A 57,671-nucleotide genomic window follows, 5' to 3' on the forward strand; every position below is an offset into this window, starting at 1 on the left:
TTTGGCCTTGTTCGTTCTTGTGATGAACTGAACTCCGAAGGTGTTTGTAGTTCTCATGACAATTCAGCTTTTGAGTGTTTGTGTTAAAATGATTCCTCTCGTGGTGAACTGCTTCCACAAGGTCACTCAAACAGACCTAAAACAGTTCAAATTATGCGATGCAACTATCTGTTTTACAGCTATTTGTATCAATCTGGTGAACTAAAATAAACCATTCATTTGGTTCACCGGATAGGTCTCATTTTTGCTGAAATTGTCTAAATCGAACTGATACGTAAAAAATAAAAAAGCCCGCAAATCGTAAGATTTGCAGGCTTTTGGGTTCTTATGAACCTTTGTTGTCGGGGTGGGAGGATTTGAACCTGCCATGCTGATTATGTTTGTCGCGATTGCGACTGTGTTGATCTCCTACTGGTTGTGGCACAAGAAACTGGCTCAGGGATAGTTTCGTCTATTCGGTTAGTCAGGCCTTTGCTCAAAGTTCTTCTGGAATAAAGACCATCTGAGATGAGGGAACCTCATCTCAGGATTGGTCATTTGTTCATCTTATATGGTATTTACCATCTTTGTGGTCATACTGAAGTTATTTCTTGTAAAGCTTAACTGTTTGGGTCTGCCCCTCTTTCTGCACCTTAGCTACATAAATACCTTCCTTAAAATCCGAAACATCAATGTCATGTTTGCCTTCCTTATATGTCCTGTCCAGGAGCAAATGGCCGGATAAACTGTAAATCGACAATGAAACATTGGGTTCTGAATTGGCAAATGTTAATTTGTCGACACAGGGATTTGGGTAAAAACTATTTTCAACCGACAATTCAACAACCTCGTCTCCCACTCTGGCTGATGGGTTGGCAGTGCCCCACCTGAAAACTTCCCAACCCTGATAGGCATGTCTATTGCAATTCATTCCGGAGGTTGAACCATTTTCGGATGAGACATATTTGTTGTTAAACCCAAAGAGTGCCACCTCATCTGAACTCACAGCAACCCATTCAAACTTTTCCCAGTCATCATAGCTCACGCGATTGCAGGTCATTGCTGAATAGCCATTCTCACAACTTACATACTTTCCGTTGGAGCCTTTTAAGGCAACTCGTCCGCCTCCCGCATCCACTACCAGGAATTTTTCCCAGTCCTGCACGGAAGGTCTGTCGCATGTAATGGGAGATCCGCCATCATTGGAGCTGACATATTTATTGCCGTTCTGGAGCCAAATAGTCTGCCCTATGGGCAAATTCGAATGTCCGCCTATCCTTACAGTGGCCACGATGGGTAGGTGGTCAGACGCTACGGGTGAGTTAACTACGTAAGTGCTTAATGTTGAATTGGAACTTTGATTTTCTATAAAAATATAATCGAGGCGGGTACCAAATCCAGTGGTGACCGAGCCCGTTGGGTATACCTCGCGATAGGTATCACGCATTTTGAGCGAACTCCCATTTTTGATGTATTCAATAGGATTTATTTCGCCTTCTGTGGAGTTAAAATCACCGGTAAAAATCACCGGATCTTTAATTGCTCGATTAATGGCACGCTGACAAAGCAGTTCCGCACTCTGAACGCGTGCACCGTGGTATGATACCATAGGAAAATGGCTGTTATAAACATAAAAATGATTTCCGGTGGCCTTGTCCCTGAAGCGTACATAAGTAACAACCCTATTATAATCCGGATCGTACCCCCTTCCACAATTCCAATAGTCATCTTTGAGCCAAAAAGTACCACTGTTGGCATAATCTACATCGTATTTATTGGTTTTGTAAAAAATGTATGAACTCTCACCTGAACCATCGCACTCACGGCTTATTCCGTAGGTCGAGTACCCTGAAGTCCTGCCCAGGATTTGATCTCGCATATAGCCATGTAGCTCTTGTGTGCCCAAAATATCAGGCTGATGTGTGTTGATGATGCTCGCTGCATTATCAACTCTACTGTCCCAGTTGGTTCCGTATGGCTGTTGCATGTTATATGACATCACTTTTATATCCTGACCGTGAAGATTAAAAATGAAGAAATAGAACAGTGCGGATAAATATATTAAGTATCTTTTTTTAGTCATGATGATCGATTTTAAGTCATTGAATGGTAATTATCAGATGTTGTGAGGATGGGGTGTCAGAATCTCCGGATTAGAATGAAAACGATCCGGAGTTTCTGATCACCCTACTAGAATTTATGGTAACTACTTAATAACCAACTTTTTAGATATGGTTTGTTCTGGACTTGATAGTATCACCACATACGCACCTGAACTTAAGCTTGACACTTTGAGCTGTCCGGTTTCTAAGAGCGATGAATAGACTGTGCGACCACTTAAGTCTACTACTTTTACCTGATCAAAGTCCGCTGCATCGATTGTGAAAGATTCAACCGCCGGGTTTGGGTAGATTTTAACCTCTGCATCAGTTTGCAGTTTCACGATTTCACCTGTGGTCACTCTGGCGCCTGAGGCTACCTCCCAGGTAAATTTCTCCCAGATATCGGCAGTGATCCTATTGCACATCATTTCGGAATTTCCGTCTTCCGAGGATACGAATCGACCATTGTTGCCTTGTAATCCAAAAGTGCCATTCCCAAAATCGACCCAGGAAAAAGCTTCCCAATCACCAATAGACAGTCGGTTGCATAGGATGCCTGATTGCCCATTTTCTGAAGAAACGTACCGGCCATTATTCCCGCGAAGGGCGATAAGCCCATTGCCGGCATCCACTACGGTGAACTGTTCCCATTCCTGCGGGGACTGACGATCGCAATTCATGGGTGATAAGCCGTTTTCTGAGCTTACGTATAGTCCGTTACTCCCCCTAATCCCAATTGTCTGCCCGATGGGACCTCCGGCACTGGCTGTAGGCCAATTGCCATAATCAGGGGTCCAGACGACATTATTGTCATCCATAGCACCTTTGAACCATTGCAGATCACCATCACTCGCTCCGAGAAATGTAAATTCAAGCCATCCCAACTGATGACTTTCTATCATGTTGTTGAAACCACTATAAGAAGTACCTGGATCAAACTCCGTGCAAATCAAAGCTGGTGTCATGCCACCACCTGTATCATATTTGAACTCTGAAATACACGCATCTACAGAAGCCATGGTTTCATATCCGTGAAAGGCAACTGAAGCATTGCTAAAGTCAACACCTCTCCAGCGCATGTAACCAATTCCGTCCAATGCTTCACGACCAGAATTGAAAGACATAAATGAACAAGTCATAATATGAGTATTAGGTGCTTTAGACCTTATCGTATTGTAAAGTACGACTTGATTTTCCCAATCGGAAGTTGACCAAGCAGCAGGGTTATAAGGACCCGGTTCGTTATGTGTTTCATATATTACATGGGTGCGATCCTTATACCGTGGTGCATAGAAATTCCAGAACTGTTGAGCCCATGCCATACTGGCAATTTGCCCATTGTTATTCCCGCATCCAATGGTGATAATCAGATAAAGATTAGCTTGGGCTGTCATTTCTACCAACTGGTCGCAAATTGCAGCATTTTGGCCTACTACGTGATTATGACCACCTATCGGGCAATCCATTTCAAGGTACACATGAAGACTGTTGAGTCCGTAAACCGTAGAAAGAGCATTGAGTTGACTCTGAGTTGGCATAACAGCGGCGCCGGTATGAGTTGCATTGTCTCCGCCATCCCAAGACAAACTTACTCCACGAAGCGGAGTGTTTTTGTCGGTCAGTAAACGGTTGAAGCCACTGTCGCTATTGATATGTGGCCTGCCTCGGTCAGCAAGTACTTCTAACTGTGAGCACAAGAGAATTATCAGACAAATAAGGCTGACTGGTAAGTGTCCGGAAAAGTTTCCCCGGGCTACCTTGTTTGGGTCATGCATTTCAGATGCCCTGAGGGGTTTCAAAACTGAAGAAGATTTTCTCATAATATTAGGTTTATGGTTTAGTAAAACATGGTGCAGAAGATAGCTGAAAGGATTGCCTGCACAGAAATTCAGGCCTACGACAAAAGATGGACAGAATTGTTACTATCTGATAATCAGGCAATTAAATTCACTAACCTAAGTAACTGAAGGGGGGAGACGTAAAGTGTAGTTATAAGGTAAGGAGGTAATCTGTAATACTCTCACTTGAAGACAAGCCTAGCTTTTTGCGCAGGCGGTAGCGACTTTTCTCCACTCCACGTACTGAGATGTTAAGAATGTTTGCAATCTCTTTGGTCTGAATATTCAGCCGAATAAAGAGGCACATTTGCAGGTGCGATTTAGTTAAGCCAGCATGCTTCTCGTGTAAACGCTGAATGAATTGGTGATGTGTTTCGTTGAAATGAATTTCAAATTGTTGCCAGTTTTCGTCATCGGCAATTTCCCGCTCTACCGATCTGACTAGCCTGAGGTATTGGTTTTTAACAGGTGCCGAAATGGTATTTGAAACATTTTGTAATTCCTCTTTTATGTTTCGTAATACCTTGTTTTTGTGGGCAATGTGCAGAATAGAGGTAGTAAGTTTGGAGTTTTGATTAACTAAAGTGGCTTCCAGATTTTCATTTTGCAGTTTGATGATTTCTTTCTCAGCAGCCAGTCGCTCTTGTTTCAATATGCGCTCTCGTTTAATCACTCTGGTTCGATACCAGGCGGTAACCGTCATGGCTAAAGCGATGAAGATCAAACATCGAAACCACAGAGTATTCCAGAATGGAGGAGCTACACGGATAGTAAGGGTGCGTACATTGTCAGACCAGATACCATCAGGGCCGGCGGCCATCACCATAAATTGATACTCCCCACTTGGCAAATTGGTATATGTGGCGAATCGTTTCTCCAAATTGACAAGATTCCATTCATCATCGAACCCTTCCAGCATGTATTTATACCTGATCATCCGGGGGTTGGTGTAGTCTATGGCAGCAAACTCAAGGGATACCGTCTTATCTTTGAAGGTCAGATCCAATTCTGAGGTGAGGGCTAAAGATTTTTTCAATACTATTCGATCATTGATCTTCTCCCCCACTTTGACTGACTTATTGAGAATCCGGAGGTTTGTAATCTCCAGGTGTGGCTCAGTGTTGCTCAGTTCAAATTGGGTTGGATGGATTTCATTGAACCCGTTGATCCCCCCAAAAAACAAGGTGCCATCGCTTGTTCGAAGGCACGAACTCATGTTGAATAAATCGCCCTGAAGGTTGTTGTTGGTACTGTAGTTCTTAATAGTACCATTAACAGTATTGAGCTTGGTTAACCCCTTCGTCGTGCCTAGCCACAATTGGTATTGGTCATCCTCCAGAACGGAATAAACGGTGTTGGAAGCAAATCCTGATACTCCATCGTATCTGGCAAATGTGCCATTGTTCTTTAGAATAACCAGGCCATTTCCTTCCGTGCCAATACATAACTGGCCTTTGGAATCCTCAAAAAGTGTCCGAATGAAATTACTGGGGATACTGCCAGGGTCATCCGGGCGGTTGCTGAAATGTTCAAAGCAGTCACATTGAGGATCATATCGGTCAAGCCCGGCATCTTCTGTGCCAATCCATACCATGCCTTGGTGATCGACTAAGGTGCACATCACCTGAAAGTGCGAAATACTCGCCGGGTCTTCAGGGTCGTGAATATACCGCCTGAATTGTTTCGTATTTAGGTTATACCTAAAAAGTCCACCACCCAATGTGCCCATCCAAATATTTTGATTATGATCCTCTGTGATGTTCCAGATGTTGGTATCTTTTATATCTTCTGGTATACCGGGTATTTCGGCATTATGCTCGAATGAATTGGATTGTAGGTCGTATCGATCGATTCCGTTGCCATAGGTGCCTACCCATATGTAGCCTTTCGAATCTTTAAATAAGGCTTTCACGACATTTCCACCTATACTCTTTTTATTATCCTGTGAGTGTTTGAGGTGCAAAAAGGATTGATGGGGCCTATTATAAATATTCAGGCCGCCACCATCTGTTCCGATCAGAAGGGTTTCATTATCCACTTCCAGCAATGCAAGCACAGACTTCTGACTCAAGCCATCATTTGCATCTGTTCGTACTGAATGGGCTACAAATTTCTCAATATTTTTAGATGCCAGGTTCAGTCCTTCTCGGAATGTTCCCAGCCAGAGATTTTTGTCATTATCTATGTAAACCGAGTGTATGGCATTGCTGCTGATTCCGTTTTTATTACCTGGGTTGTGTTGATAATGTTCGAATGTTTCTGAATCCGTATGGAGTAATTCCAACCCGCCACCATCAGTACCAATGGCTAAAATACCAGGTGAAAGCTCCTGAATGGCAGTTACGATATTGCTTGTGAGGTCACCAGACGCATCACCCTGAATATAGTGTCTGACTTGTTTTGTGCCAATGTTATACCTATAGAGACCCGAGCTAACACTGCCAATCCATAGCTCGTTGTTGGAATCCACATACAGGTACTTTAAATATCCGTCTATGCTTACCTTTTCCTCCAGGGAATCAGTCATACATACGAGTTCACTTTGTGCAGATGGATAATAGCACAAATCTCCTTCATAGTGTCCAACCCATATTTTTCCCGAGTTGTCTTCGGCAAAAGAGGAAACGTGTCGTTCACTGTAGGTGCTGCCAGGTGTCGTTAAATGCCGAAAGATCTTTTTCTCCTTATCAAAGATGTCTACCCCGCCCCCAAGTGTACCTATCCAGATATTTCCTTTCGAATCCTGAAAAATACTCTTGATGGTGTTATTAATAATACTTTCGGGTACATCATCACGATGAGAGAAACCTTCAAACTGTTCGCTTTCTCTATTGTAAATACAGAACCCACGTCCATTCGTACCAATGAGTATATCCTTGTTAGCATCTTCAATGATGGCATTGATATAATTGCCAGAAATACTTGTGGAGTCATTATATGTATATCTGGTGAAATTATAGCCGTTATACATAAAGAGGCCCTCGGTAGTTCCCAACCATATGTAGCCATAGCTATCCTGAGTAATACAATTAATTGGGACATTTGGCAATCCTTCATCCAGTGATATATGATTGAATATCAGCTTTTTATCTTGTGAATACGCTGGTTGATTCAAAAAGCAGAAAACAAGAATGCATTTTTGGACGATTTGCTTCATGAGGTAATTAGAGCCTGAATGGGAATCAAGCTGTTACTTGCAATTTCAGCAAATTATCCTAAAAAAGTAATCGTTCAAACTCAACCTTTCGTCATTCCACTTTTCGATGTGTAGCGCTGCACGATATACCGGAATCTCTATTGATCTGAAGTGAAAGTGAGATTAAGGCATTGCTCGAGCCTCACAAACCGGAATGACTAACTCAAAGCTTGATCCTGGTAAACTCAGGATCTCTCCTACCCAATTCTGGACTCGGAGTACAGGTTATAAGCTGCGACCAGGGACTCGCGCCCTGTGGATTCCTGATATCGCTGATACTCCTGCATCTGCTCGCGTCGCTCTGCGTAAACCGGCTGATATGCCGCCTCAAAAGCGTCCCAAACGATCAAGAGGAAGCCATAGCTAATTTTACTCTGGCGACCGTTCTCCAACCACTGGTCAAAAAGGGCCTCATCTAAGGGTTTTGGGAAATCTGAACCATCAAACATATTGAAAGGATGTCATAGCGAAACAAGGCTGCAAGTTAGGGAGTTCTCCCCCTTGTCCCCTGTGAAAAGTCTCATTTTATCAGATATTGTATGCATGCTCTAGTGAAATGACCGACTCTCATGATTCAAAAGGAAGTATCAAGGCATCCTGAGTCTGACGCTCAAAATTGAGTTTGAAAGGCTATAATTGTAACTGATCAGTTTTCAAGTGAATCAATCGTCCAGATTATGTCTAAAATACTCGTCTTGTTTGCTCACCCCAAATTTGAAAGATCCCGAGTCAATAAATTGCTGGTGGAGAAAATAAGGAAGCGATCCAGCGTCACGTTCCACGATCTGTATGAGCGTTATCCCGATTTTAACATTGATGTAGTATTCGAAAAGGAGCTATTGGCCAAGCATGACATCATCATTTGGCATCACCCCTTCTATTGGTACAGTTGTCCCCCATTAATGAAGCAATGGATCGATGTAGTACTGGAGTTTAAGTGGGCCTATGGACCTGAGGGGAATGCCCTCAAAGGCAAGCAGGCACTCAACGTACTTACTCTGGGTGGATCCAGGGAGGTTTATTGTGCGGAAGGACGCAATCACTATACGGTTAATGAATTTTTAAGGCCTTTTGAGCAGACCGCCAGGCTATGTGGGATGGATTATCTCCCTCCCTTTGCGATCCTGGGTACGCATCGGCTGTCGGACAATGACCTGGCGAAGTACGCCGCCCAGTACGATGCGCTGATAACCTTGCTCCTGCAAGGGGTGACTCCCAGGGAGGTGGGTAAATGTGACTATTTCAATGATGTGGAGGAACTCAAAAACCTAATGTGATATGAGTGGAAGTATTTTATTTCAGGCAATTATCTTTCTGGCGGGTGCCATCATTTGTGTTCCCATTGCCAAACGCTTTGGCTTAAGTTCTGTGCTCGGGTACCTCCTTGCGGGGATACTGATCGGTCCGTACGTACTCGGTTTTGTGGGTGAAGAGGGGGAAGACATCCTTCACTTTGCTGAATTCGGGGTGGTTATTATGCTTTTCCTCATCGGCCTGGAAATTGAGCCGAAGAGCTTCTGGAAAATGAGAAAGACTATTGTGGGAATGGGTGGCTCTCAGGTGGCCATCACCCTGCTGCTGTTTTACCTGGCCTTTTTAACCATGGGTTTTAGCTGGCAGGTATCCCTCGTGATTTCGATGGCTGTGGTGTTGTCTTCTACGGCGATCGTCCTCCAGACCATCAAGGAAAAGGGACTGATGGACACGTCTTTTGGCTCTTCCGCCTTTTCTGTGCTTCTATTTCAGGACATTATCGTCATCCCCATGCTGGCGATCATTCCACTGCTGACCAACTCTGCACCCACAGAAGTAGCCGGAGGTCATGAAGGTGAATCGCATACCTATATCCTCGAGAATTTGCCATTGGGAATTCAAACCCTGGGGGTATTCCTTTCCGTGGTGCTGGTGGTTGTTGCTGGCCGGTACCTGATCGTGCCTGTACTCAGGCTTGTGGCAACTACCCGCTTGCGGGAGCTACTGACCGCCTCGGCCCTACTGATTGTTTTGGGGCTTGCATTCACCATGGAGCTCGTGGGATTAAGTCCGGCACTTGGGGCTTTTTTGGGTGGAGTAGTATTGGCCACCAGTGAGTTCAAGCATGAACTTGAGAGTGACCTGGAGCCTTTCAAAGGGCTGCTGTTGGGTTTGTTTTTTATGGCCGTGGGTGCTTCAATCAATTTTATCGTCATTGGTGATAACCCACTGATGATTAGTGGATTGGTGTTTGGTGTCATTGTACTGAAGGCCATTGTCCTGTTTTTGGTGGGTACCTTTTTCAAAATGAAAATGGATCAAAAACTGCTCCTGAGCATTGGACTCGCTCAAATTGGGGAATTTGCGTTTGTTTTACTGTCCTTCGCTTTCCAGCTCAACATCCTGGATCGTGTGGATCTGGACATGATGCTGGTGGTGACGGCCCTTTCCATGACGTTGGCCCCTATTCTTGGCATTGTCAACGAGCGGTTCATACTGCCTAAAGTGGGTACCAGACAGTCCGAGCCCAGGAAAATGGATCACATTGCCAAATCACATAAGATTATCCTGATCGGGTTTGGACACTTCGGCAGTACCATCGGTCGCTTTTTGAGATCATATGGTATAGAGGCCACTATACTCGATCATGATTCCAACAGGGTGGATATTCTGAGAAAGATGGGTTTTGAAGTGTATTATGGGGATGCCACCAGAATTGAACTTTTGGAATCAGCTGGGATAGCGGAAGCCGAACTGTTGATTTGCGCCATTGACAACCCTGATGCCAGCATAAGCCTGGCGAGTCTCATACGCGAAAAATACCCGCAAGTGAAACTCATGATGCGGGCTAAAAGTCGATTCGATGCCTCTGAGCTATTGAACATGGGTATTTCCAACGTCTATCGGGAATCCCTAGAAACATCCGTGCGATTGGCTAGTGATGTTCTCCATCATATGGGTTTTAGAAGATACACCGTACACCGGCAGGCTCAGAACTTTATCAAATACGACGAGGAAAGCCTCAGAAGACTGGCAGCTGAACCAATGAACAGCGACCAGTATGTCTTTAAGGTAAGAGAGGAAATGGAGCAGCAAGAGAAGCTGCTCGAGGAAGACTTGAAAAGAGGTATCGTGGACAATGACCATCAATGGGACAGTGCACGAATCAGAAAAGACGCAGACTAGGCCCCACTAAAAGAGTTTACTAGCGAAGGTATCAAGCACCTCAATGATGATGAGGATAATAATGATCCATTCCAGGCGACTGCTCTCCCGGTGGTGGTTATAGGACATATACACCGTGAGATTATCCTCTACAATCTTCAGGGTATTGTCGATCTCCCTGTAGCGTGGCACCAGTTCGAAATGACGCACCAGTGTGTCATGAAGTCTGTCGAGGTATTCATTTTCCCAGGCTACATCCGGACTATCCAGAATGTAAAGGTTTTCGGCAATGGTGTTTTTGGTATTCAATGTTTTGCCAATAAAGCTCATCGCTTTCTTCTGACTCAGTTTCACTTTGCCATATACCTGCATGTCGTGCGTATAGGCCTTGATTTCACTAAGAATAGACTGACTGAGGCCATTAAAATGATCAAGAGCCACGGATTGCGCCAGGTGCATCATGATCATCTTGTTCACAGAATGATTAAAAGTGCCGAGTGCAAGGGTGTCAAAACTCAGGGTGATTTCATCCTCTCTCTCACCAAGTAAAATCTCCAGATCATCAGATGTCACGCTGCTTTTAGGACGAATGGATGAAGCCTTCAAGAGCTTGAGGTACTCTTCGATATCGGGCTGCGTCATTCCTGCAAACACCACAGCACCATAGCTCACGATATAGACGTATCGTGTGATGTCTAATTGGTAATACAGCTCAAGGGAGCTTTTGGTGATCAGGTGCTCCGGATGAAGTAGCCGGTAGTTCGCCACATCTATCCTGTCAGCAATGTGATAAGCGGTGTATAGTATTTTATCGTCCATTTTAGGTTATTTTAAACCTTAAACGATAAATAGAAATAAACAATCAGAGCTTCCGTGAAATAATTTTTGACCCTACCGAAAGCTATCACTGCTAATTGACCTGAAACGTTCTTGATATGTTAAAACCAAAATGGATTTCGCCATCAAAGAAGTTATTGGTAGTTTCAGAAATGAACCCTTTTGGAACCATTGACGTGGCATTGGTAAACTGAAGTTGAAACACATGGCCACCCGTCTCCAAATCTATCCCTATGGCCAATGAATTCCTTGTGTTTTCATTGAGTTGCTGGAACTGGTGATAATATTCTACACAAAGGGCCAGTCGCTGTGAAAACTTAACCCTACCCCCCATTCCGAGAGCAAAAATATCATTGTTTATGTCCTCCGCCCTGATCAAATTCCTATGTACCCATGTGGGTACCAATTGAAGAGAAATACTGCTGTTGAGTTTTCTGGCCAGGAGCAGAGAATGTGTATTGGCAAGTCTATTTGCCAAACTAAGATCATATTCTGGATCCTTTAGTGTCTTGAGTGCAATAGAGCTCAACCATGTCGCGGAAAAGGGACTATTACCCTTTCCGGTAGATTGACGCACTATTCGATACTTAATAAAGCTGTCATAGGTCTTTTCGAACGAACTTCTACCTAACCCAAGGTAGAGTCGATCGTTTAGTGCATACTCCAGCCCGATTCGGATGGTGGCATTGTCTAACCCAAAAAGTTCATAGCCACCACCATCGATGGTACCGAAGCGGTGAGCAATAATAAAATCCATGACCCCCTTTTTTCGGGTTTCTATAGAATGTCCATTAATAAGTCTCGTTCCCTTAAAGGTGGCCTCAGTCAATGTCTTTTGATCCCCTCGTTCATCCTCCAGCATTGACAACAGGTCATCCTGAGCAGCTAAGGTGAGTGAAAATATCAGAGCGATTGATATAGATAAACAATGTTTTAGCATGATTTCAAAGTGAGAAGTTGAACAATGCTTTTACTTCCACCACCTCGGCGATATTTTGAAACACGAGTGAGGGGATTTCAATATCAAACTCTGCCACAGAGAGTTCGAAATTAGTGGCTGCGGTCAGGGTAGCTGCTGTCCTGGCAAATTTCACCACTGTTGTGAGGGGCTTCTTCACGCCATGGATTTCAATTTCGCCAGATACCTCTGCCTCGAAACTTCCGCTATTCGAGAAGTCCAGATCAGCGAAGTTTTTGATTTGCCCCTTAAAGGTAGCCTTTGGGAATTTCTCAGACTCGAGATAGTTTTCATTGAAATGTTCCTCCATCAGGCTTTTATCAAAATGAAAACCTTTGATCAACATTGAGACTGCCAATGTGCCTTTGTTAAGATCAATAGCACCTAGCACCTCCTTATTAATGGCCTCAATGTTTTCTAAAGGCGCTTCCGAGAAAAATGAGGCTGTGCCTTTACGGTCTAAAATTGGCCCTTGGGCGGATATTTGAGCAATGGCACATAATGCCATTACCAGTGATAGTATTCCGATCTTCAACATGGTAGTTTAATTAAGAATAAATAGTTAGGCAATTGATTAATTGTTCAGAGCACCATCATTTACCCAGCAACTTATCAGATCAATCTGTTGCTGAGAGAGACTAGAGCCTTTAGGCATTGATTTGTTACCGGTTTTTGTTTTGATGGAACTGGCTCTTGATTGTATGGTGCTGAATGAAGTGAAGTTCGGTGAAACGCTACCATTGTGGCATCCAGAAATGGCACAATTGTTTTCAATGATGCTTTTTATGGAAGCTTCATAACTCACCCCAGAATTGATCTCCACACTTTGCGCACTTTCACATCCGTTCTGATCAATCACCGCAACCGAATAAGTCCCAAGCCCCAGCCCCTCAAAAGTGTTCCCAATTTGCACTTCTCCGTTATCGATCTGATAAGAATAGGGTTCCATTCCTCCAGTAGCATTCACTCGTATGCTGCCATCTGTAGTCCCACAACCAGCATTATTAGTAATTACTTCGGTAAGATTTACTCCACCAGTGTTTTCAATGGAAACTGAAAGCTCGTCGGAGCAGTCATTTGCATCTGTTGCCACTACGATATATGATCCAGCTTCCATATTGGCGAATATTCCATCCACATTGGTCTTGCCAGCAGATGTAAAAGTATAAGGAGGCTCCCCACCAGAGGCAGCCACCGCAAAGCTGCCTACAGGTGAGTCGCACTGAGATGCCTGAACTTCCAATGTTGCAATAACCACTGGGGAGGTTGAGCAATCTATTTTTGGGTTCATTTGTTCCCACTGGCAGGATGTGGCCAGAAGAAACGTTAGTACATATAGCAATCTAAGGACTCGATCGTTCATTGGATGTTCTTCTAATTTCACGAGACAAAAATCATTTCTTTAATGCTTTCTAACTATCAGTTTTCCGGCATTTGATTGGAAATTTCCGACACTCTTAGGTGCGATTATTTCCCACTGTAAACTTTACGACATTTTGTCACCAACCATCTCGAATAGGTTTGAAAGGAGGCGCCGGATCATATGATTACAAACTCCCCACACCACAACCTCCTTCTTAGCCAGTGTGTCTTTTGATTGATCAGCCATGCGATAGTTAACGTGCAACTGTAGGAAATCCGACATGATAGGGAGAATTAAGCCTTAGCTCAACAAATCTGATGGGCTATGCCCAAATTCCCTTTTGAAGCACTTAGAAAAATAAGAAGGGCTTGCAAAGCCTGTTTGGAATGCTACTTCGGCGATTCCTTCATGATTACTCAAGATCAATTCTTTGGCCTTATGTAACCGCACAGAAGAGATCATCTGATTGGGTGATTTGTTGGTGATGGACTTAAGCTTTCTCTGCAGCTGTCTTTCACTAATTCCCACCTCCTTGCATAGCATATCTACTCCGAACTTCTCATTGCTCATGTGACTTTCGATACACTGAAGGATATTTTCGAGAAATGAATCATTTTGCCTGGCAAGAGTCGGTTGGCTAGTATACTCGTTTTGGTAATTAAGTTGATCAGTGACGCTATAAAGCAAAAGGTGGTTGGCGGTTGTTGTTTCAAAAACAGTATTGTGTTGAGCGAAATTCAAGCCTGCTCCAGACAAGAGATGTTTCACTGTTTGGGTGATCAGTATTTGACTAGGCCCGGCCTGTTTAAGCATGGACGTCACAAAGCTCCCGGTTTCATTGCTAATGAAATGGGCCTGATCCACTGGCATTTCTTTGATATGAACACCGACGCAAACCTTTAAATCAAGGGACTCAAAGGTATCTATTAGGGCTATGCCACAATGTACAGCTTTGCTTGGGCCTTGAAATGAAGCAATAAAGGTGTCCTGATTAAACCGAATGACTTTCCCCCTATACTGTACCACCAATCGGTTAATGAGTTGCAGAAGCTCATTATCTCCCTTGTATGATGAAAGAATTCGCCCGGCCATAATGGTAAAAAGCTGCCTCTCGTAATTTGGCCGAGGTTTTACATTGAGGATAAATGCTTTCATTTCATTGAGAACCTCTTCGGTATTCCCTGCCCAAAATAAGTGATCATCACCATCAAACTCCACAAACCTTGCGCCGGCAATGCGCTGGGCTATAAACCTTCCCTCTTCAATTTTCACATCAACATCATTGGTTCTTTGCATCATAAGGGTAGGCACCTTAATGGATCCTAAAATATCAACGATATCCACCTCAGTGTTGGTTTTAGTGAGGACAAGTGCAGCACTAGGACTTGCCCCTGATCTTAAGTAGTTGGCCAGCCAATCCATAAAAATGGGATCTTTAGCTTTTGATGGAGCGAGCGTTTCGAGATTCATTTCGCCACCGCCCCAGCTGTTTTCTATCATGTCATACACCTGCTGTCGTTGCTCATCTGTAGGTGCCCAGGGATAATCAGGTGCATATCTCCTCTTGGCAAAAACTCCAAATGTGATGAGTGAAATAGTGCGATTGGGATACGTAGCTGCAAACAAAGCGGAAACGGAACCACCCTCAGAATGCCCGAAGAGTATGGCTTTTTCGGCCCCCACGGCATCCATCACGGCTCTCAAATCATCCATTCGCTCTTCTAGTGTGGAGAGTTCCACTACTCGGTCTGACAGACCAGTCCCCCTTTTATCAAATAAAATAACCCGACATATTTTACCCAGTTCATATAGGAAATGGACCAATTCCGGACAAGCCCACATCCAATCAATGTTGGATACCCAACCTGGGATATAGACCAAGTCAATAGTGCCTGAGCCAAATACCTGATAGGCAATATTGATACGGCCGCTTTTGGTATATTGAGTAGAGGGTTTCATAAAGGCGGTTTAGTACTATTCTCTCTTAGAGCGAATGACGATTCAACTGTTCACACTTCAAGTCGAAAGCAAAGTTTAATTAATTTCAGTTGTATTTTATCCGACTTTTGTAAAAACCCGTCAAACACCCATTCAATTAATGCACACAGTTCTGAGATTGTTAATTAGCTGTATGTGGAAGTTTTCCCGAAGGGGAAGTCTAGGTGGTGGTCAATTTCAAAGGATTAAAGAAAAAAACCTGTGTTTTACTCTTAAAGCAAAACACAGGTTTTGAGTTTAGTTTCTTAGGGCCATCGCTCTTACTCATACCTAATGGAATTCACTGGATTGACCATCGCAGATTTGAGGGTTCTGAATCCCGCAATCATAAGTGATACCACTATGATGGTGGTGGATGGAATCCCGAAAGTGAAGAGATCCATTGGTTTATAGTTGTTAAATATGGAGCCAATGAGTCCATCTACGAGATAAAATCCGGCGGTGACCCCTATTACTGAGGAGATGAAAAGCAGTAAGAAGTAACTTCTGCTGATCAGGTAGACAATGTGCCCTACACTACCCCCCAGTACCTTGCGCACACCGATTTCTTTGGTTCTCTTGATCAGGTTGATAGACACCAGGGTATAAAGCCCAAGACAGGAAAGCACAAAAGCTACGGTGCCCAGAAAGCCAAAGATCATGAGGATGTTGTTATTCACCTCCTTGGCTTCCCTGAGCAGGTCATCCTGATAAAACCCTGCAAAAGTCTTGGTGGGGATTTTACTGTTCCATTCGGTTTCCAGGTAGTCATAGACCTCTTTCACATGATTGATGTTGACCTTAGCCACCATGAAACTGTAGGTACCGTCGTCCTGAAACTTGAGGCTTTTCAGGCGCATGGCTGTAGGCTCTATTGGCGCCCAAAAACCATACATGTAGAAATTCTTCACCACTCCTACCACTGTGAGTGTAGTGGAATCATTGAGATAGACCCGCTGACCAATCGGGTTGGTCCAGCCAAACTCTTCCACCGCCCGTTCATTTACAACCAGGGAGTTTTGACTGTCAGAGGCTTCCAGTTCTTTGGAAAAGGACCTGCCATTCACAATTTTCAGGCCCATCGCTTCGATATAGTTGATCCCTACGTCGAGCATGTTGGTCTGAACTTCCAAATCCTGATTTTTGAGGAGCGCACCATAGTTTCCCCTGCCTATGTGGTTCTTGGCACTGGCTATTTGCTCTATGTCAGGGTTAGCCAGCATGGAACCATAAATTTTCTGCTGCTGGGTTTCGTTTAGCAGGCTCACTCCTATGATCTGATCACGGTTAAAGCCCATGTCCAGGGTTTCCTGATAGCGGGCATTTTGAATGAAAGCCACGCTGGCGAAAATGGCGATCACAGTGAAGGCGTACTGAGTGGCCAGCAACACTTTCGTTAGCTTGCCTGCTCCACCAATGCTGAGGCTCCCGCGGAGGATGCTCACAGGTTTGTAGCGACTGATGTACAGCGATGGATAAAACCCGGCGAGTAAAGTGGTGAACACCAGCAGGCCTACCAGAAACAAATAGAATTTAAAATCCTGGGTGAGATCCAGCTGGAGATCGAGTCCCTGCCACATGGCACCATAGGCAGGCACCAGGTAGGACGCAATCCCCAAAGACATTAACAAGGCCAAAAGACATACAGTGAGGTTTTCCGTCATGAACTGCTTAATCAGCTGTCTTCTGGTGCCTCCGAGCACTTTTCGCACCCCTATTTCTTTCAGTCGGCGGTTGGAGTTGGCAATGGCAGTATTGGTGAAATTGAAACAAGCCACGAGCAAAATCAACAGCGCCATCACCTGGGGAGTAAGAATGGCCGCAGGCGGCATGGCATTGCGCAGGTTGTCCCATCGGAGCTGCCTTGATATCTGGGCGTGGTTGTTCATGGGGCTAAGGACAAACCGGGCAATGGTGAAATCCGGTCGGGCCTCCTGCTGAACCGCCAGGTATTGATCCAGTAATGGCTCAAAGGTTTTTGCCTGGTTGGGGTCATTGAAATACACGAAGGTGTTTTGCGCAAAAGCCCCCCAGTTTCCTTTCACATTGTCATCATACATCCGAAACCGATTTTCAAATGAAGTGAGGATTTCAAAATGCACGGAGGAGTTTTGTGGTGGAGCTTCCACCACTCCTGCTATGGTGAAGTTGAAACTCATGCCGGTATCGTCAAAGACCGTGAGCACTTTTCCAATGGGGTCTTCATTCTCATAGAACTTACGGGCATACTCCTCTGTCACCACCGCCTGGTCCAGTTTGTGATATGCCAGTGGATCACCGGTGACTGCCGGAAAAGTGAAGGACTCGATCAATCCCGGATCGGCATAGCAGACACTTGTGTTAAACACCTTATCCATGTTCACATCCCTAACCGTAAACACGTGACTTTCGAAGCGAAAGACCCGATCTGCACCCGCCAGGTCATTCCTGATGGCATCGGCCATGGGCATGGGAATGCGGCCATATTCTATCAGATCCCCCTGAGTTTCCCGGAGGTTATGGATCTTATAGATGTGATCAATCTGCGTGTGACTCTTGTCAAAGTCCCAGTTCTGCTTAGAGTTCAGATAAGCCACTATACAGCAGGCAAGTGCGAGGCCCAGCCCCACGATGTTGATGGCCACATAGACCTTGTTTTTCAGGAGGTTACGGAGGGCGACTTTTAGGAAGTTCTTAAGCATGACGAATCAGGTATTGGGTGAGTATATGATGAGTTTTGACCTTGCTTCCCAAAAGCCAATCATTGTGCCAATAACCATAACGCACTGTAAAACAAGTGGATAAGGACTTGCATTACTTCACTGGACGTTCATAACCGAACAATCGAACAGTGTTTTATGTCCGGTTTGGCGAGAATTCAGAGCGGGGAACTGGTACAAAAGATTTCTGATTCTGGGACCCGCTGATGAGCAACTAGTCAACCTACTGAAAATTAATACTTGACTTGTAATGGTTATTCTGCTAGCTTGGGGTGATCTGTTGTTTGGTGCGTGTCATACGTATATCGGATGTTGTTTTAACATATCATGAATTTATCATCAGAAGAGATATATAGTCAATTTGGACAGTTTGATTGTTTTGTGACTTTAACCTTTCATTTTAATTCCAATTCTTTCAAGGGTTTCGGATTAACGCTTATGGGAACTTTCATGTATACATTGGAAGAAAGGAAAGAAATGGAACAAGTCCTTAAGCAGAAAGAAATTCCAAGAACGAGCCGACCCATAAAATTCAAACCATCAGAGTTAGAAGAACTCACTGAGGAACAAAGAGTCGTACTTGACAAAGACGGAATCAATTGTAGCGAAATTTTGTCTATCCAATGCTTTAATTGGAGTAGAACAGAAAATAGATTCAGAAAACGAGGAGTAAGAGAGATACCTAACACGATTAACCTAGAAGTTGATACGTCAAAGATTAATCAAGATCTGTTTCATATTGGATTTTTAAAAAGAAGATTGGCATCCCAATATGACCTTATTCCAAAGGAGAAAGTAGAGCTTCTGGGAATGCTCAAATTTTATGATCCGTCAATTGCTGATGAAATAGAAAAGCAACTTACCACAGATAATGAACCCTTAGTCGAACTTCCATCTGACTATTATTACAAACGCTCTAAGTACCTAAATAAAAAGGCTGAAGAAAAAGATAAGAAAGACTTAGTGAAATATCTCAATGATAGAAGTGTAAGGAGAATTGAGCTAATCAATAATGAGTTAATTAAATCAAGTGAGAAGTTTAAGGAAGTTGCCCGGATTTATGAGTCTCCATTGAATAACTTAGTTACCGAAGCTGTACTTTTTGACGAGGAACTCATTCTACCATACAAACGACCAATATGGTGGGATTTTGAAAGGTTTCTACACACCTACTGCAGGCATGTGAAAGAGACCAAAGTAGGTGAACGATTTGAAGAGAAAACCATTTTTAGATACAAAATTGACGACATCCGAAATATTGTCAATATGGTCGTGAGAAAAGTGTATCCAGAATTTCTAGAACATTTCGCAACTTATGATACAAATTTTCGGAGGATGGGAAAAAGGAGTATCTACTATGACGGAGTTTATTATAGGCTAGAAGTTGAAAAATCAGGCAGGTTAATTTCATTCCATCCTTATAATGATGATTTTTCAAGTGAAATAAGCCCAACCGAGTAGATATGAAGCCAAGAGGTAAGTTAATGCTCGGTTGTCCACCCTAACTCCTTATTTGACAATTTGCTCCCAATAAAACGCCCAAAATAGAAAAGGCCTCCTATTTTTGCGCAAATCAAAAATCACAAATGAAAGATTTCGTAGCAGAACTAAAATGGAGAGGCATGATTCAGGACATCATGCCAGAGACGGACGAACACCTGATGGAAAGCATGCGATCTGCTTATCTCGGCATTGATCCTACTGCCGACTCTCTGCACATTGGTCACCTGGTGGGTGTGATGATGCTGAAGCATTTTCAGCAATGCGGGCATAAGCCATATGCCCTTATTGGGGGTGCGACAGGTATGATCGGTGACCCTTCCGGGAAATCTGCCGAACGAAATCTTTTGGATGAAAAAACCCTCCGTCATAATCAGGATGCCATCAAGTCGCAGCTATCCAGGTTTCTGGATTTTGACTCAGATGCACCCAATGCTGCTGTGCTGGTCAACAACTACGACTGGATGAAGGACTTCTCCTTCCTCGGCTTCATTCGCGACGTGGGTAAGCACATCACTGTCAACTATATGATGGCCAAAGACTCAGTGAAAAAGCGCTTGTCCTCAGAATCATCTGATGGCATGAGTTTTACAGAGTTCACCTACCAGTTGGTGCAGGGGTATGACTTTTTGCATCTTTACAAAGAAGCTCAGTGTACGCTACAGATGGGCGGTAGCGACCAGTGGGGGAACATCACCACGGGCACAGAGTTGATCCGTCGCATCGGCGGTGGTAAGGCCTATGCCCTCACTTGTCCGCTGATCACCAAGGCAGACGGCACCAAGTTTGGGAAAACTGAAGGCGGTAATATCTGGCTGGATGCCGAGCGCACTTCTCCTTACCAGTTTTACCAGTACTGGCTCAATACCTCCGATGCAGATGCAGAGAAGTACGTCAAAATCTTCACGTTCCTCTCCAAAGAGGAAATCGAATCACTGATAGCCACACATCGGGAAGCACCACATCAGCGAGCCTTGCAAAAGAAACTAGCTGAGGAAATCACGGTTAGCACACATTCTCAGGCGGATTTGGAAATGGCCATCAAGGCCTCAGATATCCTGTTTGGGAAATCTACCACAGAAGACCTCACGGCTATCAATGAAAAGACCCTGCTGCAGGTTTTTGAGGGGGTGCCGCAGGTAGAAATCTCCAAAGCGGAGTACGAAGCAGTTGCCAACGTCACCGATTTGCTGAGTGAATTGACGCAGGGCGTAGTGTTTCCTTCCAAAGGGGAAGCTCGCAAAATGATCAAAGGTGGTGGCGTCAGCATTAATAAAGTGAAAGTGGAGTCCTCCGAGGCAGCAGTCAATTATGATTTGCTGCAAGGCAAATACCTCCTGGCGCAAAAAGGCAAAAAGAACTACTACCTAATCAAAGTATCCTAGTTTCGGGTATTTGCATTATTTTTACTTCCAATTGAATTTTCACCAGCGATGAATCGAGCCCTAATTTATCTTTTCTTTTCAGTTTTTTTGTTGAGTTTGTCGGTGCCTGTTTGGGCACAGGATACGGAGGCAGACCCTTATGCTGACTACTCCTATTTGTGGGAGGATAACAAAAAGAAGAAAAAGAAAAAGAAGAAGAATGATGCCCCTGAAGTAAAGACTGTACCCGTTTATGAGCCTGTACAGCCAGAAGAGGAAGTAATCTATACACCTCCGGCAGATACGTTGATAGACGAGTCACCGGTTGACAGCCTTCAGCAGGTAGAGGATCTTCCCCTTGATTCGCTGGAAGAAGCACCTCAGGAAGAGGTCCAATATCGGGTGGATAGTCTGGATAAGCCTATCGAGAAAGAACCGCTGGAAGAGGTGGATGAAGAAGAGTATCAGGAGCCCGAGATCGAGAAAGCGCCCAAAGAAAAGAAAGAGCGCAAGGATCGATCAGGTGCACCACCTGTGCAAGACTTTCGCTCAGGGATGGGAACAGAAAGTGGTGGAGGTTCATTTGATGGTGGACTCACAGTCACCCAGATAGACGATCAGTACTTTGTGGGCTTGGTACTGAACCCGGAGTTTTCGATCGGGAAAGTAGGTGTTGGCCTCAATGTGCCAGTGCTGTATGGCCTGGATGACCAATCTATCCGTACGGAGATTTTTAAAGATGGTGTAGGAGCAGCAAGGCTCATCACTTACATCCGATATGGGGTGCAAAAGGCTGATCCTGTGTGTGTAAAGGTAGGCCAGCTCAATAATACCATGGTTGGTTTTGGTGGTCTGATCAATAACTACACCAACTCTACCAGTTTTGAAAAGCGAAAAGTGGGTCTTCACTATGACTTGAATGTGAAAGGACTTGCGGGCATTGATGGAGTCTATAGCGATTTCAGTCCAGGGTCTTTTAATCTTTTTGCCATCCGGCCCTACGTAAGACCGATGGCCTGGACACCGATTCCTATTGTAAGAACCTTCGAGTTTGGAGCGACCATCGTCCGGGATAAAGACCAGTCGAAGATAGTGGCCAGCGATAGCACGTCTACCTCATATCTGTTTACCAGGAATGGTATTGGTGCTTTTGGGTTAGATATGGGGGTCACTTTGTTGCGGGTACCGTTTATTCAGATCGACCTTTTCGCTACCTATTCTAAACTAAATGTAACATCTGAAGCACTTACAGACTCTTTGGAGTCGAACTACGCCACCACCAATGAGCCCTCTATCATGTCTGATGGCTTTGAAAATGGAAGTGGCGCCAGTGTGGGTATCAACTTTCGATTCCATTTCATCGCGGATATCCTCAGTACTGACGTTCGCATAGAGCGGCTGAACTACTCAGACCATTACTTACCGCAGTTTTTTGATGCCACATATGAAATTAACAAAGACGCTAGAATCTATGCACTGGGTGGCGCAGAGAAAATGAGTGGCTTCTACGGAAGTCTCACCGGCCACATTTTGAAGAAAGTACAGCTGGGCGGTAGTCTGATGATTCCGGATGACGTCACCGAAGCTACACCCGCAACCGTAAGGGTCAATGCAGACCTGGACAGACTGGCGGATAAGTTTTCATTTCACGGTAGCTACATCAAAGGAAACCTCACAGACCTTGGAGACACCTTTAAGTTTGATGAACGCTCCCTGGCCAAACTAAGGGTGATTTACCACCTTAATAAATTCCTGGCTGCCGGGTTTGACTACTACTGGGCCTTCACTCCTACAGCGGATGGTGGTTACAAGCCTACCAAATATGTCTCTCCGTATTTTGGTGTGAGCATCCAGTTCTAAAGCAAGAGGAATACACCAATCCCAAAGTTGGGAGCGGCAAGGATACGTTTGCCTGACGAGGCAAAACCGGCAGAGGCCGCAAAGCCAAAGCCATTATCCATGGAGTAAATCAGTTCTGGCGTGAAGGACATGTACTCGGTGTTGTTGGCAAAGACGCCATTGGCATTAGACGTGTCTGCATCGCCATTATACAGCGAGTTGACACTGTAAACCTTCAACAGTGTGGTGAACTGATTCAAAGACACCCCGATCTCTCCACCATAGTGAAACTCATCAGAAAAGCCCTGGGTTCTGTTATTGAAACCCAAAATACCCGTGATGTAGGCGGGGGTACCACTGATAGAGTGACTGGCTTCCAATTTCAGTAGCTGATTGAACTCACCATCACCGGTTTGGAGAATACGATCACTGGAGATCTCCGATGATCCAAATGGTAATCCCAAGATCAGACTGGCGGACAGATGAACAGGCTGGTTCTGAAACATGCCATATTTCAGCCCGATATTAGTATCGCCAAAGGAGTTGATCTCATCACCTGGTATGGTGCTCCCACTTTGGTTAAACTCCACACGATTCAGTGTAGATCTCACGAAAAATGGAACATACAAGATAGCATTGAATCGATCCGAAAGTCCATACTCGCCATAGAAACTGGTGGTATAAAGACTCACTGTGGGAATATCGGTAATGTTTCCCCCCGAATCGAAAAAGTACTGGGAGCGAATCATATTCTGACCCAGCTTCAGGAAGCCTTTATTTTTCTGATAAACCCATCCCCCTCCGGCAATCGTCTGCAGGGAGATTGACAGTAAAATGGATGCGAGTATGTGCTTTTTCTGATTCATAGTGCTAGTTGAGTGCTGCGGATCCGAAAGTGATGCTGGCGGGCTTACAGAGAAGAATCACATAGTTATAGTCATTCAGTCCCACGCTGGAGTTTACCAGACTCACGTTATAGGTCTTGGCGCCATTGGTAGTTACCTCTGCGATTTCCAGACCCTGTGAGCGCACCACTGTGCCGCTGGTAGAGTTGGCCAGGTATACGAAAGTTCCCAGTGCAAAGCTCGTCTCAAAGTCTGCACTGAAAGTAAGAATCAACTGGTCATTATCGTCAATAAACAGAGTGGCAGTACCCACTGCCTTATAGCTCCCGCTCCCTTCAAAAACACCTGAACGAGCCTGCGTGCCAATCATGAGCTGCAAAGGCGGACTTTTTACCTCTTCTATCTCCGCCGTGATGGATACAATGCCATTGGAATGGGCAGTCACCAGTCCTGAGCTGTTCACCGTGGCGAGGGTTTCATTGGCAGAAGTCCAGATCACTGGTTTGTCTGTGATTTCTACATCATCCATGGTAAATGCCCTGGCAGTGAGTTGGATCGTCTCATTGATCATCAGAGAGCTCCCTGGTGCTGTGATTTGCACCCGGGCCACATCGTCTGTGTTTTCTACTACAGTTACATCCACCGTTACGGTTTCTTCATTGGCATAGCTGATCTGAATTTTAGTCTGGCCTTTTCCTACAGCAGTCACTTTTCCACTTTGATCTACCGAAGCCACACTCCGGTCATTGCTTTGCCAGATGAGCTCAGCATCTTCTTTTGCCACCCACATATTGTAATAATAGGTGGCCTCTATCTGAGCAGTCTCTCCCACTTTCAAGCTGATACTGGTCACCTCAGTGAGAATGGTGGCATCCTTTGGATCATCTATAAAGTCTGTGCCTATGCATGATGCAAGGGAAAGCAGGCAGAGTAAATACATTTCACGGTACCTCATGAGATAAATTTAGGGAGTCGCTCGCCAAAAGTGACTTTTCAAATGTCAGCGTTGAGGCATTTGGAGTAATTATTGTCCTGTCATGTCATTTCATTCGCATCAAAAATCACCCGATCAAGTAATACCCGGGCAAGGACTTTGACATTTTTGCGTAGGTTTATCACTTCCAAATTAAGCAACTATGAAAAGATATTTTACTTACCTCCTAATCACCCTTCCCTTGCTGGTATATTCCCAAAAGGTGGACATGGAGTTACTCAAAGGGATACAACCAAGGAGTATAGGGCCGGCTGGCATGGCCGGACGTGTCACCGCCATTGACGTGGTGAATAGTCGGCCTGAGGTGATCTATGCAGGTACCGCATCCGGAGGTCTATGGAAGTCGGAAAGTGGTGGTACCGCGTGGGAACCCATCTTTGACAAACAGACTACCGCTTCCATTGGGGCCGTGGCCATTCAACAGTCTAATCCTTCAGTGATTTGGGTAGGTACAGGTGAAGGCAATCCTAGAAATTCACTGAATGGTGGAGACGGGATTTATAAGAGCCTTGACGGAGGCAAGAACTGGATTAAGTCTGGTCTGGACAAAACCCGAAATATTCATCGAATCATCATCGACCCACAAAACCCAAATACCGTGTATGTAGGGGCCATTGGCTCCCCCTGGGGTATCCATCCCGAGCGCGGAGTATTCAAAACCACGGATGGTGGCAAAACCTGGAAGAAAATCCTCTATGTGAACGATAAGACCGGAGCCGCAGACCTGGTGATGGACCCTTCCAACCCCAACAAGCTCATGGTGGCCATGTGGGAGCATTACCGACAGCCCTGGTTTTTCACTTCCGGAGGGCCAGGATCAGGCTTGTATGTGACTCATGATGGTGGCGAAAACTGGGTGAAGAGAACCGATGAAGATGGGTTGCCCAAAGGTGATCTTGGGCGTATGGGGCTGGCCATTGCTCCCAGCAATCCTAAGATTGTGTACGCCCTGGTAGAGTCTAAAAAGAACGCGCTTTACAAGTCAGAAGATGGAGGTTTCAAATGGACCAAAGTGAATGATAAGAGCGAGATTGGTAACCGACCTTTCTACTATGCAGACATTTTCGTAGATCCGGTGAATGAAAACAGGCTCTATACGGTCTATACCTACATCAACGTAAGTACTGATGGTGGCCGGTCTTTTGATCAGCTGATGCCCGCCTACAACACCACACGAGGTGTACATCCTGATCACCATGCCTGGTGGATTCACCCCTCTGATCCCAATTATATCATAGAGGGAAATGATGGAGGGCTGAATATCTCCAGAGACCGGGGCACGACCTGGCGGTTTGTTCAGAATCTACCGGTGGCACAGTTTTACCACATTTCGGTAGACAATGATTTTCCATACAATGTTTACGGAGGTATGCAGGACAATGGCTCATGGGCCGGCCCTGCTTATGTATGGAAAGACCAGGGCATCAGAAACAGCTACTGGCAGGAAGTTTCCTTTGGTGACGGCTTTGACGTGGTACCTGATCGGGACGATAACCGATATGGGTTCTCTATGGCCCAGGAAGGCTGGGTAGGCCGATATGACTTGAAAACCGGCCATTTCGAATATGTGAAACCCCACGCACCCGAATTGGATGTGAAGCTTCGATTCAACTGGAATGCAGCCATCGGTCAGGATCCTTTTGACAGCAAGACCCTCTACTTTGGTAGCCAGTTTGTGCACAAAAGCACAGACAAAGGTCAAACCTGGGACATCATTTCCCCGGATCTTACCACCAATGATAAGAGTAAGCAAAAGCAGGATGAGAGTGGTGGGCTTACCATGGATGCCACCGGAGCAGAGAATTATTGTACCATATTGGCCATTACCCCCAGTGTGTTGGAAAAAGACGTGCTCTGGGTAAGTACGGATGACGGAAATATCCAGTTGACCCGAGACGGAGGAAAGACCTGGACTAGAGTGTCTCAAAACATTAAAAACCTTCCTGTAAATGTCTGGATCCCGCAAATACAGGTGTCTAATAAAAATGCAGGTGAGGCTTTTGTGATTGCCAACAACTACCGAAACTTTGATTTCAGGCCATATGCCTATCACACCACCAACTATGGCAAAACCTGGGAGAGAATAGTGGATGAAAATGACGTGACTGGCTATGCGCTATCGATCATTCAGGATCCTGTAGAGCCAAAACTGATGTTTCTGGGAACTGATGACGGGCTTTATCTCTCCATTGATGCTGCTAATACCTGGACGAAATGGACCAATGACTACCCTACCGTGAATACCATGGATATGGTGATTCATCCACGTGAACATGACTTGGTGATTGGGACTTTTGGTCGGGCTGCATACGTCATTGATGACATACGTCCATTGCGCGCGCTGGCATCTGCGGGTATCAGCATACTGAGTAAGCCGATTCATCTTTTTGAACCACCTGCCGCTTACAATGCCATTTGGCAGCAACCTGCAGGTACCCGATTTGGGGCCGACGCTATGTTCAATGGAGAAAACAGGAAGAGCGGTGCCATGATCTCCTACGTGATCAACGTCCCCAAAAAGGATGAAAGTGAAAAGGATACTTCCAAAGAGGAAGATGAGAAGAAAGGACTGGATTCATTAACCTTAGAGGTGTTTACCCTGGAGGGCAACCTGATCAGAACCATAAAGCAAAAGGTGCCCGAAAAGAATGGTGTGAACAGAATGTACTGGAAACTCGATGAAAAAGGTGTGAATAGCCTTTCTCGCAAAGAGCTGGATAACAAACGTGAGCCCGGAGGCGTGGATGTGATGCCGGGAACTTACAAACTACGTCTGTCCTATGCTGGAGAATCATCCGAAACTCAGGTGGAGGTGAAGTTTGATCCCCGAATGGACGTTTCTACGGAAGCACTCCAGGCAAGGTATGAAGCCCTCAAGGCGTTGGAATCAGAGAAAGAACTGGCTCTCGGTCGCGTGGAGCAGATCAAAGAGAAGCTGACGATCATTGATGAATTAACCAAACGCATGAAAGCCAAGAATGAAAAGGCTTTTGAAGCTGAACTCAAGCGCTCGAAGGAAACAAAGGATACCCTGAACAGCCTGCTGGATCTGTACCTCGGTAAGGAAGATGACCGACAGGGAATCACCGCAGATCAGACGGACAATGTCGACAGTTATTACGGAACAGCTTACTTCTACCTGTCCAACGGTCTGCATGTGCCCACAAGGACAGAAAAGGCCATGGTGGCGAAATTCAAGTCGGTGATGGAGGTGGCTAACCAAAAGACGGATGATTACCTGGCTGCTAATTGGGCTCAATATAAAGAGCAAATGGAAGCCCTTGATCTGAGTCCATTTAAGGACTGAGTGAGGTGAAGTGAAAAATGAAGAAATGCTTTGAAAAATCGTATAGTTTATCGTATTTTGTACGATAAACTATACGATCATGAAAGTCACAGCACTCATAGAAGACGATTTGATTGATAAAATCAAGGAAGCTACCGGTGGGAGAAACATCACCGATAGCATCACCATTGCACTCAAAGAGTACCTCCGAAACAAGAACATCGATAAAGTAATTGATGAAGTTGAGAAAGAACCTTTTGTCTTCAATGAAGACATGGCAGCCTATGGTATCCGCAACCTGAACAGAAACAGATGATTTTGGTGGATACCTCGGTTTGGATTTCTTTCCTCAGGAACTCAGATTCGGATCTCACGGCCATCCTGAAATCCTATTTGAAAAGGAAGGAAATATATGCCGTAAGTGCAGTCTTTGGTGAGCTTTTGCAGGGTGTAAAGAACAAAAGAGAGAGAGAACTGGTTATCACCCTTTGGGAAAACCTGCCTGCAGTAGACGAGACTGATTTATTCATTCATGCAGGAAATCTCTCGAATGAACATAAGTTTTATGCCCACGGGATTGGATTGATTGATTGCTATATTCTGGCGGCCGCCCTTCGCAATGACCTTGCCCTTTGGACCCTGGACAAAAAGCTGGGTGAAGCGGCGGATAGCCTGACCCGGTAACGGAAGGTTTTGGGCTGCAAATGGCGTGAAGAATCTGAATCTTCTGTATCCAGAAATAACCCATAAAAAGACCGGCATTGCCGGTCTTTTTTGTAGGAATCAATGCTCGTAGGTACTATTTCACTATTACCCTAAAATCAACGGGTCCATTAGTGGTTTGCAACTTTAAGAAATAGATACCCTGCCCTAGGCCAAGTAGGGAAATTTCAGTTTCCCTGGCATTATTTACCCGGACTATTCTCCCTGTCAAATCAACAAAATAGCTCTCATAGACCTTGACCTGACTTGCCAGTCTTAAATACAATCTGTCTGTAGCCGGGTTAGGAAACACCACAACCCCCGCATGTTGCTGTTCAACAGCCAGCACCATATCGATGGTGAGCGTGGCTTCGGCGGGTTGGGCTATGCGATCAGATACACTCACAGTTAGCGTTCTTTCTCCTCCAACTGCAGGTAATTTGGTGACATCAGCGATCCTGAATTCCCCTGTATTGGACAGTGAAAAGGCACCATCCTCATTGCCATTGATGATCTGATAAATAAGCTCATCATCATCAGGGTCTTCCGCCGATAGTGTGCCTATGAGATGCCCTGTCGTGAATTTTGACAAGGAAAAGTGATGATCAGCAAGCGTAGGAGCCTCATTGTCAGCGGCCACACTTAGCATCCAGTTGAAGTCAGTTTGAAAAGGTTCGCTACCCCACTTGATCAAAAGCTTCTGCCCTGCTTCCAGGTCTTCTATGATCACTTCAGCCATGCTGTGAACCGCTACATTCTCTGGGTCATCATTAGCTGCTATCAAATTTCCATCACATGCGTCATACACTTCAATGTATGAGTTGGCATATGATACATTATTCAAACCGATAGAAGTCAAAGTGACATCACCGGCTTTTGGCAAGGTATATTCGTACCATTTTGGAGCACCTCTAAACTCATATAATCCAGGAAGTACCTCCATGGCAGTATCGCAATGGTCGCCACTTTCCATCTCCACAACCTCCAGACCCCAGTCAAAGCCTGGGCGGGTTCCATCGATTAACTCACCAAAAAAGATCAACACTTCATCTCCAGCCATGAGTCCTTTCACCTCCACCCGGTCTTCACTGATGGCATAGCTGCTCAATGTGCTACACTCAGGAGTCACACCTATGGTGCGGTAGCGTGCTGTGGAAAGGTCCAGTCTGGAGACCACCAGCTTTTTGTCGTCCTCTGGCATCGTATATGAAAACCAGTAGAAATTGCTCACATAGTCTGGCACGGTATTCACGCCTTCATGGGCCTGATCAGGAGACTCGCAGAAAATACCTAGCTCTGGATCTCCCACGAATAACCTCCAGTCAAAGGAATACTGGGCAGAGTTCATGCTGTTCGCCCACCTGATGTAGACAGTTCGACCTGCCTCTAGTTCAGGCAGGTAGGCAAAGCTCTGAGGATCACCACCATAATCATAACTGTAAGCAATGAGTTCACCATCACATGCATCATAGATTTCCACATAAGTATCATTTGATGTGTAGCCAACTGAACTCACTGAAAATGAGTTAGTTTCAGGCATGGTGAAAGTAAACCATGCGGGCATTGGCCTCATCCCATTGTTGACCCCTTCTACAGCCAATAGTGGATCTTCACACGAATCCCCTTGTCTCGGCTGATCTGTAACAATTTCCCAATTAAAAGCCTCATAAGAGTACGCTCCGTCCCATTTGATCAGCAGAGTTTGACCAACCTCCAGGTTTTCAAGCGTTACACTGCTTTGAAAATATTCGATCCAATCATCCAGCACCAATATGTTGTCATTGCTTGCCAGTAAATTTCCATCACAACCATCGTACACTGATAGCAGGGTATTGGAGTAAGTAAACGGCATAGATGAAATGGTGTAGTTCCCGGCAGTCTCCACGGTATAGGTAAACCATTGAGTAGCATACTCTGCATGGTTCAGTCCATAGCTTGCCACCAGTGGGTCTTCACATCGATCACCCTGCCGAACCGGGATTTCCTCCAGTTTCCACTTAATTCCCGGAAAAGGATAGTTAATTGACCAGTAAATGGATACCTCCTGCCCCTTGGATAGTCCGGACACAAATGCTTCCCCCACTCCGCTATAAAGAAGGTCGGCGTTGGTACAACCATCCAGGATAGCGACAAAAGGACTGCCATCGATATAATCACCCTGATAGGATACTTTCAAACTTCCATCTTCTGCCATTTGATAGTCATACCAAACAGGAGCGCTCTCCGAAATATTGTCCCCTTTCACGGCGCTGATTGGGTGTTCACAATGATCACCCGCCTGGATATTCTCTACAGTTAACTCCCAGGTGAAGTTTTCATTGAAGTAGTCAAGACTCCAGATAAACACGAGCTCTGTTCCGGCAGGAAGATCAACAGCACGTCCCTTTCCCTGCCCGCTATCTACCCAACTAAATCGCTGGCAATCATTATTGACAAAAATGGCCATCTCCACCGGCTCACTACTGAAGGCTGTAATGGTTTTTCCATTGGCAGGAACGGTATATTTATTCCAATATAAATGTCCAAAATAGTAGTGATCCCGATCCACTGTCACCTGATTAGTTCCGGTATGGGCTTGAACAGCGGTACCGCAGTTGTCTCCCGGAAGGGGGTCAATTTCTTCTATGGTCCAGTCAAATCCTTCGTAAGACCATTTCTCTGACCATAAAATATAAAAGGTTTCTCCCGCCTGCACCCCATACAAAACAAGCTGTGCCTGATCATAGAAATCGTAATGGGTATCATGCCCCTCATCATTATCCATAAAAATCTGACCATCGCATTCCCGCTTGATCATCAGATGTGTATTCACATCTGTTAGCCCTATAGAGCTGATAACCAGATTACTATGTTTGGTGGTAGTGAAGCTAAACCACTGTGGTGCTCCATCAGTATGGTTTAATCCTGCCTGAACCTCCCTGGCGACTGAACACACCTCACCATTTTCGAAGGGTGAAGCTGTCAGCACCCACTCATAACCAGCTACTGCTGAGGTACTTTCCCATACTATTTTAACAGTTTCACCTTCTTCTAAAGCTGTAGTAAGCTCCACCCCGTCACCGGCTGTACTCCCCAGTAGAAAGCCACCGCATTCATTGAAGACCTTTAAGTCAACTGATTCGGTTGAGGTTTCTGCACTGTGCAAGATAAGGTTCCCAGTAGCAGGCATTGTGAAGGTGTACCAATACTCAAACGGAGCATCATATGGAATGATGTTTTGTCCCTCCGTGGCGTTGACCGCATCACTGCACGCCTCACCGCTCCTGATGGAGGTGGTGTGAAGTGTCCAGTCTACATTGCCACCCTGAGGCTCAAACGATATATAAAGGCTCTGATCGGCACTTACATCAAACACGGTCAGCATGCCCCTTCCACCCTTAATATATTTGAGTTGATTGCAGTCATTTCCGTACACATTAAAGCTCATATCGCCAGCTGAAATGGTGATTTTTTGATGGTCCGCATCCGGACTAAACCGATACCAGTAGGTTCCCAAAGAGGTGGTCGGAAGCGTATTATTGCCCTCCAGCGCCATGGCAGCCACCCCACAAGCAGCTCCTTCTTCGGGAGTACTAGTAGTCAATTGCCAGGTGAACGGGTCAAATTGTCTGTTCTCCCAAAGGATTTTGATGGTTTCTCCAGCCTGAAGTACAATAGAAAGCTCCGACTGCTGCGTACCATAAGCATCATCACTTTCACTAATCGGCAGTGTATGACACTCCCTGAACAGCGAAAGCTTGGTATCTACGATGGCCCCCATTGAGGATATTGTAACCACCTCATGATCTGCAGCGGTATATTCATACCACGAAAGCGGCATTTCAGCCGTGTTGCTCCCTGCTACAGCGGGTGGTGCAAGCTGACAAACAATGAGCGCATTCCGCATAGGGCTCATCTCCATGACCGTTCGCATACGCATGCGCTGATCTTTAGTGAAAATATTCATACAGCCATCTGTACTGTAGTCCATGTAGTTTTCAATCATATCAGGGCCGCCTCCCGGGCAGCTGTCTCTGGTCTCGCACGATCGATTGGGACCGTCTGCGACAGGCGTGTCTTCACAGTAGTCATCCATATCACAACCTCCATCGCCCCAGATGTGGCGAAGACCGAGCCAGTGGCCAACTTCATGGGTGGTCGTTCTCCCCAGATCAAAGGGGGCAGATACCTGACCTGTACGCCCAAAAAATTGGTAGCCGATTACAATACCATCAGTGAAATCAAAGCCATCCTCAGGAAGCCCGTCTAATCCGGATAGGTTAGGAAACTGGGCATATCCCAGTAAGCCTGAGCCACCAAAGTCGAGTACCCAAATATTAAAGAAGCGATAGGGATCCCATTGGGTATTGGGTTTTAACTCTTCCTCGATCACTGTATAACTGTAAGAGGAACTATAACCAGAAATGCGATCAACACCCGGCTCTTCCAGAAGGTTGCCATAAGGATCAGTCAGAACGGGTACAAACTCTATATTGATGTCCGCTCCGTCAGGATGTTCGTTGTATCCGGCACCCAATCTCCTAAAATCTTCATTAAGGACATCAAACTGCGACATAATCTGCTCCCGACTGATATTGGACCCGGTACCTCGGGGTTCGCCGCTGTGGACCACATGAACGATGGTGGGAATTTGATAAATGGTCTCAGGATCAGCAGACATTCTTGACAAGGCGAGTTGCCTGGAAAGCCGTGCTTCAAAATCGTCAGTAGACAACCTACCTGCATACTTTTCCCTCAACTTCTGCTCGTTTTCTACAGTAAAGCAGGTTCTAATCTGTGGTGAGGTTCCATCCGATTGAAATAGGTTACTTTGTGCATTCTGGAAACCCGGAATCATCGGGCCGTTTTGTGGCTGCAAAAAGGAATGACCCTGTTTGGTTTCCTCTTGAGTATCCAGAGGAGCTCGTGATCCCGATTTGTTTTGATCGATCGGAATGGGATATGCCCGGGGTTGATCAAAAGGATTTTGCCCATATATTAGAGTGTAGTGGCTGCATAAAATGGTGAGTAAAACAATCATGCATACGTGTTTCATATTGGATTAATTTATGGTTGTTAATCAAGCAAATACACGCTGTGAAATCATTCCGTTGGAACGCCGGTTTGATTTTTTGATAAATGGCAAAAAGTTGATTTGAAAGAGCGGTTAAAGGATTTTAGTGCTCTCCTGAAAAGTATGGGTCTTTCCTTTTTAGCGCTTAATAATTACCTGATGTTAGCTATTCAGAGCCGCTTTTGCAGGAAATCCTCCGAAAAACGACTCAAAAAAAAAGCGCCACATTGCTGCGGCGCTCTTTTGATTCTTTGTGGTATGTTTGATCAACCTGTGTTTCTCATGGCTGATGCTATACCATTGATGGTAAGCATCAGCTGCGTCTGAGTGATCTCAGCAGCCGGATCGTTGGCAGCCTTTTCCTTTCTCCACTTGGCCAGCAATTTCACCTGGCGCTTGTGCAAATACATCATGAGCGAAGCTCGGAGCTGATTGGAATAATAATGATTCTTCCTTCGTTTCTCAATGTCCTTTCCGAGCAGATCCATGAGCATCTCTCTGGTGAGTGCCAATTCTCCCAGGAAAAGGTTAAGAAATTTATCTCTGAGTTTCGTGTCGCTGACCAGTGAGGCATATTCGGTCATCACCTCTTCGTCAGTCGCAGCCAAACTGGTATCCACATTGGTGAGTACGTACCTGATAAACGGATCATAGACCAGGACCTTTTTGAATTCTTCATAAGACTTATTGTCCTTGTCCCTCAACTCACTCAGGGCAGTACCCAAACCATACCAGCTGGTCATATTGTAGCGCGACTGGCTCCATGAGAATACCCAGGGAATGGCCCGGAGGTCTTCCAACGAGTTGGCTCCCGTTCTCTTGGCTGGTCTTGACCCAATTTTACTTGTTTCAATTGCGTCAATAGGCGTGGCTTCTCTGAAATATGGGATAAACCCATCTTCCCGCATCAGGTTTTCATAATGCGTTTTACTGTCGTCAGCCAGCTTTTGGAGTACATGCGCCAGCGGATGTGGCTTACGCTCCGTAAACTGACTAAGTATAGCCGTGGCCGCCGTACTGGCCATCAACAATTCAATGTTATACTCAGCATTGACCTTGTTCGCATACTTTTGAGCAATGGTTTCTCCCTGCTCCGTGAGCCTCAGGTCTCCTCCGATACTTGAGTGTGGGAGCGAGTTGATAAAATAGTGTGTAGGGCCAGCACCACGACTGATAGAGCCTCCTTTACCGTGGAAAAATCTAATTTTCACATCAAAGTTCTTCCCTGTTTCATACAATCTGGATTGTGCTTTATAAAGGTTCCATTGGCTGGCCATAATCCCGCCATCCTTGTTGCTATCGCTATAGCCCACCATCACCTGCTGCACTGGTTTATCCAGTTCTTCTTTTTGCTTGAAGTGATTCAGGCTGCGCTGGGTGAATGGATGTTGCAAAAATCCCCTCATGATGTCAGGTCCATTTTCCAGATCCTCAATGGTTTCCAGAAGCGGCACCACCGGCAGCTCTGACACCAGGCCTTCCTTGGTTTGTCTGGTGAGACCAGCTTCTCTGGCGAGAAGATAAACCAACAGCAAATCAGAAACACTCCTGGTCATACTCACAATCAATGATCCAATGGAATCTGTTCCGTATTTGGAGATATGACTTTCCAATACCCGGTAGCAATTAACCACAGCCTCGGCATTGGGTCCCAGTTTGATTTTCTGGTGGGTAAAAGGTCTGTTGGATTTCAATTCCTGATTGATGAATTCAATTCGTTCCTCTTCACTCCACTCAGGGTAATTGGTTTTCTCAAAACCCGCGGCTTCCAAAAGCTGCTGCATGGCTTTATCATGGAACGCACTATTTTGTCTTACATCCACTTTGGCCAGGTGAAACCCAAAGGTTTCTACGCTTCTGATCGCCGTATGTATATCGTCATAAGCGATGGATTTAGAACCATATTCTACCATCGCCTTTTGAAGCAACTTCAAATCATTCAAAAGTTCCTTGGATTCCACATAACATCCGGGATACTCCATGATCTCGGTGGCGTGTCCACGTCGTGTGTCCACAGGTAGTTTGGTAATCAGTACATTCACAAATTGTCGGAATGCTTCACCTCTGTTTCTCGAGAACGCCTCATCCCCTCTTGGTCCAAGCTCAGACTGAATCTGAAGCATTCGCTTCTTTAAGTCAGCATTTACCTCATCCATTTCTGCAGTGAAGCTGAGGTGTCTTACCAGGTCGGTAAGCTTTCTCCTGATCACTACAATAGCATTGAGCCTCAATGACTTAAGCGTCTCTTCTGTTACCTGCTCTGTGACCAAGGGGTGACCATCCCGGTCTCCTCCTACCCAGTCTCCAAATGAAAGTTTTGGCCAGGCATTGAGTTCATAGATGGTTTGGGCTTTAAACCCTTGATCTTCCCACGCCTGAATCATTCTCCGATCCATCACAGGGATTACCTCAGGGAACACATTGATGAGGTAGTGCATAATGTTTCGAAGCTCTGATTGTACATCCGGCTTCTCCAGGAAAATCTCCCCGGTTTTCCATAACCTGTAAAGTGTCTGCTTGATGTTATGTCGAATGTTGGCAATTTCCTTCTTGGTGTACATGGAGTTCTCCCTGTTCACCATCAGTAGATACAATTCCCGATGGTGCTCCAGCACCGTAGCTCTTTTGGCCTCTGTTGGGTGTGCCGTAAGTACAGGCTCTACCCTGATGTCCTTAAGACGTATGGCAATGTCTCTTTCATCGATATTATGAGCCTTTAGCTTCTGTAGATTGTTGGCCCACAAACCATTCACGGAGGCCAAGTCCTGATCTTCCAGGCTCCTTCTGTGCTGTACTGCACCATTGATTTCCACCATGTTGACCAGCTGAAAAACAAGCGAGTATAACTGTATGTGCTTCTCCGTGAGTTCCTGAGAAGCCAGCTCCGGGATGTCGTTAATCCAGGGGATTTGAGAAGCCATGGTTTCCTCTCCATTTTCTAACAAAATCTCTTTTAGGGCATTCAGTAGGTACTCTAAGTCCTCATATGGTTTACCCAAAGTCTCCTTCAATAGCTTCAGTGTAGCTCTCATTGTTATTTTATTTATGAAATGATGCAAATTACATGATATTTTGCAATGAAAATTAAAATAATTTGAAAAATCAATAATTTTACTTTAGATCTTGGTATTCGCCAATAGATAAGGTTCCCCGTATTAACTTTACGTTTCATTTATACCAAAACCACAAAATGGATAATCGTAAATACCTACCCCTTATTATAATCACAGCAATCGTTCTTATTGTTTTACTCACCATCTCCAATAGCATAATATATAAAGTAAAATCTGGAGAAAGAGCAGTCATTTTCAACACATTGACAGGTGAACTTGACAAATCAAATGTTATCGGTCCAGGCTTTCACGGAAAGGTGCCCTGGAGTGATGCTTACATCTATGATGTGACTGAAAACCAAATAGAAGAAACCATGGATGTTCTGGATAAGAATGGTTTGAACATCAATGTTGACATCACCGTGAGATTTCACCCGGTATACGACAGCATAGGAGAAATTTATGAGACTTTTAGATTGGATTATATACGTAGACTAGTCATCCCTGAAGTACGCTCTACTGTAAGACAGGTGATGGGTAGATACACTGCCGAAGAAATTTACTCCACCAAAAGACCAGAGGTAGAGGGTTCTATAAAAACTGAGACAGATGCCATACTGGGTGCGCCTGGCAATAACATCGAAATGAGAGCATTGCTGATCAGGTCTATCAAACTTCCAGAGCAAATCAGATTAGCCATCGAAAATAAACTAACTCAGGAACAGGAAGCCCTCGCCTATCAATTTAGGTTGGATAAGGAAAAAAGTGAAGCTGAGAGAAAGCGAATTGCCGCTGAAGGAGAGGCAGTTGCCAACAAGATTATCAATAGCAGTTTGACGGATGAACTATTGAAAATGAGAGGCATTGAGGCCACCATTGATATTTCTACTTCTCCTAACTCAAAAGTTATCGTGATTGGTAGTGGAAAAGAAGGTCTTCCATTAATTTTAGGCGGGAATTAATTTTCGCCAAACAGAAAGTGCCTCCAGGGGTTAAATGAGGATAAATAATTATTTTAGAGTAAATTCTAGCAATTAATAAACACGCAAGCAGATGTCGAATACAGCCGAAATCAAAGTAGATGGTAAAAGTTATGAGCTGCCTCTTATTGAAGGAACCGAGAAGGAAAAAGCAATTGATATTAGTCAACTAAGAGGACAGTCAGGTGTCATTACCATTGACCCGGGTTTCAAAAACACCGGATCCACGAAAAGTGCTATTACTTTCCTGGATGGTGAGAAAGGAATCCTGAGATATCGTGGATACCCCATCGAGCAGCTGGCGGAAAAATCTACTTTCCTTGAGGTAGCGTATTTATTGATCTATGGCAACCTGCCTGAAGCTTCTCAGTTTGAGGCCTTTAAATCTCAGATCACCAATCATACCCTGGTGCATGAGGACATTAAGAAACTATTGGATGGCTTCCCTTCTACGGCTCACCCGATGGGAGTGCTCTCCTCTCTGGTAACTTCTCTGACTGCTTTTTATCCTCAGAGTCTTGATCCGAACAGATCAGGTGACGATGTGAACCTGAGCATCATCAGAATCATCGCTAAGATGCCGACTTTCGCTGCATGGTCTTACAAAAATCAAATGGGTCATCCAGTGGTTTATCCGGATAACAGACTTGATTATTGTGCCAACTTCATGAAAATGATGTTTGGCTTACCTACTGAAGAATACAACGTAGATCCTGTGGTGGTGAAAGCTTTGGATAAATTACTGATTCTACATGCCGATCATGAGCAAAACTGCTCCGCTTCTACTGTTCGTATTGTGGGAAGCTCTCAGGCCAGCCTATATGCTTCGCTTTCAGCGGGTATCAATGCACTCTGGGGTCCACTTCATGGTGGTGCTAACACTGCAGTAATTGAAATGCTGGAAGCCATCAAGGCAGATGGTGGAGATACTAAGAAATGGATGGCTAAGGCCAAAGATAAAGACGATCCTTTCCGTCTGATGGGATTTGGTCACAGGGTATATAAAAACTTTGATCCTCGTGCCAAAATCATCAAGAAGGCGGCTGATGATGTGTTGGAGAAATTGGGCGTTAATGATCCCGTACTGGATATCGCCAAAGGCCTGGAACGAGAAGCCCTGGAAGATCAGTACTTCGTGGATAGAAAGCTGTACCCTAACGTTGACTTCTACTCTGGCATCATCTACAGAGCGCTGGGAATACCAGCAGAGATGTTTACCGTGATGTTCGCCCTGGGACGTCTCCCTGGTTGGATTGCTCAGTGGAAGGAAATGCGCGAAAACAAAGAACCTATCGGAAGACCAAGACAAGTATATGTCGGGGAAAACGAAAGAGATTATGTGCCGGTAACCAAACGGTCATAAAAGCAAAAGCCCTTCAGGAAATTCCTGAAGGGCTTTTTTATTTGGGGATTTTAACTTTCTCTTTTAATATTTCCGATTGAGTATCTCACTCAGAATGACCGCTTTCTTAGCTGAATCAGCATCCTGCAGCATGGATTTAATGTCAGCACCCAACGATTGTTGGTCACCCTCATCCTGCTGACGTTGCATTTTAGATTTAAAATGCTCATCACGTTTAAACTCCAGATCAGAACCTTCTGCCAATCGGATGGATTCCTCATAGACGCGTCTACTCTCCTCATCGGCAAATCGGCGTGTGCGGCCTTCTTCAAATTCTTTTGGCTTTTGCTGAGCCACCCACTCCCGCTCCTTGACCAACTGCCGAGCCTCTACAGGCTCAGGTGCTTCGGGCTCCGGTTCTTGTTTGCCCTCTGTAAACTCCTTCAGGAGGTCCTCAAAGGAAACCGGCCGGGTACGTCTTTCGGGGTGTTCCGATTCCCTTTCAGCACTTTGAGTGGGTTCCGGGGCGTTCTTCTTTTTCATCATTCGGGTGATGAAATATATCGCAGCAAATGCCAGGTAAAGCCAGAATTGAATATCATCCATATACGTCGTAAAATATAAAATTAATTCTAAATTTGTTAGCTTCATTCGAGCTCAACATCACAAGCACTTCATGCAATTAACACGTTTAGAAATAAAGGGATTCAAGAGTTTTGCTGATAAAGTTACCATTAATTTTGATGAGGGCATTACAGGCATCGTAGGACCCAATGGATGTGGCAAGTCGAATGTGGTGGATTCGATCAGATGGGTGCTTGGTGAGCAGAAGACACGTGTCCTTCGGTCCGACAAAATGGAGAATGTGATCTTCAACGGCACCAAAGCAAGGAAAGCTACCCAGCTGGCAGAAGTTTCGCTCACCTTCAACAACACCAAAAACCTGATCCCCACCGAGTACTCCAACGTCACGATCACAAGACGCTACTTCCGCTCGGGAGAAAGTGAATACCTGCTCAACAACGTGCCTTGCCGGTTAAAGGACATTACCAACCTCTTTCTGGACACGGGAATCGCCTCTAACACCTACGCTATCATTGAGCTGAAGATGGTGGATGACCTCCTGAATGATAAAGACAATTCCAGAAGGAGCCTTTTTGAAGAGGCGGCTGGCATTTCCAAGTTTAAGATCAGGAAAAAGGAAACCATGCGTAAGCTTCAGGACACTGATGCCGACCTGGATCGTGTAGAAGATTTGCTTTTCGAAATCGATAAGAACCTCAAATCACTGGAAAAGCAGGCTCGCCAGGCTAAGAAGTACTATGAAATAAAAGAGGAATACAAGCAGTACAGCATCGCCCTTGCGAAGAAATCTATCGGAGATCAGAATGCGGTATTCGAAAGTATAGAAAAACGAATCACTGAGGAGTCTGACCGGAAGAACTCACTGAACACCCAACTACTGGAAAAAGAGGCCAATTTGGAGAAAACCAAGGCCGAATTGATCGGGAAGGAAAAGCTTCTGTCTTCCAGGCAGAAGACGCTCAATGAGCACGTGGGTAAAATCAGAAATTATGAGAGTGAGAAGAAAATCAAGAATGAGCGGCAGCGGTATCTTCAGGATAAGATAGAAAAACTACAAGAGCAGCTCTCGCAGGATAAGCTAAGCAATGAACGGGCAGCGTTCTCCCTCAAAAGTTTGGATAAAGAAAGTGATCAGGCGCGTCAGATCCTTTCTGACATAGGCAATAAACTAGAGCAGCTCCAGGCCGACTATGATGCACAAAAAGCCAAAACTCAGGAAGCTCAGGAAATCCTGAATGAGTACAATCAACAATACAACACCAAGCGCGAGCAGGTTTATCAGGTAGGAAAAGACCTGGAAATCAAGGAGGTACAGATAAAGTCACTACAAAGTGAACTCAACCGATCCCGTGAAGATTCTTCGATCCAAAGTGAAAGTTTGAAGGACTTTGACCAAAAGCTGGCTGAAATCCAGAAAGAGAAAGAAGCCAAAACGGAGGAGTTTCAGGCTTTGAAAGCCAAGGAAACAGCCCTGAAAGACAAAATAGAATCCAATCAGCAGCGGATCGATCTGATACGTGAGGAACTCACACAGGTCAACCGGAAGCTGGACTCGAGACAAAACGAATATAATCTCACCAAGTCCCTGGTAGATAGCCTCGAGGGATTTCCGGAAGCCATCAAGTTTCTCAAAAAGAGCAACCAATGGAAAAACGCACCTCTCCTCTCGGATGTCATTGCCTGTCCTGAAGAATACAGGATCAGTATCGAAAATTTCCTGGAGCCATATATGAACTACTATGTGGTGGAGACCCGGGAAGATGCGCTTAAGGCTGTCAACCTGCTGAGCGACTCATCCAGAGGAAGGGCTCATTTTTTCGTGTTGGATCAGCTGGAGAAATACCACGCCAACTCGGCACACATTTTTGCCAATACCCGCCCTGCAACGGAGGTGGTGGAGTATGATGAGAAGTACCGCAAATTAATCGCTCATCTGCTGGACAATGTATACATCTATGAAAATGAAGCTCCATCAACAGAAGATGATGATGTCGTTTTTGTAGACAAGAGTGGAAAGATCACCAAAAGGAAGTTTTCCATGTCCGGAGGCTCCGTCGGACTCTTCGAAGGAAAGCGAATTGGAAGGGCTAAAAATCTGGAGAAATTAGCCGCAGAAATCAAAATCCTGACTAAGAAACAGGAACAGGCCAAATCTAACCTCAATGAAAATCTCAATGAGCTGGAGCAACTAAAAAAATCGACTCAGACAAGCCTATTGGAGGAACTTCAGGTGGAAATCAACCGAATCAATGAAACCTTTGTGTCTATCCAGACCAAGCAAGAGCAGTACAGCAATTTGCTGAACTCCAATGAGACCAAGCGGGAAGATATAGAAGAGCGCATAGAGACCCTTGGCAGTGAAATAGACGCCCTCAGGCCGGAGTTTGACCAGTCCGCGGGCATTCTCTCGGAGCTGGAAATGCAGGTGGTCAATAAGCGTGAGGAGCTCAACGAATTGAATGAACTGCTGGCTCAGAAGTCTTCTGCTTACAATGAGGAGAATGTTCTCTATCACCGCCAGCAAAATAAGGTGAATAGTATCACTCAGGAGATTAGTCACAAAGATGAAACCTTCGTCAGTAGTTCGGCCAGAATAGAGCAAAACACTGAGGAGCTACAAAAAGCTACCCAGGATCTGAATGAACTGGTGAAAAAATCCGAAGAGAGCGATGACGACCTGGTGGCCATGTACGAAGAAAAGGAGTCCATTGAGATGGGAGTCAATGAAGCTGAAAAAGACTACTATGCTGTGCGCAATGCCATAGATGAGGCTGAGAAAAATGTACGTGAAATTCAGCGCATGCGCGAATCTGCGGATCAGGTACTGATGGAGTGGCAGAATAAGCTCAATGAAACCAAGATCCAGCTGAACTCAATCAAAGATCGCCTCTCGGTGGAATTCAACCTGGACATGAAGCAGGTGGAACTCTTTGATAACGAGGAGCTGCTCAATCAGCCACTGGAAGATCTCAGAGACCGGGTGGATAAAATGAAGAACCGTTTGGAAAACATGGGGCCCATCAACCCGATGGCCATGGAGGCCTATGAAGAGATCAAAACCCGTCATGACTTTATTTCCGAACAAAAAGAAGACCTGATCAAAGCCAAAGAATCACTGCTCACCACCATTGGTGAAATTGATGAGGTGGCCCGGGTCACCTTTCTGGATGCTTTCAATAAGATCAGAGACAATTTCATCAAGGTCTTCCGTACCCTTTTCACGGAAGAGGATGATTGCGAACTTAAACTGACAGATCCGGATAATCCTCTGGAATCTTCCATTGAGATCATGGCCAAGCCGAAAGGCAAACGTCCTCTCACCATCAATCAGCTCTCAGGAGGTGAGAAAACACTTACAGCCACCTCACTCCTTTTTGCCATTTATCTGCTGAAGCCTGCACCCTTCTGTATTTTCGATGAGGTGGATGCGCCATTGGATGATGCCAACATTGATAAATTCAACCAAATTATTCGCGAGTTCTCAAAAGATTCGCAGTTCATTATTGTCACCCACAACAAGCGAACCATGGCCAGCACCGATGTGATCTACGGAATCACCATGATAGAGCAAGGTGTATCCAGAGTAGTGCCAGTGGATTTGAGGGAGTTGGCATAAAGCGCTTTATAGCCAACAGGTTATCTTTGATGCATGAAAGCATCTTGGGGATACTCTTCTGAAATCGATTGGCTTGATCCGGGTGATCCGATGAGAGCCACCATTCGTCAACAGCTGGGAGGACTTCTGCACGGTCACGTGCCCCATGAGAACCTACATGCTCAGCGTGATAGTGCATTGGGTAATTTGGTTGCCCGTCAACTTGACCTTATTTACACGCCCGAGCCCTCAAGTCACGAGGTTTGCTTTGCTGAAAGTGCAGAAGTCCGTCCCGAATTCAGGTCGACATTTCACAGTAATCATTTGATAGAATACTGCTATGCGATGGTGTTTAGCAGTGTTTTCAGAAAGAGGTTCAAGGATTTCCCCAATGAGGGTTTTTTGATCCCTGCACCCCCCGATGCCTCTTTCTTTTGGAGGATGATTCGAATAGGTAATGAATTGAGGCTTTTACATCTTCAGGAAAATATAGACACACCTCTGGAGCATCAAGGTTCGGTGATGGGCTCCAAAGAGCTCTCTATTGATGTTGAGTTACTTGATGCTATGGAAAGGACAAAAACTTTGAGAAGGGAAATAGATGTGATCTGTGAGGGATAAGAAGGATTTTGGTGGAAATATTCTGTCATTCACTTCAACCAAATATCAAAAATGTCGTTATTGCATTCGCCCGGAAAATGACGGGACCTTGAACTTTAAAAACACGACCATGTCCAAATCTCAAGACGCCAAGAAGAGCGTAAAAAAGGAACCGGCCAAAACTCCAAAAGAGAAGAAAGCTGAGAAGCGAGAAAAGAAAGCCAAAAAAGGCTAATTCAGCATTTATAAATGAGCCGCTCCATTTCATGGAGCGGTTTTTTTATCGCTTGTTTTTCTTCTTTTTCTTCCGATTCTGCTCAAATGCCTCAGCTTCTCTGATGAGGGATTGTACATCGTAAGCGTTTTCCTTCGAAAAATCCATCGTGTTTTGATACTCCCCTTTGGTAATCTCAATCCGCTGGATCGGTTTGCCCAGGTTCTCTTCGATTTCCTTCAGCAAGGCTTTCTCCTCTGCACTGCAAAATGAAATGGCTTGTCCCTTTTGGGTACCACGTCCGGTTCGCCCTACTCTGTGTACGTAGTTTTCAGATGACTCAGGGAGGTCATAGTTTACCACAAACTCCACATTAGGAATATCGATACCCCTGGCAGAGATATCCGTAGCGAGCAGCACCTTTAGTTCTCCACTTCGAAACTTCTTCATGGTCTGATCCCGCTCCTTTTGCTCTTTATCACTGTGAATGGTATCCGACTCCAACCCCACCCGTTCCAGGGCCTTCTTTACCCGCTCTGCACGCACTTTGGTTCGCACGAAAACCAGCATCTTACTCTCAGGATGGTTGTTGATAAATCCCTCCAGAAAGAAGCGCTTGTCGTCCATTTCAATAAAACCTACAGCATGCTCAATGTTCTTCGCTACAGGGTCTTTAGGGGAGACTTGTATGCGTATGGCATTGGTTACCAATGAATAGGCCAACTTCTTGATCTCAGGATTGATTGTAGCCGAGAAAAACAACGTCTGTCGTTTCTTTGGCAGATGCTTCATGAGGTCTCGTATATCTTTGATAAAGCCCAGATCAAGCATATGATCGGCTTCATCCAGGATCAGTGTGTCCACATCTTTGAGCACCAACGCTCCCTGACTCACCAGGTCGAACATCCTGCCCGGAGTGGCCACGACCACATCTACCCCTTTGCCCAGTTTGGCTATTTGGGGCTCCTGCTCTACTCCACCATGCACACAAAGTGTTTTTACCTTCGTGAATTTGCCTAAAGTATCAAAGGCACTCGTGATCTGAAGTGCAAGCTCATGAGTAGGTGCCATGACGAGACAACTCACCCGCTCAGAACGTTTGCTGGACTTGCGCTCATCAATCATACTGATTACCGGTATGGCAAATGCAGCGGTCTTACCAGTTCCCGTCTGGGCGATGGCCAGTACGTCCTCTCCTTTCAGCACCGCGGGAATGGTCCTGAACTGAATATCCGTGGGTTTTTTATAACCGAGCTCCTTTATACTTCTTTTGAGTGCATCCCCGATGCGGTAGTCTTCAAACTTCATATCAATGTGAAAGCTGCAAAGATAGGGTGTTTTATAGTTCAGGGCTGTATTTTCATACTATACCAGGGAGATGGTTTGCGCTTTGTGCCAATACATTGCTCAAATGAATTTGGGACTTGCGTGATGTGTTTTGTGTAATCAAAAACTAAAGTCATCATCACTCAGATTCTATACTTGCTGAAGGTCACCTGAGAATGATATAATATTTACCAGCGTAACCCACAAACTAAGCTGGTTAAAGTCTACATTCGTACCAAACCACTACGCACCTTACTTATGCCAGTTACTACCCTCATTATCATTGGTGCCGTATTGGCAGGATTTTGGTTCTTTACTTTCATCTTCCCCATCAGTCTTTGGATAAGTGCTATTTTCTCAGGAGTTCAGGTCAATCTCCTGGATCTGGTATTTATGCGCTTCCGAAAAGTACCCCCGGCACTGATTGTGAAATCACTGATCCTGGCCACCAAGGCTGGTATTAAGGACGTAGATACAGCCAAACTTGAAACGCACTTTCTGGCCCATGGCAATCTCATGAAAGTAATTAAAGCGCTAATTGTCGCTGATAAAGCCAATCTCAATATGAACTTCCAGCAAGCCACGGCCATTGATTTGGCAGGCAGAGATGTGCTGGAGGCTGTGCAGGTATCGGTAACACCTTATATTATCGTAGTACCAGCTATCACGGGAGTTTCTGTGGATGGTATCCAGTTGATTGCGGAGGCCCGGGTGACCGTGCGCACCAATCTTCAGCAATTGGTGGGTGGTGCTGGTGAAGAAACCATACAGGCTAGAGTGGGCCAGGGAATCATCTCTCGTATTGGTGAAGCCACCAACTACATGGAAGTATTGGAGAAGCCGGAGGAAATCTCCAAAAGAGTGCTGGACAATGGGCTGGATGCTGGCACCGCATTCGAGATACTTTCCATTGACATTGCAGACATTAACATTGGGAGAAATATCGGAGCCATTCTCCAGATAGATCAGGCACAGGCAGATTTGGTCATTGCCAATGCCAAGGCCGAAGAGAGAAGGGCTATGGCTGTGGCACTCGAGCATGAGATGCTCGCCAAAATACAGGAAGCCCGTGCCCTGGTAATAGAAGCTGAGTCTGAAATACCTTCAGCTCTGTCAGAAGCTTACCGAAAGGGGAACTTCTATCAATCTAATTGATCAAATGGACTAGCATTATGGATCAAATGGAATTGCCCATCCATTCAAATCCAGTCTGCTAAGAACGAAAAGGGCACAAAAAAAGCCATTGAATATTCAATGGCTTTCATTTTTATGTATTGGGAGGAGAATTAGTCAACCAACTCTACGTTGACTGCATTCATTCCTTTTCTTCCTTTTTCTACATCAAATTTTACTTTGTCATTCTCACGGATATCATCCACAAGGCCACTCTCGTGTACAAAGATGTCTTCACTTGAGTCATTTGGTTTAATAAAACCAAAACCTTTGGAGTTATTAAAGAATTTTACTGTTCCTTCTTGCATTGTACTAGATTATTATTAATTGTATTGTTTCTTTTTTGAATGCTCAATTATTCGAAAATGAGCGATAAGGAAGGTGTAAGGATCAAATATTGAATCGTGTGGGATTGAATACGTAAAGTTTTACTCCTGCTTTACGATGCAAAGATATAGTTTAATTTATTAGAAGCCACTTTTTATTTCAAAACATTCTGAAGTACAGGAATCCAACTCAATACCGCGGTATGGTGAAAAGTGCCCCTTTTCCACCCAAACGCTAAAAATGAAGCCTCTCGCCTCTCCCACAGTCTGCCTAAATTAATTTCAGGAATACCGCTAATTTTAGTTTTTGGCTGTTAGAATCTTTACTTTTGCACCTCGAAAACCAAGGGAGCATATGATTTCTACTCAAAATATATCACTTCAGTACGGCAAAAGGGTCCTTTTTGATGAAGTAAATGTAAAATTCACCGGAGGCAACTGCTATGGCATCATTGGTGCCAATGGTGCTGGTAAATCCACTTTTCTTAAGATTCTTTCGGGGGAGATTTCGCCTAATTCTGGTTCTGTCCACATAGAGCCAGAGAAGCGCATGGCAGTACTCAAGCAGAATCACTTTGAGTATGATGAGTTTCAGGTATTGGACACAGTGATGATGGGTCACGATAAGCTATGGGCCAACATGAAAGAGAAAGAGGCACTATATGCCAAGCCGGATTTCTCAGAAGCCGATGGCAACAGAGTCTCTGATCTGGAAGCTGCTTTTGCGGAAATGGATGGATGGAATGCTGAGTCCGACGCTGCTGCACTATTGAGTGGGCTGGGCATTGTGGAGGCAGATCACTACCGCATCATGGGCGAACTGAGCAATCAGCAAAAAGTACGGGTACTTCTTGCTCAGGCGCTGTTTGGCAATCCTGATATCTTGATCCTGGATGAGCCTACTAACGATCTGGACCTGAAAACCATTGAATGGTTGGAGAACTACCTGCTTGACTTCAAAAATACCGTGATTGTAGTTTCTCACGACAGACACTTTCTGGATACCGTATGTACACACATCGCAGATGTGGACTTTGGTGCCATCAAAATTTACACCGGAAACTACACCTTCTGGTATGAGTCCAGCCAGCTAGCCCTGACACAGCGCTCATCAGCCAACAAGAAAGCTGAGGAGAAGAAGAAAGAACTACAGGAGTTTATAGCACGATTCAGTGCCAACGCCTCCAAATCCAAGCAGGCTACTTCCAGAAAGAAGCTACTGGAAAAGATCAATGTGGATGACATTCAGCCATCGAATAGGAAATACCCTGCCATCATCTTCAATCAAAGCCGGGAGGCCGGAGATCAGATTTTGGAAATCAAGGGACTGACCAAGAGCATCGACGGAAACACTCTCTTCAAGGATTTCGATTTGTTTGTCAACAAAGGGGAGAAAATTGCTTTTGTAGGCGACAATACCCTGGCGCTCACTACCCTCTTTAAGATTTTGATGGGCGAAGCAAAAGCAGACTCTGGTACTTTTAAGTTTGGTCAGACGGTAACAACTGCCTATCTACCCAACGAAAACGCCGAGTTTTTCAAAAGTGATGAAAATCTGATCGATTGGTTGAGAGAATTCTCTCCAGGAGAAAAGGATGAAGTCTACATACGGGGCTTCCTGGGTAAAATGCTCTTCTCTGGACAAGAAACCCTGAAAAAATGCAATGTGCTCTCAGGAGGCGAAAAAGTACGCTGTATGCTCAGCCGAATGATGCTACAGGAAGCCAATGTGATGGTACTGGACGATCCAACCAACCACCTGGACCTGGAGTCCATTACAGCCCTCAATAATTCATTGAAGGACTTTCCGGGCACGCTCCTCTTCACCTCTCATGACCATACCTTCACACAGACCATCGCGGACCGAATCATTGAGATCTCTCCAAATGGTTTCATTGATAAGCTAGGTACTTATGATGAGTATTTGGAAAGCAAGCGAGCTGCTGAGCTGATTTGATTTAGAGCTCTGAAGGAGTTTAGATAAAAAAAAGGCCATTCTAACAATGTTAGAATAGCCTTTTTTGTGAGTGGACGTAACCGATTAGTTCTCCTCCTTTTTCTCATCTTTCTTATCGTCTTTCTTCTTGTCTTTGGCTTTTGGTGGCTCTGGTGGCTCATCACTGAAGTTGCCAAACTCATCTACATAGACAATCATATCATCCAAAGTTCCTCCCTTGTCATTGTTTTCCTGACGCTCCTTTTTCTTCTCTTGCTTTTCCTTCTTCTTCTGGAGCTTCTTCTTCTCCTTCTGTTTTTTGATAAAGCTATTTTGTGATCTTGCCATAATTGTAGAAATATTAAATGTAAAACATGCTGCCCTATCCCTTCCCGGATGTGCCGGGTAAGTCCAGCATTCAGGCTTATTAAAATAAAGGGCTCATGGGTACTTTAGAAGAAAGGTATTAAGTTGTTGCTAATCAACTTTTTATGAGCCCAACTGAATGAAAACGATGATACCGCAACATAAAATGTTGCCGCTTTCATACTGCAAAGATAAACTTTTTCCGATGGTTTCGTGAGTCGTTCTACCCACAGAGTTTTCTCCTCAGGGTCAACTGATTGATTTACTCAGGGTTAGGGCATAAAAAAGCGTTCCCGACTTCTTGTCGGGAACGCCTTTTCGCCAAAGACTTTTATCTTCTTCTGCTTGATCTTCTTCCGAAATCCTTCTTTGGTCTGGCAGAACGGCGTCCGCCACCTCCACCACCTGATCCGTAACTCTTCTTGGGTCCGGATGGTCTTTTGGACCTTAATCCACCATCATCATCCCTATTGACACGAATACTTCGACCTTCAATTTCCACACCTTCAAACTTCAGATTCATTCCCTTATCATGTCCACTGTCCACATCGAAGTAGGCACAGTTTTTCTGCAATGATAAGTCACCGAAGTACTTCCTATCCACCCCTGATACATCAGACAAAAAGTGAATAATATCCGCATTGGTCATACCATCAATACTCCCAATATTCACAAAATATCGGTGGAATTTGCTCTTATCACGCTGATCCGGAGGTCCGCCTGCGGATTCATTGAGGTTGTTGCTATCACCACTCTGGCTCATTATGTGATCCAGCTGCGTGGTAATCAAACGCTTCAGGAGATCTTCTTTACTCAGGTCTGCAAAGCGACCTTGCATGTCCTGAAGGATGGCTTCTGCCTGATCATCTACCTTGGTATTGATGATGAAATTGGCCCAGTTGTGAATTCTATTGGACTTAAGTGCTTCAAGCGTGGGCACTTCGATTCGCTCAAATTTAACTTTGATCTTCCTTTCAAGCTCTTCTATTCTCCTGCCCTCTCTTGGGTTGATAAAAGCTAAGGAAATACCCTTCTTCCCAGCTCTACCGGTACGCCCACTTCGGTGCGTATAGCTTTCTAGCTGGTCCGGCAAGGTGTGATGAAGCACATGAGTCAAGTCATTGACATCAATTCCCCTTGCCGCTACATCCGTAGCGATGAGTAGCTGCATCGAACGGGTTTTGAATCGCTTCATCACCGCATCTCGCTGCGCCTGAGACAAATCACCATGAAGTGCTTCCACACCATATCCTATGGCGCTCAGGTCGTCGGCAATTTCCTGTGTCTCTCGCTTGGTTCTGCAAAACATGATTCCCCTCATTTCAGGCTGCATGTCCAGAAAACGTCGCAATGCAGGTATTTTATTGCCTGTTTTGGTGGTCACATACTGATGTGTAATGTCCTTGTTACTTTTCTCTTCACTATTCACTGAAACTTCCAGTGGGCTATCCATATATTTCTTAACAATACGTCGGATCTCGGCAGGCATGGTAGCTGAAAATAGCCAGGTCACCCTTTCGTCAAGTGTATGAGATAAAATAGTATCTATATCTTCCTTGAAGCCCATATTGAGCATCTCGTCAGCTTCGTCCAGCACCACATACTTGACACTGTCAAGGTTGACGGCTTTACGTTTAATCAAGTCGATCAGGCGGCCAGGTGTGGCTACGACGATCTGAGTTGGTTTTCTGAGCGCTTTTATCTGATTCATGATAGCAGCTCCTCCATACACCACCTCTATATTGATGGCTTTGTTGTTTCTGGAAAAGTCCATGAGTTGCTTACCAGTTTGCTGGCCCAGCTCTCTGGTAGGTGCCATGATCAATGCTTGTGTGGCTTGATTGTTTTCATCGATCAGGTCGATCAATGGTAAACCGAAAGCTGCAGTTTTACCTGTACCTGTCTGTGCCAATCCGATAAAATCGGTTGGGTTTTGGGTAAGGAGCATCGGAATGGCTTTTTCCTGGATAGGTGTTGGGTTCTCAAACCCAAGTTGATCAAGGACTTCAATAATTGATGCTGAAAGTCCTAGTTTGCTGAAATTATTCAAAAATATTGTGTTAAATGAGGCACAAAGGTAGCCAGAACCAGCGTATAAGTTGGGTTATTCAATTATTTAGTTTAAATCGCCAAGGAGTTGAGCCCATTTTTCCCGGTTCTGTCATAATATGACATGCCTTTCCCCGTTAAGGAAAAAAGCATCAACATGAAATCCCTCCTAACTCTTTCCCTGTTTTGCATTCTGATCTCGGCCTGCACCCATGATACTGTTTCGCCTACCCTGGAAGTGGATCAGGAATTAGCCTCCAACTACACTCATATGGAAATGGGCAATTTTTGGGTTTATGACTGGTATGAAATTGATCCGGAAGGAAACAGCGCATTTTACTCCAGAGACACCCTCCTGGTCACTGGGAGTGTAAAAGTGGATGGTCATACTGCTATGGAGCTCACAGGTCAACGTCTGGGTCTTGATTTCGATGTTATCCTCTTTGATTCCGCCCAATCCGTATATACTTATCCAGACCGATTTCTTTATTTTACTCTGGACAGCACAACTCACCAGGGAGTAATAGGCCCCAGCGATTCCCCTCTTTTTACCACTTTTTATTACCTGGAGAAAGACGCCAAAGAGGTCACAGTACCTGCCGGAACATTTGAATGTCTGAACTTTCAGGGTAAATATGTACCCCAGAATAAGGATTACCCCTATTCCACTCGATATAATGACAACCTCTTTGCTTATAAAATTGGAATGGTGAAGATGACTACTTCTTACGCGAACTCACCCAACACACTGGAAGGCAGCCTGATTGCCTATGGAATGATCAACTGATAGCGATGACCTTGGCATAAGTTGGGTTATTCAATTATTTAGTTAGAATCACACAGGAAATGGGTTCATTTCAATCCGCGCATACACTCTCTTTTGTTACTTTTTCTCTAGATTCCGTCGTCTAAAATTTAATCCCGAATGGAGACAGGCAGAATTCTTGAAATTGTAACCGTGCTGGTACTCAGCAGCTACTTCCCTATCCTTACTTATTCTTTCTTTAGGTATCGACTTACCCGCAAACAGCAGGAGCTGGAGTTGCTCCTTGATCGCGTAAATTTACTCAAAAACCAGCCCGGAGCAGTAAAAGAGCACATGGCCAGAGAGTTTACTTCTCGAGATTATTTCTTGCCAGTCACTTTTGTGACGTTTATCACCTTTGTGGGAATGGTGATATTACTAGCTTCCTGGGTTATTTATGGTCTGCCGGGTGCTGACAATCCTGACGGTTACCGAAGTGTCATATTCTCTGGCAGCGCCTTTTGGGAAACAGCCAGTGTCTATTCGACAGAAAAGCGCAATCTTGCAGTGGTTGCTTTTTCCATCATGGGAAGCTTCATAGGAGCCTCTCAATACATTTACCGACGATTTTCCACCATTGACCTTACCCCGGGTAATTTCTTTTCTGTGGGTATTCGCATGGTCAATGCTGCACTGATTTCATTAATGCTGGCGTTTTTAAGTAAAGACATTGGATTGTCAGAAGGCAACCATATTCTGGCCATCTCCTTTTTGGTGGGTTTGTTTCCAGAACGAGGTATGCGGCTGCTATTAAGCAAGGTGAAATTCTTCCCTAAAGTGGAAGATGAATTTAAAAACCGGCCCGTAGAGGTGGTGGAGGGAATCAGCGCTCTTCATAAGCAAAGGCTAGCGGAAGTTGGTATCGATAATGTTCAGAATCTTGCTTATTTCAATTTCCTAATTCTAATCATTAAAACGCCCTTTCCGGTACAAATGCTTTTGGATTGGACCGCTCAGGCCAAGTTGGTGGTTGAATTTCAGCACGAATTTGAGCTTCTGCAAAAAGCAGGGGTACGGAACGTATTGGATTTTCTGGATGCGCTGCAGAATGGTACCAATCGCCTGGAGGAAATTGCTCAGATCACTGGCATCAGTCGGTTGGCACTGGAAGTCAACCATGAAAACCTCCGAAACGATCAGTCAGTACAACTATTGGTTCATTTCAAATCGGAGTTGGAAACGTTTCGGGTGGAGTAGCAGGTGCCTTATGAAAGATTAGGATTCTTTCAAGTTGTCGAAATTACCCGGGGTTTGTTCTTACTCAAATACGTCTGTATGATCGCTATTTTCTCCTGACTGGCAGTATCAGAGTTGAGGTAATTCCTAAAGTCATCCAACGTGCTCACGGCATGCAGCTCCTGATTCACTACTCCATAGCCTATGTATTCATGGTCTTCGATCATCACAAATGCCTGCTCATTTGGTGTCATCCCCTTTTCAATGATCACAAAATTGCTCTTGCTAAAGCTCCTTTCTGAAAGGGCCTGACGAATCCGGGCATTGTGACTTTCGGCAGGCTCCAGTTGTCGACATGCACCCAGACACATTTGTTCTGCGCATCGCTGGCCTGGTTTCAGTCCACATAATTGAGGGCACAGCTCATATTGTTTGCATAGTTTTTCCAGATAGGCCTCTCCTTCCCTTCTGGTATTGAAAATCAGCCCATTGTCGCTGCGAGATGTGAGTGGTGACACTTCCAGGTGGCTGTAACCAAAAAGGTCTGTGCTCATCCTCACCGAGTAAGCTGACTTGCGGTTGGGGACATGGTTAAATACCGGTTGATGCTCCTGAATCGCGGACATCACTTTGAGTCGCGCTATCAACTCACTCCCGGTGCTTTCAAAATCAATGTCCGCCAACTGCGACTTGATCTCCATTGCTTTCCTGGCTTTACTCACCAGAAAGGTCTTGACCTTTTTGAAAAGATTGCCGGCACTGCCAATGAAAATGGGAACCCCCTGATCATCGTATAAATAGTACACCCCTGCTCCTTCCGGCAATCGGTCTACCTGCTCTCTTTTGAGCTGCTGAGGAAGTGACTTCACCCATTTTTCACTGGCCAAATTCAGGTCTCCACCAGAAGCTTGCATGATGATTTTGAACAGCTCAACGGTGGCCTCTGCATCCCCACGGGCCCTGTGCCGCCCATGAATAGGTATCCCCAGGTCCTCACAGATCTTACCCAGACCGTAACTCCGATGGCCAGGAATGAATTGGCGGGCAAGTCGGACCGTACATAACTTTGGTAACTCATATACATAGCCCAATCGCCTGAATTCAGAGCTGATCATTCCAAAATCGAAATTGACATTATGCGCAACAAAGGTGGTTCCAGCAGTAATATCTAACACCTGCTGGGCTACTTCCGAAAATGTAGGAGCGCCCGAGACCATCTCATTATCAATGCCGGTAAGTTGAGTAATGAAGCCCGGGATAAACATTTCGGGATTGATAAGGCTCGAAAATTCGTCAAGGACTTCTATCCCATCGGTCACGAAAATGGAAATATCCGTAACCCTGGAAGAATGTGTGGTTCCACCAGTAGTTTCAACATCGATTATAGAATATAATTTTCCAGACAAATCTTCACTTTTAAGGAGGGCTTAAAGCTAATAAAAACTCTAGGGTGTATGGTCGTTTGGATACGCTTCATTTTTATATTTGCCATTCTAAACATTTCGCCCTGCTAGGGGATTTATTGATCAAAAAGAACTTATGATTGCTGTACTCTCACCTGCCAAAACATTGGATTTTGAAACCGAAATAAGCCTTGAAAAAAGTAAAGCACGGTTATTTGACAGATCGAAAGTGCTACTGGAAACACTGAAAGACAAAAGCGGACAGGACCTGCAAGACATGATGAGTATCAGCGACCAGCTGGCAGAGCTCAATGTGAAGCGCTTTCAAAAGTTTTCGACCAGACATACCCCCAAAAACTCGAAACAAAGTCTTTTTGCCTTCAGAGGAGATGTGTATGTGGGATTAGATGCGGATGATTTCACAGAGGAAGATACCGCTTTTGCTCAGGACCACTTGCGAATATTATCAGGGCTCTATGGTCTCCTGCGACCATTGGATGGCATTCAGCCGTACCGGTTAGAAATGGGCACGCAACTTCCCGTAAACGGACATAAAAACCTCTATGAGTTCTGGGGTGATACCATTTCCAAAACCCTCAACAAGGACCTGAGAAAGCAGGGTGACAAAATATTGGTAAATCTGGCATCAGTGGAATACTTCAAATCTGTAGACAGGAAGGCTCTGAAAGCGCAGGTAATTGATGTGGATTTTAAGGACTTTAAGAATGGAGAGTATAAGATCATCTCCTTCTTTGCCAAGAAAGCCAGGGGCCTGATGGCCCGATACATGATTAAAAACAAAATCAGTCAGGTCGAAGACCTTAAAGCATTTGATTACGAGGGCTATTATTTTGACCCACAAAACTCCACAGAAACTTTTCTGGCATTCAAGCGAGGGTAGTTTAACGGTGTTTGTTCAGTGCCTTTTTGGTAAACTCTGAAAGCACCAGCCGCCCACTCATAGCTGCTCGTTCGGCCAGGAGGCTGTCCCAGTGCTCACATCCTTCCCAGAACACTTTTTTCAACGCAGCTCTTGCTTCAGGGCTTGTCGCAGCGAGTGATGCTGCTATTTTCATGACCCCCCGGTCAAGTTGCTCTGCATCCGCATAAACCTCTGCATACAGCCCCTTTTCTTTGGCCCACTGGGCTGACTGAAATTCCGTGGCGTTAATGGAAAGTTGAGAAAAAGCTGCCAGTCCGATTTTTCGCTCTACCGCCGGCCCTATCACAAATGGACCAATGCCGATCGTAATTTCACTTAACCTGATAGCGGCGTGCTCTGTAGCCAGACAATAATCCACCGCTGCCGCCAGCCCTACGCCACCTCCTACCGCTTTGCCCTGTACCCTGCCAATGATCAGCTTTGGGCACTTCCGACACTCATTGATCACATTGGCAAAGCCAGAAAAGAAAACCGTTCCTGCTTCAAGGTTGCCAATCTGAACCAGCTCATCGAAACTGGCTCCGGCACAAAAGGTACGGTCTCCACCACTTTTTAAAATAATGACTTCTACCTGATCTTCTTTCCCACAAGTGTGAATGGCCTCTGCCAGCTCAGACAGCAGCACGCCAGGCAGGGCGTTATGCTGTGGATGAAAAAATTCTATTTCGGTAATTCCATCTTTAAGATCTGTTCGCCTGACGTATGCTTCCATTTTTGGTTTGGGATGTTTGATTTGCTGACGGAAATTTAATTGAAATTCCAAAAGGAGAACAATCACCGGCTCTTTAACGCTGGATAAGGATCAAAAATTAATCCCGAGCAACTCATCACTAGCATCGATTCAAATTGCGGTTGGTATAATCGTTTTTTCCATTAATTTGTTAGCCGAATCATCATTGACCCCTATGAACCCAATAGTCGCCGAATTTGTAGGCACTTTTATCCTCTTGCTTCTTGGCAATGGCGTTAACGCCAACGTATCGTTGAATAAAACCTATGGAAACAGCTCAGGATGGATCGTAATCTCAATGGGCTGGGGTCTGGCGGTGTTCGTGGCCGTATTTATTGCCGGATCTTCCAGTGGTGCACACATCAACCCTGCAGTGACCCTTGGATTGGCTCTGGTGGGTCGCTTTTCCTGGTCAGCAGTACCGGCCTATCTTTTGGCACAGCTCCTGGGGGCATTCGCCGGTGCATGGGTCACCTATTTGCAATACCGCCCACACTTTTCCGACACAGCGGATCAAGACACCAAACTCGGCCTTTTCTGCACAGGTCCAGCCATCAAATCCACGCTTAACAATTTCATCTCAGAGGCCATTGGTACATTTACCCTTGTTTTTGCCGTGTTTTACCTATCGTCGGGTGAAGGACTCGGATCCTTAAATGCCCTGCCGGTAGCGTTGCTGGTGGTGGGTATTGGTCTGTCATTGGGTGGTACCACCGGATATGCCATCAACCCTGCGCGTGACCTTGGCCCGAGAATTTTTCATGCGCTGGCACCCATTCGCGCAAAGCGAGACAGCAACTGGCCATATGCCTGGATACCAATAGTAGGCCCGTTAGTAGGCGCCACACTGGCGGCCGGTGTTTATATGCTTGTGATGTAATAGCTACATATTGTCAAACCCGGAAACGTAAACCGGATGTTGTTTCAAATGCCCCACATCAGCTCCCTTGGCCATCACGGCCATTTCCTTTTCTGTGGTGAGTCTCCTGATAAGCCCTTGATCGAGTTGCTTGAACTTCCTGTATAAGTCTGACTCAGGGTCGAGACAAATAATGGCGGTACTCCTTTCGGAACGGGCAAGCGCATCTTCCAGCAAAACTTCAATGAGCCCCTCTTTGCCCTCCGGGCAAAAAACACCTTCTATCGATAAAAATCGGAAGTTTTTGCTAAATAATCGATTGATCCAAGGGATCCTGGATACGAGATTAAGCAGCAATTTTCCACCGGGTATTTCATAAACCCGCCATGCTTCCTGATTGGCCTGGAGCCCGGCCACCAACTCTCCATTTTCATAGTATCCTAAATAGCCATCCTGAAATCCCATATTCTCGGCAGTGAAAAGGCAATGATCACCATAAGTTGTCTTCAACTGTCTCTTTACATCCTCCAATTCATTCTC

41 protein-coding genes (1 of these 41 running past the window's edge) are annotated in these 57,671 nt (G+C 45.1%); 18 read left to right on the top strand and 23 right to left on the bottom strand.

The window, feature by feature from the left end; genetic code table 11:
- Window positions 1-583: 583 nt before the first annotated feature.
- The 4 genes from ACHKAR_RS02190 to ACHKAR_RS02205 all read right to left on the bottom strand — a co-directional run bounded on the left by ACHKAR_RS02190 (window position 584) and on the right by ACHKAR_RS02205 (window position 7,564).
- Window positions 584-2,062, bottom strand: a complete 1,479-nt coding sequence (locus ACHKAR_RS02190) for an endonuclease/exonuclease/phosphatase family protein (RefSeq protein ID WP_395415982.1) — start codon at window positions 2,060-2,062, stop codon at window positions 584-586.
- A gap of 123 nt (window positions 2,063-2,185) precedes the next feature.
- Window positions 2,186-3,901: a cellulase family glycosylhydrolase gene (locus ACHKAR_RS02195; protein WP_395415983.1), complete on the bottom strand. Its 1,716-nt coding sequence runs from the start codon at window positions 3,899-3,901 to the stop codon at window positions 2,186-2,188.
- A gap of 169 nt (window positions 3,902-4,070) precedes the next feature.
- On the bottom strand, window positions 4,071-7,076 hold the full coding sequence (locus tag ACHKAR_RS02200; RefSeq protein ID WP_395415984.1) for a ligand-binding sensor domain-containing protein: 3,006 nt from the start codon (window positions 7,074-7,076) through the stop codon (window positions 4,071-4,073).
- Window positions 7,077-7,312: 236 nt separating this feature from the next.
- The gene (locus ACHKAR_RS02205) at window positions 7,313-7,564 is read right to left on the bottom strand and encodes a hypothetical protein (protein WP_159579801.1); all 252 of its coding nucleotides are present in this window, start codon (window positions 7,562-7,564) and stop codon (window positions 7,313-7,315) included.
- A 228-nt stretch (window positions 7,565-7,792) separates the two neighbouring features.
- On the opposite strand from ACHKAR_RS02205, the gene kefF reads away from it, so the two are divergent.
- Window positions 7,793-8,392 (top strand): glutathione-regulated potassium-efflux system oxidoreductase KefF, encoded by a 600-nt coding sequence (gene kefF, locus ACHKAR_RS02210; protein ID WP_395415985.1) that lies wholly within the window; start codon window positions 7,793-7,795, stop codon window positions 8,390-8,392.
- A gap of 1 nt (window position 8,393) precedes the next feature.
- A complete protein-coding gene (locus ACHKAR_RS02215) occupies window positions 8,394-10,274 on the top strand; it encodes a monovalent cation:proton antiporter-2 (CPA2) family protein (RefSeq protein ID WP_395415986.1) in 1,881 nt (626 codons plus the stop codon).
- Window positions 10,275-10,280: 6 nt separating this feature from the next.
- Here the strand turns inward: ACHKAR_RS02215 and ACHKAR_RS02220 are convergent, their stop codons facing one another.
- The 7 genes from ACHKAR_RS02220 to ACHKAR_RS02250 all read right to left on the bottom strand — a co-directional run bounded on the left by ACHKAR_RS02220 (window position 10,281) and on the right by ACHKAR_RS02250 (window position 18,069).
- The gene (locus tag ACHKAR_RS02220; protein WP_395415987.1) at window positions 10,281-11,072 is read right to left on the bottom strand and encodes an RMD1 family protein; all 792 of its coding nucleotides are present in this window, start codon (window positions 11,070-11,072) and stop codon (window positions 10,281-10,283) included.
- Window positions 11,073-11,163: 91 nt separating this feature from the next.
- Window positions 11,164-12,030: a DUF5777 family beta-barrel protein gene (locus ACHKAR_RS02225; protein WP_395415988.1), complete on the bottom strand. Its 867-nt coding sequence runs from the start codon at window positions 12,028-12,030 to the stop codon at window positions 11,164-11,166.
- A gap of 4 nt (window positions 12,031-12,034) precedes the next feature.
- Window positions 12,035-12,586, bottom strand: coding sequence for a YceI family protein (locus ACHKAR_RS02230; RefSeq protein WP_159579811.1), 552 nt, complete (start codon window positions 12,584-12,586; stop codon window positions 12,035-12,037).
- Between the two features lie 36 nt (window positions 12,587-12,622).
- Complete coding sequence (locus tag ACHKAR_RS02235) at window positions 12,623-13,411, bottom strand: SprB repeat-containing protein (protein ID WP_395415990.1); 789 nt, start codon at window positions 13,409-13,411, stop codon at window positions 12,623-12,625.
- Window positions 13,412-13,534: 123 nt separating this feature from the next.
- Window positions 13,535-13,693 (bottom strand): hypothetical protein, encoded by a 159-nt coding sequence (locus ACHKAR_RS02240; protein WP_395415991.1) that lies wholly within the window; start codon window positions 13,691-13,693, stop codon window positions 13,535-13,537.
- 18 nt (window positions 13,694-13,711) lie between these two features.
- Complete coding sequence (locus tag ACHKAR_RS02245; RefSeq protein WP_395415993.1) at window positions 13,712-15,370, bottom strand: alpha/beta fold hydrolase; 1,659 nt, start codon at window positions 15,368-15,370, stop codon at window positions 13,712-13,714.
- A 299-nt stretch (window positions 15,371-15,669) separates the two neighbouring features.
- A complete protein-coding gene (locus tag ACHKAR_RS02250) occupies window positions 15,670-18,069 on the bottom strand; it encodes an ABC transporter permease (protein ID WP_395415994.1) in 2,400 nt (799 codons plus the stop codon).
- A gap of 345 nt (window positions 18,070-18,414) precedes the next feature.
- On the opposite strand from ACHKAR_RS02250, the gene ACHKAR_RS02255 reads away from it, so the two are divergent.
- The 3 genes from ACHKAR_RS02255 to ACHKAR_RS02265 all read left to right on the top strand — a co-directional run bounded on the left by ACHKAR_RS02255 (window position 18,415) and on the right by ACHKAR_RS02265 (window position 22,811).
- A complete protein-coding gene (locus tag ACHKAR_RS02255; RefSeq protein ID WP_395415995.1) occupies window positions 18,415-19,548 on the top strand; it encodes a hypothetical protein in 1,134 nt (377 codons plus the stop codon).
- Window positions 19,549-19,673: 125 nt separating this feature from the next.
- Complete coding sequence (gene tyrS / locus ACHKAR_RS02260) at window positions 19,674-20,972, top strand: tyrosine--tRNA ligase (RefSeq protein ID WP_395415996.1); 1,299 nt, start codon at window positions 19,674-19,676, stop codon at window positions 20,970-20,972.
- 48 nt (window positions 20,973-21,020) lie between these two features.
- Window positions 21,021-22,811, top strand: coding sequence for a hypothetical protein (locus tag ACHKAR_RS02265; protein WP_395415997.1), 1,791 nt, complete (start codon window positions 21,021-21,023; stop codon window positions 22,809-22,811).
- Here ACHKAR_RS02265 and ACHKAR_RS02270 read toward each other — a convergent pair.
- The gene (locus ACHKAR_RS02270) at window positions 22,808-23,656 is read right to left on the bottom strand and encodes a hypothetical protein (protein WP_395415998.1); all 849 of its coding nucleotides are present in this window, start codon (window positions 23,654-23,656) and stop codon (window positions 22,808-22,810) included. The two genes, ACHKAR_RS02265 and ACHKAR_RS02270, sit on opposite strands and share 4 nt — an antisense overlap.
- A gap of 4 nt (window positions 23,657-23,660) precedes the next feature.
- A complete protein-coding gene (locus ACHKAR_RS02275) occupies window positions 23,661-24,590 on the bottom strand; it encodes an Ig-like domain-containing protein (RefSeq protein ID WP_395415999.1) in 930 nt (309 codons plus the stop codon).
- Window positions 24,591-24,771: 181 nt separating this feature from the next.
- On the opposite strand from ACHKAR_RS02275, the gene ACHKAR_RS02280 reads away from it, so the two are divergent.
- The 3 genes from ACHKAR_RS02280 (at window position 24,772) to ACHKAR_RS02290 (ending at window position 28,599) form a co-directional block, all read left to right on the top strand.
- Window positions 24,772-27,936, top strand: coding sequence for a WD40/YVTN/BNR-like repeat-containing protein (locus ACHKAR_RS02280; protein ID WP_395416000.1), 3,165 nt, complete (start codon window positions 24,772-24,774; stop codon window positions 27,934-27,936).
- Between the two features lie 79 nt (window positions 27,937-28,015).
- Window positions 28,016-28,231 carry a DUF2191 domain-containing protein gene (locus ACHKAR_RS02285; protein ID WP_159579829.1) on the top strand — a complete coding sequence of 72 codons (216 nt, stop codon included), beginning with the start codon at window positions 28,016-28,018 and terminating at the stop codon, window positions 28,229-28,231.
- Window positions 28,228-28,599, top strand: coding sequence for a PIN domain-containing protein (locus tag ACHKAR_RS02290; protein ID WP_395416001.1), 372 nt, complete (start codon window positions 28,228-28,230; stop codon window positions 28,597-28,599). The genes ACHKAR_RS02285 and ACHKAR_RS02290 overlap by 4 nt, the downstream gene beginning before the upstream one ends.
- Before the next feature lie 115 nt (window positions 28,600-28,714).
- Here ACHKAR_RS02290 and ACHKAR_RS02295 read toward each other — a convergent pair whose 3' ends face one another.
- A complete protein-coding gene (locus ACHKAR_RS02295) occupies window positions 28,715-33,652 on the bottom strand; it encodes a M43 family zinc metalloprotease (RefSeq protein ID WP_395416002.1) in 4,938 nt (1,645 codons plus the stop codon).
- Window positions 33,653-33,936: 284 nt separating this feature from the next.
- A complete protein-coding gene (locus ACHKAR_RS02300; RefSeq protein ID WP_395416003.1) occupies window positions 33,937-36,702 on the bottom strand; it encodes a phosphoenolpyruvate carboxylase in 2,766 nt (921 codons plus the stop codon).
- Window positions 36,703-36,860: 158 nt separating this feature from the next.
- Between ACHKAR_RS02300 and ACHKAR_RS02305 the strand changes: the two genes are divergently transcribed.
- Window positions 36,861-37,685 carry a prohibitin family protein gene (locus tag ACHKAR_RS02305; RefSeq protein WP_159579877.1) on the top strand — a complete coding sequence of 275 codons (825 nt, stop codon included), beginning with the start codon at window positions 36,861-36,863 and terminating at the stop codon, window positions 37,683-37,685.
- A 91-nt stretch (window positions 37,686-37,776) separates the two neighbouring features.
- The gene (locus ACHKAR_RS02310) at window positions 37,777-39,066 is read left to right on the top strand and encodes a citrate synthase (RefSeq protein WP_395416004.1); all 1,290 of its coding nucleotides are present in this window, start codon (window positions 37,777-37,779) and stop codon (window positions 39,064-39,066) included.
- Between the two features lie 63 nt (window positions 39,067-39,129).
- On the opposite strand, the gene ACHKAR_RS02315 is transcribed toward ACHKAR_RS02310, so the two are convergent.
- Entirely contained in the window at window positions 39,130-39,651 is a 522-nt protein-coding gene (locus ACHKAR_RS02315) for a hypothetical protein (protein ID WP_395416005.1), read from the bottom strand.
- A gap of 70 nt (window positions 39,652-39,721) precedes the next feature.
- Here ACHKAR_RS02315 and smc point away from each other — a divergent pair, with 70 nt between their 5' ends.
- Window positions 39,722-43,246, top strand: a complete 3,525-nt coding sequence (gene smc / locus ACHKAR_RS02320; protein ID WP_395416006.1) for a chromosome segregation protein SMC — start codon at window positions 39,722-39,724, stop codon at window positions 43,244-43,246.
- Window positions 43,247-43,279: 33 nt separating this feature from the next.
- Entirely contained in the window at window positions 43,280-43,846 is a 567-nt protein-coding gene (locus ACHKAR_RS02325) for a type ISP restriction/modification enzyme (protein WP_395416007.1), read from the top strand.
- A gap of 259 nt (window positions 43,847-44,105) precedes the next feature.
- On the opposite strand, the gene ACHKAR_RS02330 is transcribed toward ACHKAR_RS02325, so the two are convergent.
- Window positions 44,106-45,347 (bottom strand): DEAD/DEAH box helicase, encoded by a 1,242-nt coding sequence (locus tag ACHKAR_RS02330; RefSeq protein WP_159579889.1) that lies wholly within the window; start codon window positions 45,345-45,347, stop codon window positions 44,106-44,108.
- Window positions 45,348-45,623: 276 nt separating this feature from the next.
- On the opposite strand from ACHKAR_RS02330, the gene floA reads away from it, so the two are divergent.
- Window positions 45,624-46,520 carry a flotillin-like protein FloA gene (floA, locus tag ACHKAR_RS02335; RefSeq protein ID WP_395416008.1) on the top strand — a complete coding sequence of 299 codons (897 nt, stop codon included), beginning with the start codon at window positions 45,624-45,626 and terminating at the stop codon, window positions 46,518-46,520.
- Window positions 46,521-46,651: 131 nt separating this feature from the next.
- Here the strand turns inward: floA and ACHKAR_RS02340 are convergent, their stop codons facing one another.
- Window positions 46,652-46,846: a cold-shock protein gene (locus ACHKAR_RS02340; protein WP_159579893.1), complete on the bottom strand. Its 195-nt coding sequence runs from the start codon at window positions 46,844-46,846 to the stop codon at window positions 46,652-46,654.
- A 373-nt stretch (window positions 46,847-47,219) separates the two neighbouring features.
- On the opposite strand from ACHKAR_RS02340, the gene ACHKAR_RS02345 reads away from it, so the two are divergent.
- The gene (locus ACHKAR_RS02345; protein WP_159579895.1) at window positions 47,220-48,821 is read left to right on the top strand and encodes an ABC-F family ATP-binding cassette domain-containing protein; all 1,602 of its coding nucleotides are present in this window, start codon (window positions 47,220-47,222) and stop codon (window positions 48,819-48,821) included.
- Window positions 48,822-48,905: 84 nt separating this feature from the next.
- Here ACHKAR_RS02345 and ACHKAR_RS02350 read toward each other — a convergent pair whose 3' ends face one another.
- Together ACHKAR_RS02350 and ACHKAR_RS02355 are read right to left on the bottom strand one after the other, a co-directional pair.
- Complete coding sequence (locus tag ACHKAR_RS02350) at window positions 48,906-49,148, bottom strand: cold-shock protein (protein WP_159579897.1); 243 nt, start codon at window positions 49,146-49,148, stop codon at window positions 48,906-48,908.
- Between the two features lie 349 nt (window positions 49,149-49,497).
- Window positions 49,498-51,216, bottom strand: a complete 1,719-nt coding sequence (locus ACHKAR_RS02355; protein ID WP_395416009.1) for a DEAD/DEAH box helicase — start codon at window positions 51,214-51,216, stop codon at window positions 49,498-49,500.
- Between the two features lie 156 nt (window positions 51,217-51,372).
- Here ACHKAR_RS02355 and ACHKAR_RS02360 point away from each other — a divergent pair, with 156 nt between their 5' ends.
- Both ACHKAR_RS02360 and ACHKAR_RS02365 read left to right on the top strand, forming a co-directional pair.
- A complete protein-coding gene (locus ACHKAR_RS02360; RefSeq protein ID WP_395416010.1) occupies window positions 51,373-52,002 on the top strand; it encodes a hypothetical protein in 630 nt (209 codons plus the stop codon).
- Window positions 52,003-52,140: 138 nt separating this feature from the next.
- Window positions 52,141-53,217 carry a hypothetical protein gene (locus ACHKAR_RS02365; RefSeq protein ID WP_395416011.1) on the top strand — a complete coding sequence of 359 codons (1,077 nt, stop codon included), beginning with the start codon at window positions 52,141-52,143 and terminating at the stop codon, window positions 53,215-53,217.
- 29 nt (window positions 53,218-53,246) lie between these two features.
- On the opposite strand, the gene ACHKAR_RS02370 is transcribed toward ACHKAR_RS02365, so the two are convergent.
- Entirely contained in the window at window positions 53,247-54,602 is a 1,356-nt protein-coding gene (locus tag ACHKAR_RS02370) for an exonuclease domain-containing protein (RefSeq protein ID WP_395416012.1), read from the bottom strand.
- Window positions 54,603-54,735: 133 nt separating this feature from the next.
- Between ACHKAR_RS02370 and yaaA the strand changes: the two genes are divergently transcribed.
- Entirely contained in the window at window positions 54,736-55,500 is a 765-nt protein-coding gene (gene yaaA, locus ACHKAR_RS02375) for a peroxide stress protein YaaA (protein ID WP_395416013.1), read from the top strand.
- A gap of 1 nt (window position 55,501) precedes the next feature.
- Here yaaA and ACHKAR_RS02380 read toward each other — a convergent pair whose 3' ends face one another.
- Window positions 55,502-56,254: an enoyl-CoA hydratase/isomerase family protein gene (locus ACHKAR_RS02380; protein ID WP_395416014.1), complete on the bottom strand. Its 753-nt coding sequence runs from the start codon at window positions 56,252-56,254 to the stop codon at window positions 55,502-55,504.
- A 193-nt stretch (window positions 56,255-56,447) separates the two neighbouring features.
- Here ACHKAR_RS02380 and ACHKAR_RS02385 point away from each other — a divergent pair, with 193 nt between their 5' ends.
- Entirely contained in the window at window positions 56,448-57,152 is a 705-nt protein-coding gene (locus ACHKAR_RS02385) for an MIP/aquaporin family protein (RefSeq protein WP_395416015.1), read from the top strand.
- 3 nt (window positions 57,153-57,155) lie between these two features.
- On the opposite strand, the gene ACHKAR_RS02390 is transcribed toward ACHKAR_RS02385, so the two are convergent.
- Window positions 57,156-57,671, bottom strand: the 3' portion of a protein-coding gene (locus ACHKAR_RS02390; protein ID WP_395416016.1) for a GNAT family N-acetyltransferase. Its footprint extends 522 nt past the window's final position; only the last 516 of its 1,038 coding nucleotides appear in the window; its start codon lies beyond the right edge, outside the window; the stop codon is at window positions 57,156-57,158.

The sequence above is a fragment of the Marinoscillum luteum genome (assembly GCF_044005705.1).
In the GTDB taxonomy this organism is placed as follows: domain Bacteria; phylum Bacteroidota; class Bacteroidia; order Cytophagales; family Cyclobacteriaceae; genus Marinoscillum; species Marinoscillum luteum.

Bases quoted from the DNA above. Each gene is read 5' to 3' on its own strand.
- kefF (WP_395415985.1), top strand. From the start codon at position 7,793: ATGTCTAAAATACTCGTCTTGTTTGCTCACCCCAAATTTGAAAGATCC.
- ACHKAR_RS02280 (WP_395416000.1), top strand. From the start codon at position 24,772: ATGAAAAGATATTTTACTTACCTCCTAATCACCCTTCCCTTGCTGGTA.
- ACHKAR_RS02380 (WP_395416014.1), bottom strand. From the start codon at position 56,254: ATGGAAGCATACGTCAGGCGAACAGATCTTAAAGATGGAATTACCGAA.
- ACHKAR_RS02385 (WP_395416015.1), top strand. From the start codon at position 56,448: ATGAACCCAATAGTCGCCGAATTTGTAGGCACTTTTATCCTCTTGCTT.
- ACHKAR_RS02245 (WP_395415993.1), bottom strand. From the start codon at position 15,370: ATGAAACCCTCTACTCAATATACCAAAAGCGGCCGTATCAATATTGCC.
- ACHKAR_RS02240 (WP_395415991.1), bottom strand. From the start codon at position 13,693: ATGTCGGATTTCCTACAGTTGCACGTTAACTATCGCATGGCTGATCAA.
- ACHKAR_RS02205 (WP_159579801.1), bottom strand. From the start codon at position 7,564: ATGTTTGATGGTTCAGATTTCCCAAAACCCTTAGATGAGGCCCTTTTT.
- ACHKAR_RS02345 (WP_159579895.1), top strand. From the start codon at position 47,220: ATGATTTCTACTCAAAATATATCACTTCAGTACGGCAAAAGGGTCCTT.
- ACHKAR_RS02305 (WP_159579877.1), top strand. From the start codon at position 36,861: ATGGATAATCGTAAATACCTACCCCTTATTATAATCACAGCAATCGTT.
- ACHKAR_RS02295 (WP_395416002.1), bottom strand. From the start codon at position 33,652: ATGAAACACGTATGCATGATTGTTTTACTCACCATTTTATGCAGCCAC.
- ACHKAR_RS02270 (WP_395415998.1), bottom strand. From the start codon at position 23,656: ATGAATCAGAAAAAGCACATACTCGCATCCATTTTACTGTCAATCTCC.
- ACHKAR_RS02200 (WP_395415984.1), bottom strand. From the start codon at position 7,076: ATGAAGCAAATCGTCCAAAAATGCATTCTTGTTTTCTGCTTTTTGAAT.
- ACHKAR_RS02300 (WP_395416003.1), bottom strand. From the start codon at position 36,702: ATGAGAGCTACACTGAAGCTATTGAAGGAGACTTTGGGTAAACCATAT.
- ACHKAR_RS02235 (WP_395415990.1), bottom strand. From the start codon at position 13,411: ATGAACGATCGAGTCCTTAGATTGCTATATGTACTAACGTTTCTTCTG.
- ACHKAR_RS02325 (WP_395416007.1), top strand. From the start codon at position 43,280: ATGAAAGCATCTTGGGGATACTCTTCTGAAATCGATTGGCTTGATCCG.
- ACHKAR_RS02290 (WP_395416001.1), top strand. From the start codon at position 28,228: ATGATTTTGGTGGATACCTCGGTTTGGATTTCTTTCCTCAGGAACTCA.
- ACHKAR_RS02225 (WP_395415988.1), bottom strand. From the start codon at position 12,030: ATGCTAAAACATTGTTTATCTATATCAATCGCTCTGATATTTTCACTC.
- ACHKAR_RS02315 (WP_395416005.1), bottom strand. From the start codon at position 39,651: ATGGATGATATTCAATTCTGGCTTTACCTGGCATTTGCTGCGATATAT.
- ACHKAR_RS02230 (WP_159579811.1), bottom strand. From the start codon at position 12,586: ATGTTGAAGATCGGAATACTATCACTGGTAATGGCATTATGTGCCATT.
- floA (WP_395416008.1), top strand. From the start codon at position 45,624: ATGCCAGTTACTACCCTCATTATCATTGGTGCCGTATTGGCAGGATTT.
- ACHKAR_RS02220 (WP_395415987.1), bottom strand. From the start codon at position 11,072: ATGGACGATAAAATACTATACACCGCTTATCACATTGCTGACAGGATA.
- ACHKAR_RS02275 (WP_395415999.1), bottom strand. From the start codon at position 24,590: ATGAGGTACCGTGAAATGTATTTACTCTGCCTGCTTTCCCTTGCATCA.
- ACHKAR_RS02190 (WP_395415982.1), bottom strand. From the start codon at position 2,062: ATGACTAAAAAAAGATACTTAATATATTTATCCGCACTGTTCTATTTC.
- ACHKAR_RS02350 (WP_159579897.1), bottom strand. From the start codon at position 49,148: ATGGCAAGATCACAAAATAGCTTTATCAAAAAACAGAAGGAGAAGAAG.
- ACHKAR_RS02365 (WP_395416011.1), top strand. From the start codon at position 52,141: ATGGAGACAGGCAGAATTCTTGAAATTGTAACCGTGCTGGTACTCAGC.
- smc (WP_395416006.1), top strand. From the start codon at position 39,722: ATGCAATTAACACGTTTAGAAATAAAGGGATTCAAGAGTTTTGCTGAT.
- ACHKAR_RS02360 (WP_395416010.1), top strand. From the start codon at position 51,373: ATGAAATCCCTCCTAACTCTTTCCCTGTTTTGCATTCTGATCTCGGCC.
- ACHKAR_RS02340 (WP_159579893.1), bottom strand. From the start codon at position 46,846: ATGCAAGAAGGAACAGTAAAATTCTTTAATAACTCCAAAGGTTTTGGT.
- ACHKAR_RS02250 (WP_395415994.1), bottom strand. From the start codon at position 18,069: ATGCTTAAGAACTTCCTAAAAGTCGCCCTCCGTAACCTCCTGAAAAAC.
- ACHKAR_RS02285 (WP_159579829.1), top strand. From the start codon at position 28,016: ATGAAAGTCACAGCACTCATAGAAGACGATTTGATTGATAAAATCAAG.
- tyrS (WP_395415996.1), top strand. From the start codon at position 19,674: ATGAAAGATTTCGTAGCAGAACTAAAATGGAGAGGCATGATTCAGGAC.
- yaaA (WP_395416013.1), top strand. From the start codon at position 54,736: ATGATTGCTGTACTCTCACCTGCCAAAACATTGGATTTTGAAACCGAA.
- ACHKAR_RS02265 (WP_395415997.1), top strand. From the start codon at position 21,021: ATGAATCGAGCCCTAATTTATCTTTTCTTTTCAGTTTTTTTGTTGAGT.
- ACHKAR_RS02195 (WP_395415983.1), bottom strand. From the start codon at position 3,901: ATGAGAAAATCTTCTTCAGTTTTGAAACCCCTCAGGGCATCTGAAATG.
- ACHKAR_RS02255 (WP_395415995.1), top strand. From the start codon at position 18,415: ATGAATTTATCATCAGAAGAGATATATAGTCAATTTGGACAGTTTGAT.
- ACHKAR_RS02330 (WP_159579889.1), bottom strand. From the start codon at position 45,347: ATGAAGTTTGAAGACTACCGCATCGGGGATGCACTCAAAAGAAGTATA.
- ACHKAR_RS02310 (WP_395416004.1), top strand. From the start codon at position 37,777: ATGTCGAATACAGCCGAAATCAAAGTAGATGGTAAAAGTTATGAGCTG.
- ACHKAR_RS02215 (WP_395415986.1), top strand. From the start codon at position 8,394: ATGAGTGGAAGTATTTTATTTCAGGCAATTATCTTTCTGGCGGGTGCC.